47 protein-coding genes are annotated in these 50533 nt (G+C 67.0%); 29 read left to right on the top strand and 18 right to left on the bottom strand.

Annotated elements, in window-relative coordinates; translation table 11 throughout:
* The 9 genes from F6X53_RS32945 to F6X53_RS26430 form a co-directional block, all read left to right on the top strand.
* On the top strand, nucleotides 1-181 hold a 181-nt coding region (locus tag F6X53_RS32945; protein WP_210386415.1), incomplete at its 5' end, for a hypothetical protein.
* A gap of 246 nt (nucleotides 182-427) precedes the next feature.
* Nucleotides 428-1222: a DUF4344 domain-containing metallopeptidase gene (locus tag F6X53_RS26465; RefSeq protein WP_238298579.1), complete on the top strand. Its 795-nt coding sequence runs from the start codon at nucleotides 428-430 to the stop codon at nucleotides 1220-1222.
* Between the two features lie 362 nt (nucleotides 1223-1584).
* Entirely contained in the window at nucleotides 1585-3264 is a 1680-nt protein-coding gene (gene aspT, locus F6X53_RS26460) for an aspartate-alanine antiporter (protein ID WP_151003982.1), read from the top strand.
* A 27-nt stretch (nucleotides 3265-3291) separates the two neighbouring features.
* Nucleotides 3292-4938, top strand: coding sequence for an aspartate 4-decarboxylase (gene aspD / locus F6X53_RS26455; RefSeq protein ID WP_151003980.1), 1647 nt, complete (start codon nucleotides 3292-3294; stop codon nucleotides 4936-4938).
* A gap of 225 nt (nucleotides 4939-5163) precedes the next feature.
* Entirely contained in the window at nucleotides 5164-7212 is a 2049-nt protein-coding gene (locus tag F6X53_RS26450; protein ID WP_151003978.1) for a hypothetical protein, read from the top strand.
* Nucleotides 7213-7415: 203 nt separating this feature from the next.
* A complete protein-coding gene (locus F6X53_RS26445; RefSeq protein ID WP_151003975.1) occupies nucleotides 7416-7847 on the top strand; it encodes a universal stress protein in 432 nt (143 codons plus the stop codon).
* Nucleotides 7848-8419: 572 nt separating this feature from the next.
* Nucleotides 8420-9748, top strand: coding sequence for an AmpG family muropeptide MFS transporter (locus tag F6X53_RS26440; RefSeq protein WP_151003973.1), 1329 nt, complete (start codon nucleotides 8420-8422; stop codon nucleotides 9746-9748).
* A 106-nt stretch (nucleotides 9749-9854) separates the two neighbouring features.
* Nucleotides 9855-10100, top strand: a complete 246-nt coding sequence (locus F6X53_RS26435) for a DUF2188 domain-containing protein (RefSeq protein ID WP_151003971.1) — start codon at nucleotides 9855-9857, stop codon at nucleotides 10098-10100.
* A 139-nt stretch (nucleotides 10101-10239) separates the two neighbouring features.
* Nucleotides 10240-10602 (top strand): cupin domain-containing protein, encoded by a 363-nt coding sequence (locus F6X53_RS26430; RefSeq protein WP_238296854.1) that lies wholly within the window; start codon nucleotides 10240-10242, stop codon nucleotides 10600-10602.
* A gap of 842 nt (nucleotides 10603-11444) precedes the next feature.
* On the opposite strand, the gene F6X53_RS26425 is transcribed toward F6X53_RS26430, so the two are convergent.
* Both F6X53_RS26425 and F6X53_RS26420 read right to left on the bottom strand, forming a co-directional pair.
* On the bottom strand, nucleotides 11445-11726 hold the full coding sequence (locus F6X53_RS26425; protein WP_151003967.1) for a hypothetical protein: 282 nt from the start codon (nucleotides 11724-11726) through the stop codon (nucleotides 11445-11447).
* A gap of 631 nt (nucleotides 11727-12357) precedes the next feature.
* Nucleotides 12358-12597, bottom strand: a complete 240-nt coding sequence (locus F6X53_RS26420) for a hypothetical protein (RefSeq protein WP_151003965.1) — start codon at nucleotides 12595-12597, stop codon at nucleotides 12358-12360.
* A 489-nt stretch (nucleotides 12598-13086) separates the two neighbouring features.
* On the opposite strand from F6X53_RS26420, the gene F6X53_RS26415 reads away from it, so the two are divergent.
* Nucleotides 13087-13281: a hypothetical protein gene (locus F6X53_RS26415; protein WP_151003963.1), complete on the top strand. Its 195-nt coding sequence runs from the start codon at nucleotides 13087-13089 to the stop codon at nucleotides 13279-13281.
* A 123-nt stretch (nucleotides 13282-13404) separates the two neighbouring features.
* Here the strand turns inward: F6X53_RS26415 and F6X53_RS32700 are convergent, their stop codons facing one another.
* The 4 genes from F6X53_RS32700 to F6X53_RS26400 form a co-directional block, all read right to left on the bottom strand.
* Complete coding sequence (locus F6X53_RS32700; protein ID WP_191971014.1) at nucleotides 13405-13563, bottom strand: hypothetical protein; 159 nt, start codon at nucleotides 13561-13563, stop codon at nucleotides 13405-13407.
* Nucleotides 13564-13604: 41 nt separating this feature from the next.
* Complete coding sequence (locus F6X53_RS26410; RefSeq protein WP_151003961.1) at nucleotides 13605-13784, bottom strand: hypothetical protein; 180 nt, start codon at nucleotides 13782-13784, stop codon at nucleotides 13605-13607.
* Between the two features lie 69 nt (nucleotides 13785-13853).
* The gene (locus tag F6X53_RS26405) at nucleotides 13854-15914 is read right to left on the bottom strand and encodes a response regulator (RefSeq protein WP_191971013.1); all 2061 of its coding nucleotides are present in this window, start codon (nucleotides 15912-15914) and stop codon (nucleotides 13854-13856) included.
* Nucleotides 15911-21724 carry a HAMP domain-containing protein gene (locus tag F6X53_RS26400; RefSeq protein ID WP_244965624.1) on the bottom strand — a complete coding sequence of 1938 codons (5814 nt, stop codon included), beginning with the start codon at nucleotides 21722-21724 and terminating at the stop codon, nucleotides 15911-15913. The genes F6X53_RS26405 and F6X53_RS26400 overlap by 4 nt, the downstream gene beginning before the upstream one ends.
* Before the next feature lie 1170 nt (nucleotides 21725-22894).
* Between F6X53_RS26400 and mtoX the strand changes: the two genes are divergently transcribed.
* Complete coding sequence (gene mtoX / locus F6X53_RS26395) at nucleotides 22895-24211, top strand: methanethiol oxidase (protein ID WP_151003959.1); 1317 nt, start codon at nucleotides 22895-22897, stop codon at nucleotides 24209-24211.
* A 5-nt stretch (nucleotides 24212-24216) separates the two neighbouring features.
* On the top strand, nucleotides 24217-24897 hold the full coding sequence (locus F6X53_RS26390; protein WP_151003957.1) for an SCO family protein: 681 nt from the start codon (nucleotides 24217-24219) through the stop codon (nucleotides 24895-24897).
* A gap of 148 nt (nucleotides 24898-25045) precedes the next feature.
* On the opposite strand, the gene F6X53_RS26385 is transcribed toward F6X53_RS26390, so the two are convergent.
* Nucleotides 25046-25423, bottom strand: coding sequence for an alpha/beta hydrolase family protein (locus F6X53_RS26385; protein ID WP_238296849.1), 378 nt, complete (start codon nucleotides 25421-25423; stop codon nucleotides 25046-25048).
* A gap of 161 nt (nucleotides 25424-25584) precedes the next feature.
* On the opposite strand from F6X53_RS26385, the gene F6X53_RS26380 reads away from it, so the two are divergent.
* A complete protein-coding gene (locus tag F6X53_RS26380) occupies nucleotides 25585-25776 on the top strand; it encodes a ComEA family DNA-binding protein (protein WP_151003955.1) in 192 nt (63 codons plus the stop codon).
* A gap of 231 nt (nucleotides 25777-26007) precedes the next feature.
* Here F6X53_RS26380 and F6X53_RS26375 read toward each other — a convergent pair whose 3' ends face one another.
* The gene (locus tag F6X53_RS26375; protein ID WP_151003953.1) at nucleotides 26008-27024 is read right to left on the bottom strand and encodes an LLM class flavin-dependent oxidoreductase; all 1017 of its coding nucleotides are present in this window, start codon (nucleotides 27022-27024) and stop codon (nucleotides 26008-26010) included.
* A 95-nt stretch (nucleotides 27025-27119) separates the two neighbouring features.
* Complete coding sequence (gene gstA, locus F6X53_RS26370; protein ID WP_151003952.1) at nucleotides 27120-27737, bottom strand: glutathione transferase GstA; 618 nt, start codon at nucleotides 27735-27737, stop codon at nucleotides 27120-27122.
* Between the two features lie 137 nt (nucleotides 27738-27874).
* On the opposite strand from gstA, the gene F6X53_RS26365 reads away from it, so the two are divergent.
* From F6X53_RS26365 to F6X53_RS26345, 5 genes are all read left to right on the top strand, one after another.
* Nucleotides 27875-28240 carry a winged helix-turn-helix transcriptional regulator gene (locus F6X53_RS26365; RefSeq protein ID WP_151003950.1) on the top strand — a complete coding sequence of 122 codons (366 nt, stop codon included), beginning with the start codon at nucleotides 27875-27877 and terminating at the stop codon, nucleotides 28238-28240.
* A 9-nt stretch (nucleotides 28241-28249) separates the two neighbouring features.
* On the top strand, nucleotides 28250-29668 hold the full coding sequence (locus F6X53_RS26360) for a homocysteine S-methyltransferase family protein (protein ID WP_306426598.1): 1419 nt from the start codon (nucleotides 28250-28252) through the stop codon (nucleotides 29666-29668).
* Nucleotides 29669-29714: 46 nt separating this feature from the next.
* Nucleotides 29715-30362 carry a class I SAM-dependent methyltransferase gene (locus F6X53_RS26355; protein WP_238296848.1) on the top strand — a complete coding sequence of 216 codons (648 nt, stop codon included), beginning with the start codon at nucleotides 29715-29717 and terminating at the stop codon, nucleotides 30360-30362.
* 383 nt (nucleotides 30363-30745) lie between these two features.
* Nucleotides 30746-32161: an MFS transporter gene (locus F6X53_RS26350; protein ID WP_151003948.1), complete on the top strand. Its 1416-nt coding sequence runs from the start codon at nucleotides 30746-30748 to the stop codon at nucleotides 32159-32161.
* Between the two features lie 73 nt (nucleotides 32162-32234).
* Nucleotides 32235-33110: an amidohydrolase family protein gene (locus F6X53_RS26345; protein WP_151003946.1), complete on the top strand. Its 876-nt coding sequence runs from the start codon at nucleotides 32235-32237 to the stop codon at nucleotides 33108-33110.
* Nucleotides 33111-33203: 93 nt separating this feature from the next.
* Here F6X53_RS26345 and F6X53_RS26340 read toward each other — a convergent pair whose 3' ends face one another.
* The 4 genes from F6X53_RS26340 to F6X53_RS26325 form a co-directional block, all read right to left on the bottom strand.
* A complete protein-coding gene (locus F6X53_RS26340) occupies nucleotides 33204-35243 on the bottom strand; it encodes a family 2A encapsulin nanocompartment cargo protein cysteine desulfurase (RefSeq protein ID WP_151003944.1) in 2040 nt (679 codons plus the stop codon).
* Nucleotides 35230-36621, bottom strand: coding sequence for a family 2B encapsulin nanocompartment shell protein (locus F6X53_RS33760; RefSeq protein ID WP_151003942.1), 1392 nt, complete (start codon nucleotides 36619-36621; stop codon nucleotides 35230-35232). The genes F6X53_RS26340 and F6X53_RS33760 overlap by 14 nt, the downstream gene beginning before the upstream one ends.
* 434 nt (nucleotides 36622-37055) lie before the next feature.
* Nucleotides 37056-37901 (bottom strand): serine O-acetyltransferase, encoded by an 846-nt coding sequence (gene cysE, locus F6X53_RS26330; RefSeq protein ID WP_151003940.1) that lies wholly within the window; start codon nucleotides 37899-37901, stop codon nucleotides 37056-37058.
* A 72-nt stretch (nucleotides 37902-37973) separates the two neighbouring features.
* A complete protein-coding gene (locus tag F6X53_RS26325; protein ID WP_151003938.1) occupies nucleotides 37974-38180 on the bottom strand; it encodes a hypothetical protein in 207 nt (68 codons plus the stop codon).
* 185 nt (nucleotides 38181-38365) lie between these two features.
* On the opposite strand from F6X53_RS26325, the gene F6X53_RS26320 reads away from it, so the two are divergent.
* The 7 genes from F6X53_RS26320 (at nucleotide 38366) to F6X53_RS26290 (ending at nucleotide 44888) form a co-directional block, all read left to right on the top strand.
* Nucleotides 38366-38881 (top strand): YeeE/YedE family protein, encoded by a 516-nt coding sequence (locus F6X53_RS26320; RefSeq protein ID WP_342354006.1) that lies wholly within the window; start codon nucleotides 38366-38368, stop codon nucleotides 38879-38881.
* Nucleotides 38878-39348, top strand: coding sequence for a YeeE/YedE family protein (locus tag F6X53_RS26315; RefSeq protein ID WP_151003934.1), 471 nt, complete (start codon nucleotides 38878-38880; stop codon nucleotides 39346-39348). The genes F6X53_RS26320 and F6X53_RS26315 overlap by 4 nt, the downstream gene beginning before the upstream one ends.
* Nucleotides 39349-39693: 345 nt before the next feature.
* The gene (locus tag F6X53_RS26310; RefSeq protein WP_151003932.1) at nucleotides 39694-41064 is read left to right on the top strand and encodes an FAD/NAD(P)-binding protein; all 1371 of its coding nucleotides are present in this window, start codon (nucleotides 39694-39696) and stop codon (nucleotides 41062-41064) included.
* 84 nt (nucleotides 41065-41148) lie between these two features.
* A complete protein-coding gene (locus tag F6X53_RS26305; protein ID WP_151003930.1) occupies nucleotides 41149-42102 on the top strand; it encodes an aliphatic sulfonate ABC transporter substrate-binding protein in 954 nt (317 codons plus the stop codon).
* A 186-nt stretch (nucleotides 42103-42288) separates the two neighbouring features.
* Complete coding sequence (locus F6X53_RS26300) at nucleotides 42289-43335, top strand: alpha/beta fold hydrolase (RefSeq protein WP_151003928.1); 1047 nt, start codon at nucleotides 42289-42291, stop codon at nucleotides 43333-43335.
* Nucleotides 43325-43846 carry a cytochrome P460 family protein gene (locus F6X53_RS26295; RefSeq protein ID WP_151003926.1) on the top strand — a complete coding sequence of 174 codons (522 nt, stop codon included), beginning with the start codon at nucleotides 43325-43327 and terminating at the stop codon, nucleotides 43844-43846. Before F6X53_RS26300 ends, F6X53_RS26295 begins: the two co-directional genes overlap by 11 nt.
* Before the next feature lie 316 nt (nucleotides 43847-44162).
* Nucleotides 44163-44888, top strand: coding sequence for a phytanoyl-CoA dioxygenase family protein (locus F6X53_RS26290; protein ID WP_244965623.1), 726 nt, complete (start codon nucleotides 44163-44165; stop codon nucleotides 44886-44888).
* A 43-nt stretch (nucleotides 44889-44931) separates the two neighbouring features.
* On the opposite strand, the gene F6X53_RS26285 is transcribed toward F6X53_RS26290, so the two are convergent.
* Both F6X53_RS26285 and F6X53_RS26280 read right to left on the bottom strand, forming a co-directional pair.
* The gene (locus F6X53_RS26285; protein WP_151003924.1) at nucleotides 44932-45246 is read right to left on the bottom strand and encodes a DUF1275 domain-containing protein; all 315 of its coding nucleotides are present in this window, start codon (nucleotides 45244-45246) and stop codon (nucleotides 44932-44934) included.
* Entirely contained in the window at nucleotides 45239-45442 is a 204-nt protein-coding gene (locus F6X53_RS26280; protein WP_151003922.1) for a hypothetical protein, read from the bottom strand. Before F6X53_RS26280 ends, F6X53_RS26285 begins: the two co-directional genes overlap by 8 nt.
* A gap of 145 nt (nucleotides 45443-45587) precedes the next feature.
* Between F6X53_RS26280 and F6X53_RS26275 the strand changes: the two genes are divergently transcribed.
* The 4 genes from F6X53_RS26275 (at nucleotide 45588) to F6X53_RS26270 (ending at nucleotide 48445) form a co-directional block, all read left to right on the top strand.
* Nucleotides 45588-46463 carry an SDR family oxidoreductase gene (locus tag F6X53_RS26275; RefSeq protein ID WP_151003920.1) on the top strand — a complete coding sequence of 292 codons (876 nt, stop codon included), beginning with the start codon at nucleotides 45588-45590 and terminating at the stop codon, nucleotides 46461-46463.
* A 133-nt stretch (nucleotides 46464-46596) separates the two neighbouring features.
* Nucleotides 46597-46773: a hypothetical protein gene (locus F6X53_RS32695; RefSeq protein ID WP_191971011.1), complete on the top strand. Its 177-nt coding sequence runs from the start codon at nucleotides 46597-46599 to the stop codon at nucleotides 46771-46773.
* Between the two features lie 916 nt (nucleotides 46774-47689).
* Nucleotides 47690-47845 (top strand): hypothetical protein, encoded by a 156-nt coding sequence (locus F6X53_RS32690; protein WP_191971010.1) that lies wholly within the window; start codon nucleotides 47690-47692, stop codon nucleotides 47843-47845.
* A gap of 294 nt (nucleotides 47846-48139) precedes the next feature.
* Nucleotides 48140-48445, top strand: a complete 306-nt coding sequence (locus F6X53_RS26270; protein WP_151003918.1) for a hypothetical protein — start codon at nucleotides 48140-48142, stop codon at nucleotides 48443-48445.
* Nucleotides 48446-48487: 42 nt separating this feature from the next.
* Here the strand turns inward: F6X53_RS26270 and F6X53_RS26265 are convergent, their stop codons facing one another.
* The 3 genes from F6X53_RS26265 to F6X53_RS26255 form a co-directional block, all read right to left on the bottom strand.
* Nucleotides 48488-48826 carry a hypothetical protein gene (locus tag F6X53_RS26265; RefSeq protein WP_151003916.1) on the bottom strand — a complete coding sequence of 113 codons (339 nt, stop codon included), beginning with the start codon at nucleotides 48824-48826 and terminating at the stop codon, nucleotides 48488-48490.
* 129 nt (nucleotides 48827-48955) lie between these two features.
* A complete protein-coding gene (locus F6X53_RS26260) occupies nucleotides 48956-49195 on the bottom strand; it encodes a hypothetical protein (RefSeq protein WP_151003984.1) in 240 nt (79 codons plus the stop codon).
* Nucleotides 49196-49584: 389 nt separating this feature from the next.
* Nucleotides 49585-49890 (bottom strand): hypothetical protein, encoded by a 306-nt coding sequence (locus tag F6X53_RS26255; protein ID WP_151003914.1) that lies wholly within the window; start codon nucleotides 49888-49890, stop codon nucleotides 49585-49587.
* Nucleotides 49891-50533: the final 643 nt, after the last annotated feature.

Raw genomic sequence — 50533 nt, 5'->3', positions numbered from 1 at the left:
ACCTGCCGCGCCTACTGACCGACGCGCAGACAGCGCGCGGCAGCGCATGGCCGAAATCGGCATGAGGCGTATCCTGCTGTGGTGGGCGGGCACAGTCACGCGCGGCTGCGGGACTGAATCCGCGTGGGCGACCCGAGACATCCTGCGAACGAAGCCCATCTGCAGTCTGCTGAGCCATTGAGGCCGGGTAGGACATCATCGAGGCTCATCTGCATGGCACTCGGCTCGGCCCGCGTCGCCCGGGGCGACCAAGGCTCCAGGCGAGCGCCCAGTGGTTCACGGAACGCAGCGATGCTTGCGCGCGATCCAAGCGGCCTAAGGATGTGTCTTCAAGCGGTCCGATGGGGGTTTGGCGATGCAGAAAGCCCGCCGACATCCTGCACTCCGTGCCCTCAGTGCTGCGCCTTTACTCACATTCCTGTCTCCCATGACCGTCGCAGCACAGGACACTGCGCATACTGGCAGGCGCCACATCAGCGTTGTGTACGATTCTCCAGAACAACCCGATCACCGCGAGATCTACGAAAGCGTGCGACAGCGACACGTGCTGGAGCGGGTCGCGGCGGCTTTCGGCCTCGTCCGCCTGCCCAGGCGCCTGACCTACCGCTTCAAGGAATGCTCCGGCGAGCCCAATGCGTGGTATGATCCACGGACGCACAGCGTCACTGTCTGCTACGAACTCATCGCGAGTATTCTACGGCTCGCACCGAATACAACTTCGCCGGCGGGCGTGACCCGAGAGGATGCCGTTCGCGGCCCGGTCGTTCAGATTCTCTTCCACGAGAGCAGCCATGCGCTGCTTGATCTCCTGCGGATCCCGGTTCTCGGGCGAGAGGAGGATGCTGCGGATCAAGTGGCCTCGCTGGTCCTTCTCCACCTGGCACCCGCTGACGCACGCGCGGTCGTGAACGGCAGCGCGTACTTCTTTGCAACGTTAGGTAAACACGAGGCGATCGACCGTGGGAGCTTCGCAGACGCACATAGTCTATCCTGGCAGCGCTTCTACAACCTCGCCTGCCTGGCCTATGGCTCGGACAAGCGGCACTATGGCTACATCGTCGAAAAAGATTATCTGCCGGCCGCGCGCGCCAAGACCTGCGAGGAAGAGTACAAGCAAATTGCCTTAGCGTTTCAGACGTTGATCGTTCCTCATCTTCGCGTTTCGCCGGGACATGGCGAGCGCCTGCGGCGCGCGTTCGGCAAACCGTCTGCAGCGCGCTGAGGCATTCGCAAGCTGATGATCGTGATGTGCGCAACGCGCGCCGGGCCCTTTCTTCCCGTGCGTGATGCCGTGGCTCGGAGCGAGGGCGGAAACGCCGGGCGCATAGGAACTCGGCAAAACAATCAATCCACAACCAGATCGGCCCTGACAGTCAATCTCGGTTCAATGGCTGATGCCGCGGCCGCTCTTTAAGAAATTGTTGGCGTCAGCGGAAAAATCGATGGCTTTCGTCGGCGTCGCGCTATCGGAAATTGCAATTTGTCCCGTCTGATCAAGCGCAGGTCTTAGCTCAGCGTTATTCTTTGGGCCGTCACATCGCTGAAGCTGCACAAACCTTCAGCCCGGGCGCACGGAGTGCGGCTATGATCGACTGGTTTGTAGGCACACTGCGGACCTATCCCGAACTCGCGATATTCCTGTCGCTGGCCATCGGCTTCTCGATCGGATCTCGAAAAGTTGCTGGCTTCAGCCTCGGAAATGTCACGGCCACCCTGCTGGCCGCCGTGATCATCGGGCAACTCGGCATCACCATTTCGCCGAACGTCAAGGCGACCTTCTTCATCCTGTTCATCTTCGCCATCGGCTACGGCGTCGGCCCCCAATTCATGAGCGGATTGACCAAGGAAGGCCCGAAACAAATTGGTTTCTCGCTCGTCGTCCTCGCCTTGTGCTTGGTCGTGCCGCTCCTGTGCGCCCGCGTAGCGGGCCTCGATCTTGGATACACGGCTGGACTGTATGCGGGATCCCAGACGATCTCGGCCTCGATCGGCGTTGCTTCCGACCAGATCTCGCGCCTTGGACTCTCGCCCGAGCAGGTGAAGATCTATAATGATCAGATCCCCATCGGCTATGCTGTCACGTACATCTTTGGAACGATTGGATCGGCGATCATCCTGGCCCAGCTCGGGCCAAAGTTGATTCGTGTTGATCTTGCAAAGGCTTGCAAGGACTACGAGGCGAAGATGGGCGGTAGCCCGAGCCTTGAGCCAGGCCTTGCCTCCGCCTACCGCTACATCGAGCTGCGGGCCTACCGCGTCTCGGACGACCGCACCATCGCCGGCCAGCCCCTCAAGAATGTCTGGCCGCGAATGCGGGTTTTCGTCGAGCGCCTGCGTCGCGGAAGGGAGATCATCGAGGCGGACGCCACCACCGTGCTGCAGCCCGGTGATATCGTCGCAATTTCCGGCCGCCGTGAGCACCTCGTCGAGTCGATCAACCCGGTTCTCGAAGAGGTGCAAGATCGTGAGCTTCTCGATGTGCCCGCGGAAGTCGTCGACGTCTTCGTGACCAACAAGAAGATCGGCGGAATGACTCTCCAGGAGCACTCCGAGAGCGAATGGGCACGCGGCGTCTACCTGCGCAAGATCACCCGGAACATGATCGAGATCCCGGTCTTGCCGGGAACGCAGGTCCTGCGCGGAGACATCCTGACCCTCGTGGGAAGTCGGCGCCACATTGAGTTGGCCATTCAGCACCTCGGCTATCCGGATCGGCCGGTGGAGGCGACCGATGTGGCATTCCTCGGAGCCGGGATCGTGCTCGGCGGCTTGGTTGGAGCTTTGAGCTACAAGATCGGGGGCATTCCGATCAGCCTCTCCACCTCGGGCGGTGCGTTGCTGGCGGGATTGCTGCTGGGTTGGCTCAGGACCATTCGCCCCGTCTTCGGCCGCATCCCAGGGCCGGCTCTGTGGCTGATGAATACGCTCGGGCTGAACGTTTTCATCGCCGTCGTCGGCATCACGGCCGGGCCCGGATTCGTTGCCGGGCTGAAGGCGGTCGGCCTGAACCTGTTCCTCTGGGGCGCCGTGGCGACCTCCGTACCGATGATCCTCTCGGTCTATATCGGATATTACCTCTTCAAGTTTCACCCAGCGATCCTCTTCGGCGCGTGCGCTGGTGCCAGGACGACAACCGCAGCCCTCGGCATGATCCAGGAGAGCGCGAAGAGCAAAATCCCGGCACTCGGCTACGGGATGCCTTACGCGGTCGGCAACACCGTCCTGACCATCTACGGAATGGTCATCGTACTTCTTGCTTCATAAATATATCTTGCATACAGGAGTATTTCTATGACGAGCACGCTTAATCTCAAAGACTTTGAGTCCCTAAGTCCATTCGAGATAAAAGATGAGCTGATCAAGCTCGCCAAGGGGACGTCAAAGAGAACTCAGTCGGCGTTTCTCAACGCCGGGCGGGGCAATCCCAACTGGGTCGCCACCGCGCCGCGCGAGGCCTTCTTTCTGCTTGGCCAGTTCAGCGTGGGTGAGAGCAAGCGCGTGATGAGCCATCCTGCGGGCCTCGGCGGAATGCCTCAGGCGGCCGGCATCGCTGGCCGTTTGGAGGCCTGGCTTGCGGAACATTCCGGGATGCCGGGCGCCTCCTTCCTGTCCGCGATAGTCCCCTACGCAGTGACGACCTTCGGTTTCGAGCCGAACGCGTTCGTGCACGAACTCGTCGACTCGATCATTGGCGACAATTACCCCGTGCCGGACCGCATGCTCGTTCACAACGAGCGCATCGTACATGAATACCTGATGTGGGCCATGTGCGGGACGAATAAGCCTGCCGGCAAGTTCGACCTCTACGCAGTCGAGGGCGGAACCGCGGCAATGTGCTACCTCTTCAAGGCACTGAAAGCCAATCGGCTGCTGCTTCCGGGGGACACGATCGCGCTGGGGACACCGATCTTCACGCCTTATCTCGAGATGACCCACCTCGAGGACTATGCTCTCGACGTCGTGCACATCAAGGCGCCGCAGGAGAATAGATTCCAGTTCACGGACGACGAGATCAACAAGCTTCTTAACCCGAAGATCAAGGCCTTCTTCGTCGTCAACCCCGGCAATCCAACTGGCGTCGCCATGAGCGAGGAGACGGTTGCGAAGATCACCAAGCTCGTGAAAACCAAACGGCCCGATCTGATGATCCTGACCGATGATGTCTACGGAACCTTTGTTCATGGGTTCCGATCTCTGATGGCCGAACTGCCACAGAATACAATTGGGGTGTATTCCTACTCAAAGTACTTCGGCTGCACGGGCTGGCGCCTCGGCGTCATTGCCATCCACGAAGACAACATCTTCGACAAGAACATCGCCGAGTTGCCAGCGGCGGAGACGACCGCCCTCGACAAGCGCTATGGCCCCATGACGCTTGAGCCGCGAAAGCTCAAATTCATCGACCGTATCGTTGCCGATAGCCGCGATGTGGCGCTCAACCACACGGCCGGACTCTCCCTGCCGCAGCAGGTAATGATGAGTCTCTTCTCGCTGGCCGAGTTGATGGATGAGCAGAAGGCCTATCAGGCCGCCTGTATGGAAATCGTCAACCGGCGTGTCTGGTCGATGATTGAGGGCCTGGGGCTCACGCTCACCCCGAACCCCAATTTCGATGCCTATTACGGTTTGATCGATTTCGAGTTCTGGGCCCGGAAGAACATCGGAGATGAGGCCGTCGAATACCTAAAACGCAACGTACACCCCCTCGATCTCGCCTTCCGTTTGGCAGAGGTCCACGGAATCGTGCTTCTCAACGGCGGTGGCTTCGAAGCACCGAATTGGTCCTTGCGCGTCTCACTCGCGAACTTGCCCGACGACGTCTACGACGACATCGGTCGCGGTGTCCGCGCCGTTGCGCGCGGGTACCGAGATGCATTCGAAGCCCACAAGAACGCGACGGCAGAGAGAAAGGAAATTGCGGAAGTGCCGGCTGAATAAGCCAAGATCATCCTCCCATCCGAAACCATAGCGCTCGTCTTCAGGCACTCAAACACGAGGGTGCAGATGCATGCCGCATCACCGGGGCCGCGATTGCATGGCCGTTGCGAAAGGATGCAGACAGACCAGCCCCGGCTGCGGTCAGGCGGAGCTGGGCTCCGGTTTGCAGTCGCCATTGCGTTCAGCTTCCTGGTATCACAAGGGGCGGCTGCGAAGACTGTTTTCGTGACACCAACCGGCGCGGGGCCCGGATATGCGGCCGACGGCAGCGTGGTCGCTGAACGGACGGAGGCTTTCTCCTCGTTGACCATGCGTGCTGTCCTGCCGGGCGATACCGTGCAGCTCCTGCTGGATAGTCCGGATCCTGCCGCGATCACATTGTATCGCGAGCGCGTCGTGCTCTCGCAGAAGACGAGCCGTGGCCCTTCGTTGATCGCGATCAAAGGACTGGGCACGCGGACGCGCATGATCGGGAGGTCTGTCGAACAGATCCGCGACTGCCCCATGCCGGAGGATAGCGCCGAGCGATCCTGCGGTGATCTTTATGCTGTCCTCTCCGCACCACGGAAGCCCGATTTGTTCGCCACCTTGTTGGCGTCCACGAGTTCTCTGCCGGAAGGGGGGTCTCAGGCGATCAATTCGCGGCCTGCGATTCCGATCGGGAAGAGTGGGAGGCTTGCCGATGCAGCCTGCCTTGACCTCGACCGCGTCGATGGCGTCGTCATCGAGGACCTGACCTTCCAGGATTGCTGGCTGGCCGCAATTCGCGCCCTCGGCAGCCGGCGCATCACGCTCCGGCGCTCGCTCGTGATCGGGAGCAGCTACGGTCTGGCCGCAAGGGGGAGAGCGGACCGTCCTTCCGACGATGTCACCGTCGAGGACGTGACCTGGGTGCAGGATACGAGCGGCTTCGACGAGACCAGCTTGACCCGTGGCGGCCCCTTTCGTTGCCGCGACGGCCGCACGACGGAGCTGGGTTGCCCGGGCATGATGTGGCGGAGCATTCCCTGGGGCGTCAGCCACCACGGCGTCTACGAGCACTTCAATGGCGCGCTTCTCGGAGGCAGCGACCTCCAGGGACCCATCGTCTTCCGCCGCAACAAGGTTCTGGCCGCCTATAACGGCGTGCGGCTGAAGGCGAGCGGGTGCGAGGACCTGCCGGCATCCGGGCTCTCGCCAGCCTCGTGCCCCTTCAACGCGCATGTGTGGATCTACGAGAACCTGTTTTCCTATGTGCGCGACAACCCGGTCGAACTCGAGACCTGGGCGACGGACGCGCACATCTTCCGGAACCGCATCCACAACGCCCACGCCTGGTTCTCGTTCGACGACATGGGCGGTGGCCCGATCTATGTCTACGGCAACCGCGGCTGGTTCGACGACATGCCGGCTCTCGCTTGGTCACCCTCGGCGCCCGGCGGCCCGCCCTGCCTGCGCCGGCCCGTCCCGAAGCCCGCGCCTGAGGCAGGCTTCGACCCCAAGCTCGACCGCCGGTTCGACTATCTCAAGGTCCGCTGGCTGCCGGTCGGGGTCGAAGAGATCGATGCGACCGGTCGTGTCGATTGGATGGATCCGTTGGAGCAATCCTGCGAGGCGAGCGTCGCGGGGCGTGTCATCAAGTTGGCCCTGCCGGCGAAAGGGGCGGCGCCCGACACGTTCCGCTACGCGATGCGGGGTCCGATCTACGTCTTCAACAACAGCTGGTCCTTGCGCTCCCCCGTGACCGGCATCGGCGCCGCCGCCAACCTGCGGCACTGGAACAACGCCATCTCATTCTGCGAACCGGGCCGTGCGGGCTACGAGATCGAGCTCTGCAAGATAAGGCCGGAGGTGTTCGACGCGGCCGCTTGCGGCCGGGAGTTCGTCAGGGCCGACGATCTCGGCCGATACGCGGGTGCGAAGGGAAGCGTTCCGTTCTTCGACTGTTTCCGCTGGCTGCCCATGGACGAGCGCGGCCAAGACATGCCCGTCCTCCGCAGCGCATTCGATCATGACGTCAGCAACGACGGCTTCCCGCCGGCATTTGAGCAGCTCGCCGAGTTCGAACGCCACGGACGCATGGGCGATCCCGGCTTTCGAGCGCCCGAACGAGGAGACTTCACGCTCGTGCGGAATGCGCTCGCCGCCACCTCCACCTGTCTCGTGGGAGAGACAGCCGATGGACGTCTCGCCTGCACGGAAGTGCCCGCCGACAGATCGTTTGCAGGAGCCGTCGCCCCCGACGGCCAGCTCTACGAAGCACCGGATTCCCCTCGCTTCAAGCCTCCGAAGTGAGCAGGGGCCGTGCACCGGGTGTCGGCTCCTCTTCGTCGACGGCGGAACGGATCGCGTTTCGCGCGATACAGCGCCATTGCCCTCTTCAGGCTCCTCAGCCCTACATTTCACGAGGTTCTGCTGCTATAGAGCAGAATGGGCTCTACGGGTTGGCCCCGAACGACTGCGCCAGCGTGACGCGCGGATCGCTGGGAGAGATCCCGATGTACCAGCACATTCTCGTCCCGATCGACGGGACGCCCCATTCCGCCTCGGCCGTCAAGGAAGCCGTGTCGCTCGCCAAGAGCATCGGGGCGAAGGTGACCGTGCTCACGGTCGTCCACCGGTTCCCGACCTTGCCCTTGGGGATATCGTCCACCTACGCGGATGAGTTCAGGCGCCATGCACAGGCCGACGCCGAGCGCAGCCTCGCCGAGGCCGAGCAGGAAGCCGAACGGGCCGGTGTCCCCTGCGAGGTCGTGAAGGTCGAGGACCGGCAACCTTACGAAGCCATTATCGAAACCGCCGGGGCCCGCGGCTGTGACCTCATCGCCATGGCCTCCCATGGCCGTCGTGGCATGTCCGCCCTCGTCATCGGCAGCGAGACCATGAAGGTTCTCACGCATTCCAAACTGCCGGTTTTCATCTACCGCTGACCATCCTGACCCGTTCAGGGCCATCAGGGTTGGTCCTCACGGAGATGCGCCTCCGCAACCGGCATTTGCCTGTCACAGTCACGATCCCCGTGCGGCCCGGCGGAAGCCTCGTCGACCCAACGTGTCGGCGACACGTGCGCGCGGTTGGGGTCGAGGCTGCCTTCTGACAACGACACGGATCTCTCGGCAGCCCATGTCGGGCGAAGCCGTCCCAGTACGCGGGGTGTCGGCGTTCAATCCCGCGCGAGATCCGGACTGCGCCTCATCCTTCTCGATGAGACACGCTCGCCTCGAGGAAAGAGCCTCATGGCGACCGGCCCCTGTCGGTCTGCAGCGCAGGCGCTGACGCACATCCGTTATTCGCGAAGGTCCGCTTCCGGCCCTATACCAGCACTTCGGCGCGGTTCCTCTGACGGTCGGCGCCTGGCGCCAAGCTGTCGAAACGGCAAGGTCGTCTCAGGCGCATGACGGGAACGGTCGCGCGCTCCTCGCGGTTCATGGGGTGACTTCGGCCCAGGTTCGTCCAGCGCGGTCAGCAGCCCGGCGCGGGTCAGCAGCAGAGAACGGCGCGCATGAACTCAGCGACCGCGGGAAGACCGGAGCCGACGCCCTTCTGGTCGGCGCTGTTCACGGATCGACGGGTCGCGCCGGCCCTCGGCCTCGGCTTCACGTCCGGCATTCCTTTCCTCCTCGTCTACGCGACACAATCGGCCTGGCTCTCCGACAGCGGGATCTCGATCACGACGATCGGACTCCTGAGCGAGCTGACCCTCGCCTACAAGTTCAAGTTCTTGTGGGCGCCGTTCCTGGACCGATACGATCCGCCCCTGCTCGGGCGCGCCCTCGGTCGACGGCGAGGCTGGATCGTTGTCGCGCAACTCGGGGTCGTGGCGACGCTCGCCGGCATCGCGTTCGGCGACCCGGCGCACTGGCTTGCCTGGACGATCATCTTCTCACTGGCGCTCGGGTTTGCTGGTGCCACGCTCGATCTCGTGATCGACGGCTGGCGCATCACCAGCGTACGGCCTCCCGAGAAGCAGGCTGTGCTGTCGTCCTGGACCGAGATCGGCTGGCGGATCGGCAACCTCGCCGCTGGGGCCGGCGCCTTGTTCCTGGCCGACAGGATCGGGTGGCGCGGCGCCTATCTCTGCATGGGCGCCCTGATGCTACCGGGGATGATCGCGGCCGTGCTCGCCCCCGAGCCGCAATCGGACAAGCACGCCCACCTTGCCCGAGCGGGCTTTGTCGAGACGGTCTGGGCGCCGATCCGGGAACTCCTGACCCGGCTCGGCCCCACGGCGCCCGTCATCCTGCTGCTCGTCGCCGGCTTCCGGATGCCGGGATACATCGCGAGCGCGATGGCGGTGCCGCTGTTCAAGCACCAGGGCTTCTCCAACACCGATATCGCGACCGTCACCAAGCTCTTCGGCTTCTGGATCGCGCTCGCCGGCACATTCCTGGCCGGGGCTCTGATCCCGCGGATCGGCATGCTGCCGAGCCTCCTGATCGGCACGGTCGCGGGCTCCCTTTCGCATCTCAGCCTCGCTTACCTCGCGGCGCATGGCGGCGATGGTGGGACGGCGTTCTGGACCTTCGCGGCCGCCGTCAGCATCGACGGCTTCGCCTACGCCTTCGCGTCGGTTGTGCTGATCACCTACATGTCGACGCTCGCCTCGCCCGCGCATGCCGCGAGCCAGTTCGGGCTGATGACGTCGCTCTGCGCCTTCCCGGGCAGCGTGCTGGCGGGCTTCTCGGGCTTCGCGATCGAGCGGACAGGCTTCACGTGGTTCTTCGTCGGGACGTCGCTGATCGGACTGCCGGTGGCGCTGCTCGCGTTCTATGTCTGGGCCAAGGTCGGCATCTCCGACGAGGCTGCGCCGCAGCCGGTCGCGACGCATTGAGGAGCGACCTGGGCGGCGCACAGGCCGGACGCAGGCGCAGGGTTGCGTCTTGTCGAAACGCAAGAGCAGAGTGCCGCTCGGCCTCCTGCCGAAGCGAGAATATGCCATGGCACGCATCACGTACCGGGTTGTCGAGCACGACGGAGGCTGGGCTTACAGGGTCGGCGACGTGTTCTCAGAGACGTTCCCAACCCGCGGCGATGCGCATGAGGCCGCCGAACGTGCGGCAGCGGAGCAGCGCGCCCCCGACGAGGACACCGTGATCAGCTACGAGGATGAGAAGTACCGGTGGCACGACGAGACCGCCCGGGGCGGTGACCGGCCCCAGACGGATGTAGAGGACGGATCGTAGCTGCAAGCTGATAAGACCCGCCGCCCGCCAAGGAGCGGGTTCATCCGTTCCAATGACACCTCTGCCGTGCCATTCTCGCCGAAAAGGGAGGACGAGCATGCTACGAGGGCTACAAATCTTTGAGATTACGTTGGGCTCGATGGCAGGCGCGCTGGCGCTCATGGGCGCTGCTACTGCTCAGGACGTGAAGCGCACCGAGCTCGGACGCTCACCCGTCTCGGGCGTCGAGGGCAAGGAAATCATCGTCCAGCTTGTCGAGATCCCACCGGGCGCCACCTCCCGACGCCACTTCCACAACGGCGAAGAGGTCTTCTACGTCCTGGAGGGCGGCATGGCGCAAATGCCCGGCAAGGACATGAAAGAGCGTCCTGCTGGCGAACACGGCATCAATCAACGCGAGGTGCCGCACGCGGGCTACACGGTGACCGGCGACAAGCCCGTCAAGATCCTGTCTGTCTATATCGTCGACAAGGGGAAGGCGCTTCAAGTGCCTGTCCCGTAAGCTGCATGCCGGATTTGGCGAGCTTTGTGGCTCCGCTTTCGAATCCGACCGATCGGCGAATGCCCCCTGCGGAACGCGACGGGCACGAGGTTGAGATCATTGCGGCAGTAGAGCGTTTTCCCTCCGGAGAAAGAAGATGCTCATGACCGGGGACGTGAACACTGTCGATCAGGTCAGCAGCACCGGCCTGATGGGCCTCGCGGTCGTCGGCGGCATCGGGTGACCTGCCGCCGCCGGCTGGGCGGGGTGCCGATAGCACAGCGGCTGATCGTGACGATGCAGCCTCTGCGCCACGGTCGGACCGTCGGAGAAACTGCGCAGTAGCCTCAGGACGGCGAGGAGGGCTTTTGCGGTACCGGACCGCGCTCAACTCATCGAACGCCGTCAGCGGAGCTGTCATTTTCCTCAAATGGTATTGCTATTTGAGGTTTGATGTGGAGAGGAACTTTCTCCAGATCGAGCGTCACCCTGCATAGCCCTATCACGATGCACGCTCGTGACGCTATACCCACCGCCCTGAACCGCCTTCAGCAGGCTGCCGTTGCCTTGCCGATACCAATCCCACACCAAGAGAATTGGTACAGGGAGAACGATAGCGAAGAAGATCCAATCGAACATTTGCGGCATGTCGAGGCCCTTCCGTTTGGCAGCGCCTTCAATCTACCGACCTCACGCGCTGAAGTTCCGGGATTGCGCCGGTTTTCAGCCGACCATGGCATGCATCAGCGACAATCCGGGCGAACGCGCATGGCCGAAAGAAGGGGCGCAGCGGCATAAGGCTGCCGCTATCCTCAAAGAAGTCAATTGCCGATCAGCGCGCTGCCTTAAGCTTTCGGGAGGGCCTAGGCGGCAACCTGCTCCGCGATGACGGCGACCGAAGGCTGACGCTCCGCGACCTCCCGGATCGCCTTCGACAGGAGTTCGAGCAAGTTGTCCGCCTGCGTCAGATCTCCCCAGGAGACGGTTGCCATGCGGCCGCACACGGCGTCAGCCGCGAGCGCCGCCAGGCCAAGCGTCGTGAGTCTCAACTCGACAACAGTGCCTGTGTCTTCTCTGATGGTTTGTGCCAGTCCCCAGGCTGCCTGAAGGATGCCGGCAAAAGCCTCGTGTGACTGCCCCGTCATTCCGATCTCCCGCTCCGATCCTCCGCGCTATGCAACCGCAGATCTTCTGCACGGTCAAGCTTAAGGGCGGGCGATGGCGACAGGCCATCCGCAAGCTGATGCAGCGATCCGACCGCGCTCGCGCCCGACCTGCCCATTGAACCCGCAAGTCTGATCCCCGTTGGTCGAGTGAGCTGACTCGGCGCGACAGGGCGGCTCAGGCCACCGACTGGACGCAGGATCGTATCGGTTGCGTACGGTCGGTGGCGCTCGTCCATGATGGTTTGTAATCTGCTGGATAGGCGCAGATTGTCTGCCCGAGCGAACTCTGCGCGACGGACAAGCTCACGTCGCCGGCCGGAGTACGGTTCTCCCCTTATCCGGCTTCGGTCGGTGACACCTCAACACAGTCTGGATCGGTATTGCCCGAGAGCCGTTTCTAACCCCAGAGCTGTCCCAAGCGAGCAGCTCGGCCGGCGGGGCGAGGAGGGGGCATTCTCGGCGTCTTGCCGGTTTCGCTTTCCGTCCGCGTTTGCCTGCCTCAGCCATCCGACCGCCGGACGATGCCCCGCGCCCTGTCACAGGGTGGCAGGCACCGGCTGCACGCGCTTGTCCCCCCTGTGTCGTGCGGTCAGGGACCTCCTTGCCTGCTTCAGAAGCTCTTGTCGTGGTCGCTCAGCTCGGTTCGCATATCCGGGGCCGCCGCCATCGTGCCCGCGATGCGCCGCGCCTCGTCCCGTGACAGGCGATTGGTGCTCGCGCGCCGCTTCGGGTCGTCGCAGAAATGGACGTAGGCGAGGTGCGTGCCGTCGGCGTCCACGATGCGGAACGCCTCGTGGAGTTCGACCACCGTCCAGGGTGCAGGGAAACGGCGGGCGGCGACCTCGGCCAAAGCCTACCCGCCGCCGATGCCCGTGGTGACCTTGCCGGTGCCTTTGCAGTCGGGACAGTCTTCACCTCCGATCTTGCCGGTGCCGCCGCAATGCCCGCACAGGTTCTCGCCCGTTCCAGGCGCACCGGGTGGCGCTTCGTCTCCGGGTTTCGTGGGATCTGAGTCAGCCATCGTTTCCTCCCTCATGTCCGTGTGGGGAGAACGGAAGGGACAGTCGCCACGTTCCAAGCACGGAACCAGGTGGCGCATCGGTTCACGGGCTGATGGCCCCCATGAACCGATCCGGCGGGCGGCGCATCTCGGTGCTGAGCGTGAAGGGCTCGGAGACACGCTCCTGCACGGCAGCAGGATAACTCAGGAACGCGCCTCGACCACGAAGCATATTGCAAAAACATGGGAGCTCAGGCCCAAAATAACCCGATTCATGCAACTGACGCATATCTGGCATTTGGGATCTGGCATGCCATAAAGTGCGATGCGGTGTCATACATGCTGCAACGCAAACGCAACACGGACCGCCTGACCATGACCGCTCTGCTTCTCGCCGCCATCATGGCCAACGCTTCGCTCGTCGTCTTCGTGGCCGACCGTCTGACCCCGAAGGCCGTTGCTGCTGCTCCCGCCGGCTCCTTCGTGGCTGGCAACGAGAACGTTGCGGCCGGTTCCGTGAAGCTCGCCGCTTGAGGCGTCTCACGCAGTTCCCTGCCTACTGACGATAAGCCCCGCCCATTCGGCGGGGCTTTTTCGTGTCGGTCTCGCGTGTGATTGCGCTGCACAACGCCCGACCTGCGAACGTCTGTTCAGGGATCAACATCGGTCCTCCGCGACCGCCTTCGACCGCGTGCCGCGTGTCGTCGGCTCGATGGTCCCGACGATCGCGAGCTGCCCGGCTGCAAAATTCCCCGTCCGCCAGCGCAAGATCATGGCAGCCTGGGTGATGTCGCCCTCGACAGTGGCGCGCGTCACGCCGCTCCGGATGAGGCGAGCATCCAGCGCGACGAGCAGGTTCAGGTCACCGTCACGCGCGAAGGCGAGCTGGTGGACGGGCTGGACCGCTTCAGGCCACGCGGCTCCAGGATTTCGCGCTCGGCAAACCCGCTATCGAAAAGGAAGATGTCGCTGCGTTGAAGCGCGCGAGCAAGAAGGGCGAGCGCAAAGCCCATAAGGACGATCACCGGACCGCTCATTTGCGGGCTCAGCGCGCGGACATCTGCCACCCACATGGGGTGGAGCGACCGGGATGGTTGCTGACGGTCTCAAGCATTTCTCGAATCGAGAGCCGTGCGCAGCTTTTCCACGAGTTCCGAGACGCGATACGGCTTTTGCAAGACTTCGAATGTCCCGGCGTCTTGATCCTCTTGCAGGTAGCCGGAGGTCAGCAGGACGGGAATATGGGGCCACTGGCGTTGTGCGATATGGGCCAGCTCAATCCCCGTCATGGTGCCGGGCATGTTCACGTCACTGAATACGAGGGCGATCTCGGGGATTCGTTCGAGAATTTCCAGAGCTTCGTCGCCGCTCCTTGCGTCCACGACGTGGAAAGCAAGGGATTGCAGCGCCGAGACGGCGGTGTGCCGAACGTCCGCATCGTCCTCGACGACGAGTACGGCCCTTCCCTCGCCATGCAGCTGATTTTGGGGGCCGGCCTCGACCGGATCGCGCGATCTGATGTCGTTGCTTCGGGTGGCGGGCAGTGAGATCGTGATGCTTGTGCCTTCGCCGGGCACGCTGTCGACGCTGATGCAACCTCCGCTCTGCTGAACGAAGCCGTGGACCATGCTGAGACCGAGACCCGTGCCCTTGCCGGCTTCCTTGGTCGTGAAGAAGGGCTCGAAGATCCGGGCAACGACGGAGGGGGGCATCCCCATCCCGGTATCGCGCACCGAGATCTCGACGGCTTCGGTCGCGTCGTGTTCCGTCACCGGATCCTCGTGGCGGCCGCGCACGATCAGCCCGAGCTGACCTCCCTCCGGCATGGCGTCGCGCGCGTTCACCGCAAGGTTGATGAGGGCCGCTTCCAGCTGTGCGTGGTCGACGCAGATTGTCGGCAGGACCTCATCCATCGTGAGCGAGACGCCGACCCGCGCCCCGAGGGTGCGCTCCAGAAGCTTGACCAGGCTGGGCATGAAGGTCGTGAAGTCGAGGGCCGCGGGCTGGAGCGGCGAGCGTCGCGAGAATGTCAGGAGCCGGCTGGTGAGTTCGGCGCAGCGTTGCGCTCCCTCGATGGCGCTCTGAACCCGGCGATGCGCCTTGCCGTCGGCGGGAAGCGACCTCTGCAGCAGGTCGAGGTTGCCGATGACGATGCTCAGCATATTGTTGAAATCGTGCGCGATTCCCCCGGTCAGGCGCCCCACCGCTTCGAGCTTTGAGGCGTGCAGGAGGCTGAGTTCCAACTCCTTGCGTTCGGTCACATCGAACCACATGCCCAGGAACTCGGACGGCGCACCGTCCTCATCCCGGTTCACCACGATCTGGTCGAGGATGTGCCGCTCGGCTCCATCGGCGTTGCGCCAGCGATATTCGAGCGCTGCCGCACCCGTCGCGCCTGCCGCCTCCAGGCAATCGAGGATCCGCTCGTAGTCGGCGGGGTTGAGGCGTGATTGCCAATGACCCGGCGCTTCGAACGCCTCCTTGGGGTACCCGGTGATGCGCTCGATGCTGTCGTTGGTGAAAAACAGGCAGCGATCCCCCTCGCCGAGCGGGGCGGTGTAGAGCGCGATGGGCAGCCCGCGGAGTACGGCCGATTGATGCTCGTCGCGCCTGCGCAGGGCCCGCTCGGCCTCGAGCTTCTCGCCACGCACCCGCAGATTCTCCAGCAGGAGTTGCTTCTCGGCGGCGGCTTGTTGCTTGATCTCCTCCGTCTTACGGTAAAGATCGATGAAGACCTGGACCTTCGATTTCAAAACGAGGGGATGGATCGGCTTGAAGACGTAGTCGACCGCACCGGCCGAGTACCCACGGAAAACGTGGATGTCGTCCTTGTTGTGAGCCGTGAGAAACAGGATCGGCACGCGTGAGGTCCGGGGCCGGCTGCGGATCAGCGACGCGAGCTCGTAGCCGTCCATGCGCGGCATCTGAACGTCGAGCAGGAGGACGGCAAAGTCCTCCCGCAGCGTACGGCGCAGAGCCTCCTCGGGCGAGTCCACCAGCACGAGGTCGAGGCCGTCCTCATCGAGGACTTCCGAGGCGGCGAGCAGGTTCCGGCGGTCGTCGTCGACGATGAGGATCTTTGCACGAATGGGAGACTGGCCGGTTGCTCCGGTCTGATCGCCGATCAGATCGGAGGACGACGACGGCCCTGACGGACGCTCCATCATTGGGGCTGCCGAGCCGTCGCCGGGCTGCCATTGATAACTCGCTCCACGCGATCGGTGGCTTGCCCACGGCGGCCGAGTTGGACGCGCAGCACAGCAAGAAGCTGATCGATGTCGATCGGCTTCGACACATAGTCGGATGCCCCCGCTTCGAGACACTTCTCGCGGTCGCCCTTCATCGCCTTGGCGGTGACCGCGACGAGAGGCAGGGTTCGGAAGGCTTCGTGGCCGCGAATTTCACGCATGGTTTCGTATCCATCCATCCCCGGCATCATGATGTCGACGAGCATGGCGTCGATTTTCGGATTGGCCTTGAGGAGTTCGATGCCGTCGCGCCCGTTTTCCGCGAACAGGACCTCGAGACCGAATTGCTCCAAGGCGCTGGTGAGGGAGAAGATGTTGCGCAAGTCGTCGTCGACAAGGATGACCCGGCAGCCCTCGAGGGACGTGAAATCCTTCCGCTCGACAACGATCCGGTTCTCGGCGGTGACGTTGCTGAACGCCCGGTGCAGGAACAGGGCCGTTTCGTCGAGCAGTCTCTCGGACGAGCGGGTGTCCTTGAGGATGATGGTCGAGGCAATCTGCTTCAGCTGCTCTTCCTCGGCCGCCGTCAACTCTCTACCCGTGTAGACGATGATCGGAAGCTCCTCCCCATCCTGAGAGGCGCGGATCTGCTCGATCAATTCGGACCCACCCATATCGGGCAGCCCCAGATCGATGATCGCGCAGTCGAAGCGGCCGCCCGTCACGGCTTCCAGCGCAGCCGACGCCGTGCCGACGCCGAAGACCTTGACGTCCTCGTCGCCCAGGAGCGCGGCGATGCTGGCGCGTTGATTGTCGTCGTCCTCGACGAGAAGCAGGTTGCGAACCGGCCGGGTGATGAACTCCTTCGACCGCTCCAGGGCTTTCAGCAGCCCTTCACGGTCGACGGGCTTCTCCAGGAAGCCGAACGCCCCGGCTCTCAGCCCGCGCTTCTTCTCGTCATTGACCGAGATGACATGGATCGGAATGTGCCGGGTGCGCGGATCGTTCTTCAGCAAGTCGAGGAGTGCCCACCCGTCCATGTCCGGGAGGCCGATATCCAGCGTGATGGCATGGGGCTTGTACCGATGGGCGAGGCTGAGCGCCCCCGCTCCATCCTGCGCGATCAGGCCCTTGAAGCCCCGCTCGCGCGCGAGTTCCAGGAGGACGGACGCGAACATCGCGTCGTCCTCGACGATGAGCACGATGTGGTCGTCCGCCTGGAGGACGTGGCGGTCGTCGGCCGAAGCCGACAGAGCCATGGCGGCGGAGGGCTGCCGGCTGATCGGCGGGGATGAACCGTTGCTCTTGCTGAGCTCCACGGGGCGGCTCACCCCTGTGCCGGCCGGAGGCTCGAAGGGCAGGAACAGCGTGAACGTGCTGCCCTCCCCGGAGCGGCTTTCCACGACGATCTCGCCACCGAGCAGGCGCGCGATCTCGCGGCTGATGGCGAGGCCGAGACCCGTGCCGCCATATTTCCGGCTCGTGGTTCCGTCCGCCTGCTGGAACGCCTCGAAGATGATGCGCTGTTTGTCCTCCGGGATGCCGATGCCGGTATCGGTCACCGAGAGGGCCATCCACTGGCTTCCGGCGCGAAGCGGGGAGCCTTCGGCCGAGCCGAGCTTCAGCGTCACGCCGCCCTTCTCGGTGAACTTGAAGGCGTTCGACAGGAGGTTCCGCAGCACCTGCTGCAGCCGCTTGGAATCGGTTCGCAGCGTCCGCGGCAGGCTCGGTGCGACGTCGACCGAAAAGGCAATCTGACGCTCCTCGGCGAGCTGCCGGAAGGTGCGGTCGAGATGCTCGACCAGATCCTGAAGATCGACGTCACCGAGTTCAAGGGTGACGGTTCCGGATTCGATCTTGGAGAGGTCGAGGATGTCGTTGATGAGCGAGAGCAGGTCGGAGCCGGCCGCATTGATCGTCTTGGCAAATTCCCGCTGCTTGTCGGTCAGGTTGCCGTCGCGGTTCTCGGACAGGAGTTTCGAGAGGATCAGCAGGCTGTTCAGCGGCGTCCGCAGCTCGTGGCTCATGTTGGCCAGGAACTCCGACTTGTAGCGGGAGGTCAGCGAGAGCTGCTCGGCCTTCTCCTCGAGTGCGACCTTGGCGTTCGAAACCTCGCGGTTCTTGCCCTCGACCTCCTTCTTCTGGATCTCGAGCAGGCGCGCTTTCTCCTCCAGCTCCTCGTTCGTCAGCTGAAGGCGCTCTCGCTGGCTTTTGAGCAGATCTTCCGATTGCTGAAGCGAGGTGGCCTGGAGTTCCAGGCGGTCGTTGGTCTTCTTCAACTCCTCCTGCTGGCTCTGCAGCTCGCCCGTCAGCAGCTGCGACTGCTTGAGGAGCCCTTCCGTGCGCATGTTGGCCGCGATCGTATTCAGCACGATGCCGATCGACTCGGTGAGCTGGTCGAGGAAGGATTGGTGCGTCTCGCTGAAGCGATTGAACGAGGCCAGCTCGATCACGGCCCGGACTTCCTGCTCGAACAGGACTGGCAGGACGATGATGTTCAGCGGAGCCGCTTCGCCGAGGGCCGATCCGATGGTGATGTAGTCGGAGGGCACGTTGGTGAGCAGGATGCGCTTCTTCTCGTAGGCGCATTGCCCAACGAGGCCCTGCCGCATCCGATAGCGGTTCGACAGGTTCTTCCGCTCCGTGAAGGCGTAGCTTGCCATGAGGTCGAGCACCGGCTCGCCGCCGTCCTGCTCCACCATGTAGAAGACGCCCCGCTGCGCGCTCACGAGCGAGGCAATCTCGGACAGGATCAGGTTCGAGACCGTCGCGAGGTCGCGCTCGCCCTGAAGCATGCGCGTGAACTTGGCGAGGTTCGTCTTCAGCCAATCCTGCTCGGCATTCTTGAGGGTCGTGTCCCGAAGGTTGCGGATCATCTCGTTGATGTTGTCCTTCAGCGAGGCGACCTCGCCGGAGGCCTCGACCGAGATCGAGCGTGCGAGATCGCCCTTCGTCACCGCCGTGGCGACTTCGGCGATGGCGCGCACCTGGGTGGTCAGGTTCGCTGCGAGCTGGTTCACGTTGTCGGTCAGGTCCCGCCAGAGCCCCGCCGCACCCGGCACCCGCGCCTGGCCGCCGAGCTTGCCCTCGACACCCACCTCGCGGGCGACGTTGGTGACCTGGTCCGCGAAGGTCGCCAGCGTCTCGATCATCTCGTTGACGGTGTCGGCGAGCGCCGCGATCTCGCCCTTGGCGTCGACCGAGAGCTTGCGCTTGAGGTCGCCCTGCGCCACGGCCGTCACGACGTCGGCGATGCCGCGCACCTGACCCGTGAGGTTGGCCGCCATCATGTTCACGTTGTCGGTCAGGTCCTTCCAGGTTCCGCCGACGCCCCGGACCTGCGCCTGTCCGCCGAGCTTGCCTTCAGAGCCCACCTCGCGGGCGACGCGGGTCACCTCGGAGGCGAAGGAATTCAGCTGGTCGACCATGGTGTTGATGGTCGACTTCAACTCCAGGATCTCGCCGCGCACGTCGACGGTGATCTTCTTCGAGAGATCGCCGTTCGCCACCGCCGTCGTCACGTCGGCGATGTTGCGGACCTGACCCGTGAGGTTCGCTGCCATCATGTTCACGTTGTCGGTCAGGTCCTTCCAGGTCCCGCCGACGCCGCGGACCTGCGCCTGGCCCCCGAGCTTGCCCTCGATGCCGACCTCGCGGGCGACGCGCACCACCTCGCTCGCGAACGAATTCAACTGGTCCACCATGGTGTTGATGGTCGACTTCAGTTCCAGGATCTCGCCCTCGACCGCGACGGTGATCTTCTTCGAGAGATCGCCGTTGGCCACCGCCGTCGTCACGTCGGCGATGTTGCGGACCTGACCCGTGAGGTTGGCCGCCATCATGTTGACGTTGTCGGTCAGGCCCTTCCAGACCCCGCCGACTCCCTTGACCTGCGCCTGCCCGCCGAGCTTGCCTTCCGTTCCGACCTCGCGGGCGACGCGGGTCACCTCGGAGGCGAAGGAGTTCAGCTGATCCACCATCGTGTTGATGGTCGATTTCAGCTCCAGGATCTCGCCCTTGACGTCGACGGTGATCTTCTTCGAGAGGTCGCCGTTCGCCACCGCCGTGGTGACGTCGGCGATGTTGCGCACCTGGCCGGTCAGGTTCTCGGCCATGAGGTTCACGTTGTTGGTCAGGTCTGCCCAGGTGCCCGCCACCCCTTCCACGCGCGCCTGCCCGCCGAGCTTGCCCTCCGAGCCCACTTCCTTGGCGACGCGGGTCACCTCGGAGGCGAAGGAGTTCAGCTGATCCACCATCGTGTTGATGGTGTTCTTCAATTCCAGGATCTCGCCGCGCACGTCGACGGTGATCTTCTTCGAGAGGTCGCCGTTCGCCACCGCCGTCGTCACGTCCGCGATGTTGCGGACCTGACCCGTGAGGTTGGCCGCCATGAGGTTGACGTTGTCGGTGAGATCAGCCCAGGTCCCGGCGACGCCGCGGACCTGCGCCTGGCCCCCGAGCTTGCCCTCCGAGCCCACTTCCTTGGCGACGCGGGTCACCTCGGAGGCGAAGGAGTTCAGCTGATCCACCATCGTGTTGATGGTGTTCTTCAATTCCAGGATCTCGCCGCGCACGTCGACGGTGATCTTCTTCGAGAGGTCGCCGTTCGCCACCGCCGTCGTCACGTCCGCGATGTTGCGGACCTGACCCGTGAGATTGGCCGCCATCATGTTCACGTTCTCGGTGAGGTCCTTCCAGGTCCCGCCGACGCCCTCGACCTGCGCCTGACCGCCGAGCTTGCCTTCCGTTCCGACCTCACGGGCAACGCGGGTCACCTCGGAGGCGAAGGAGTTCAGCTGGTCCACCATCGTGTTGATGGTGAGCTTGAGGGCAAGGATCTCGCCCTTCACGTCGACGGTGATCTTCTTCGACAGATCGCCGCGCGCCACCGCCGTGGTGACCTCGGCGATGTTGCGAACCTGACCCGTCAGGTTTTCCGCCATCATGTTCACGTTGTCGGTCAGGTCCTTCCAGACGCCGCCGACGCCCTTCACCTGCGCCTGCCCGCCGAGCTTGCCTTCCGAGCCGACCTCCTTGGCGACGCGGGTCACCTCGGAGGCGAAGGAGTTGAGCTGGTCCACCATCGTGTTGAAGGTCGATTTGAGATCGAGGATCTCACCCTTCACGTCGACGGTGATCTTCTTCGAAAGATCGCCATTCGCGACCGCGGTCGTGACCTCGGCGATATTGCGCACCTGGCCGGTGAGGTTGGCCGCCATCAGGTTCACGTTGTCGGTCAGGTCCTTCCAGGTCCCGCCGACGCCTTTCACCTGCGCCTGCCCGCCGAGCTTGCCCTCGGAACCCACCTCGCGGGCAACGCGCGTCACCTCGGAGGCGAAGGAGTTCAGCTGGTCGACCATGGTATTGACGACCTTGCCGATGCGTAGGAACTCCCCGCGGAGCGGGCGGCCGTCGATCTCGATCTGCATGGTCTGGCCGAGGTCGCCCTTCGCCACCGCGCCGATGACGCGTGCCACCTCGGTCGTGGGCTGGACCAGATCGCCGATCATCGTGTTGACCGAATCGACGCAGTCGTGCCACCCGCCGGTTGCAGACGGCAGCTTGCCGCGCTCACCGATCCGCCCGTCCTTGCCGACCGTGCGGGCCACGCGGTCGAGCTCGCGCGCAAGTCCCTGGTTCAGCTCGACGATGTCGTTGAAGGCCTCGGCGATCTCGCCATCGATTCCGGTCAGATCGAGCGGCAGGCGAACCGAGAAATCACCCTTCCGGAACGCGCGCAGATTTTTCAGGAGGAGCTTCGGCTCTAACTGCGACGGGATCGGCGTCATGCGAACGTACCCTTATACATCGAGAATTCGCCACCTGAGGCGAGCAGCCACGTTGCGCTGAACGCTAGGGAGGCACCGAGCCGGAGACAAGGAGTGGAACGTGAGCGTGTATGAAGGGCCGGTTAACACCTGCTGGTAGGTGCCACGCTGCGGCCGCGCAAGCTGACCCGGCCGGTGTGGTGATCCATCGCCGACAGCACGAAAGCGCTGCTTCCGCGCAGGAGAGGCGCGCACCGCGTACCGCCCTGGCCCTCGCGACGGTCCATCGTCGCCTCAACCAGCCGGGCAGTCCCCCTGGCCAGGGGGCACGTGGCCCCGAACCGTCTTTTCGGAGTCGATCAGGAATAATCGAAGCGTGCCGGTGATCTGGATAGCTGGAGGGTGTCGACAGCCCTCACGCATCGCGGAGCCTGCTTATGTCCGATCACGCTGATGTAGAGGCCTACCTTGCCGAAGGAACCAGTCTGATTTGCCGGGCAGAGGAATGCACAAGCTGTCTGCGCAAGAACGGCGCTTGCGAGGGGCAATTGCTGGTCGCAGCAACAACCCTGATTGCGATGCATCAGATCGACCTCCTGTTGAAGGCCCATCGGGATCGCCTGGTTGTCGAGACCGCTTCTGCGCCGACCGCGCCGCCGATGCCGGGGAAACGGCGCTGGTGGCTACCTTTGAGGTCTAAGCGAGCGTGCAATCCCATACCTCTGCGATGAGCCGACGCGCGAAGGGCATCACCGCACTGACGCGAAGGGACATTCGCTGGATCATGCGAGATGCGCGGCCTCGCGCGTGCCCCGGGGCGTGCCAGGTGATCCTGTCGCCAAACAGCCGGTGCTACCGGAGGCCGTTGCTCCTGCAGCATTCCGAAGACCGGGATCGGGCGTGCGGATCAGGGAACGATCGGAGCTCGCCGCACCTGACCCTGCCAAACCAAGCGCGTCGGACGCCGACAAGCGATCGTCCGGGGCGCAGCATGCGCGAGCCATGGAGACGGCTTTCGCGCCTTCAGCCTCGCATCGGCGCAGCGAATTGACAGCCCGGCCGGATGAGCGGACCATTCGCGGCCTCCGCTCGCCAGAATGCTGACCTCGTCCCGGTGCAGCCGCAGGGCGCATTGTTTCAGGCCGGGGAACATCAGCGAAGTCGAGTGCCCAGAGGCAGGAGGTGACGCCCATGCTCGGGTTTCGCGCAACGCCGTCTTCTCGGCTCATTCCGCCGCTGGGCGCCGCCCTCCTGATTGCGACCGGGTCCGTCCTCGCTGACGAGACGTGCCAGTCGCCCTACATGGCCAAGATCACGGGCGTCGAAGACTTCGTCTACGTCTGGACCTTGGGAGTCGAGGGCCTGGGCGACAGTTCGGACAAGCTCGTGACGGTGGACGTGCGCGAAGGCTCGCCGACCTTCGGCAAGCCGATCCACAGCGCCTCGGTCGGCGGCCGGCATGAGGCGCATCACGGCGGCTTCACCGACGACCGGCGCCGATTCTGGGCCGCAGGGCTGTCAGACAGCACCATCTTCATCTTCGACGTCGCGATCGACCCGGCCAGGCCCCGACTCGTGAAAGTCATCGATGATTTCGTCGAGAAGAGCGGCGGCGCGGCCGGGCCGCACGGCGCTTATGCGCTGCCCGGCCGCATGCTGATCCCGAGCTTGTCGAACCGGGACGGAACCGGCCGGGCGGCCCTCGTCGAGTACACGAACGAGGGCGACCATATCGCGACGCACTGGCTGCCCACCGACGCGATGCCGAACGGCGCCCGGATCGAGGCGAAGGCGGACGGGTACGGCTACGACGCGCGCGTGCTGCCGCGCCGCAACGTGATGCTCACCTCGTCCTTTACAGGCCTCGAGAACTACATGCGTCCGCTCGGCGACCTGATGAAGGACGGCGAGGCGATGCAGCGCTTTGGGCAAACGATGGTGCTGTGGGACTTCCACGCGCGCCAGCCCCGCACCGTGATGAGCGTTCCGGGCGTGCCGCTGGAGATCCGCTGGGCTTGGAACCCCCAGCATAACTATGCCTTCACCTCGACCGCGCTGACCTCGAAGCTCTGGCTCGTGCACGAGGACGAAAGCGGGGCTTGGCGCGCCAAGGACGTGGCCGACATCGGCGATCCGGCGAAGATGCCGGTGCCGGTCGACATCAGCCTCTCGGCCGACGACCGCACGCTGTTCGTTGACACCTTCATGGACGGGACGACGCGGGTCTTCGATGTCACGGACCCGCACAAGCCGAAGCCGATCTACGAGAAGAAGATCGGCGCGCAGCTGAACATGGTCTCTCAGACCTGGGACGGCAAACGGATCTACTTCACCACCTCTCTCCTGGCGAACTGGGACAAGACCGGCGCGGAGAACGAGCAGTTCCTCAAGGCCTACACGTGGGACGGCAAGGAACTGGCGCCGCGCTTCACGATCGACTTCACGGCCGAGCGGCTCGGGCGCCCGCACATGATGGCGTTCGGCGCGGCCTCGCTCGACCCGAATTGATCGCGATGCGGCCCGCGACACGCCTCGGCCTCGTCGCGGCGCTGATGATGCATGCCGCTGCGCTCGCGCATGACAGCCACCCGCCGCCGGGGGCCGACGAGGCTGCGTTCCCGATCCCGGCGCCGGGCAGCTACCGCCTGCCACCCATCAAGGCTGCGGCGGGAGGCGCCATTCTCGACGAAGCCGGTCATCGCCTGGACCTGTTGATCGATGTCCTCAAGGGTCGGGTCAGCGTGCTGGCCTTGGTCTACACGCGCTGCGGCGACGTCTGCCCGCTCGCCAGCGCCGGCATGGCCCGGCTGCAGGACCTCGCGGTGAAGGATCCGGATCTGTCGCACCGGATGCGCCTCGTCACGCTGAGCTTCGACCCTGAGCGCGACACCCCCGAGGTGATGCGCGCCTATGCGGCCGCCTGGCGCTCCGGCGACCCGGTCGCGCCCGACTGGGCTTTCCTCACCGCCGCCGGCCGGGAGGCTCTCGCACCGATTCTTGCGGCCTATGGCCAGCAGATCGATGCGAAACCCGGCGGGGCCCTGAACCACGTCTTCCGCGCCTTCCTGATCGACCCCGCGGGACGTGTGCGGAACATCTACAGCCTCGACGTGTTCGAGCCCGCGCTGGTTCTCACGGACGTGCGGACATTGCTGCTCGAACAATCCGGCTCCGAGGCTGCGCAGGGCCGCTGAGTGCGCGCGCTGGGACCGCGATGTCCAGGCTTGGCTGCCATGCCCAGGCTTGGCTGCCATGTCGGCCGCGCTGCGACACGCGATTCACCGAGGGCCGCGCCGCTCGCCGCGTCGGCGCTGATCACACGCCCGAGGGTCCGGCCTCCATTCAGGGCGGGGCCTCATGGGCCTCCAAGGCCGCCTCCACGAGGCCACGCACCGCCTGCCAGGCTGGGGTTGGCGGCGTGACCAGATCGAAATGACCGGCATCCAAGAGGTCGATCAGTCGCGGTGCGGTCCCGGGCCCCCGCCGCAGGGCGCGGGCATAGTCGTGCGCGACCCAGGGCGGCACGAGCCGGTCGAGCACGCCGCTCACCAGCACGACCGGAACGTCAGGCGGCGCGCGGAGCGCGGGCGAGACGTCCGAGAGCTTGTCCGCCGGGGCGAGGCGCTCAAGGATACCGGGGCCGCAGAGCACGGGGATGAACCGGGCAAAGCTCGCAAGATCACCGACCCCGCCCAGACTGATGACCGCCCGCGGGATCAACCGGGTCGTTCCGGGATGGAGGCCGGCGGCGGAGCGGGGTCAGTCCCGGCGACCGAGAGGCCGACCGCATCCGCCGCATGTTGCTGGAACAGCGCTGTGGCACTCACGTTCCGTTCGCGGCCTACTCGCGACAGGGTTGGTGAAGGAAGGGGTACAGACCGATGATCGACCTCAACGCCGCGACGGCAGAGGAACTGGACGCGATCCCTGCACTGAAGGGGCACGGCTTCGAAATCGTGCGCTATCGCGAGGAGCGCGGCCGTTTCACCAGCCTGCGACAGCTCGACGAGGTGCCGGGCTTGGCGGGCAAGACGGACGGCGTCGGCGAAGCCGTGACCATCGCGGACGCCTGAATGCAGGAAAGCGTGGCTCTCACCCTGGGAGGGTGGTCTGCCACCGCGGTTCGCCGTCAAGCATTGGACCCGAAGGGTGCACAGCTCCGCTTCGAGGCGTCCAGCCGAACGGATGGCACGCGGCCGGGATCTCGGGGTAGGGGGGACATGCCGGGGGGATAATCGTGTTCTCCGAAGGCCGAAGCCCATTGTCTCGCCTGCACCAGCCTCGTCGGACAGGGTGGGCGCAGTTCACCTCCAGCCGAGCGCTGGAGCGATGTGCTTCAGGACGGCTTCGATGACATGGGCGTTGTAGGCCACGCCGAGTTGGTTCGGCACCGTCAGCAGCAGGGTGTCGGCCTCGGCAATCGCCTCGTCGGCTTTGAGCGCCTCGATCAGCCGCTCCGGCTCCGCAGCGTAGGAGCGTCCGAAGACCGCTCGCATGTTGTCGATGATGCCGACCTGGTCGCTGCTGTTGCCGCGTCCAAAATAGGCACGGTCGAGGTCGCTCATGAGCGCGAAGATCGAGCGGGAGACCGACACCCGCGGCTCACGCGTGTGGTTTGCAGCCTTCCAGGCCTGCCGGTAGCGGCGGATCTGGTTGGCCTGCTGGATGTGGAACGGCTCGCCCGTCTCGTCCGCCTTGAGGGTCGAGCTCTGCAGGTTCATGCCCTGCTGCGCCGCCCATACGGCGGTGGCATCGGACGCCGACCCCCACCAGATGCGGTCGCGCAACCCCTCCGAGTGCGGCTCAAGCCGCAGCAGGCCCGGCGGATTGGGGAACATCGGCCGCGGATTGGGTTGAGCGAAGCCCTTCCCCTTCAACAAATCGAGAAACACCTCGGCGTGCCGGCGTCCCATGTCGGCATCGCTCTCGCCTTCGGGCGGGGCGTAGCCGAAGTGCCGCCAGCCATCGATGACCTGCTCGGGCGAGCCTCGACTTATGCCGAGTTGGAGCCGTCCGCCTGAGATCAGGTCCGCCGAGCCGGCGTCTTCGACCATGTAGAACGGGTTCTCGTAGCGCATGTCGATGACGCCGGTGCCGATCTCGATGCGCTTGGTCCTGGCAGCCACTGCGGCGAGCAGCGGAAATGGCGAGGCGAGCTGTTGGGCAAAGTGATGAACCCGGAAGTAGGCGCCGTCCGCGCCGAGCTCTTCCGCGGCGACCGCGAGGTCAATCGACTGCAGCAGGGTGTCGCCTGCCGAGCGTGTCTCGGACCGCGCCGTCGGCGACCAGTGGCCAAACGACAGGAAACCGATCTTCTTCATCATCATATCCAGGCTACGGCGCACCACGTCACTTGCGGTCGGCCGGCATGAGCTGTGCCGGACGGCGGAAAGAGGTCACCGCCGTCCGAATCCTGTCAGGCGGCTTTCTGCAACCCCTCTGCCACCATGGCGGCCTGAACGGCGGCGCGCGTCGAGACGCGCTGGCTGAAGGCGGCGAGGCGTGGCCAGCGGGCAAGATCGACGCCGAGATGCGGCGCCCAGCTCAGGACGACGAACAGGTAGGCATCGGCGACGGTAAAATCAGAGCCGGTGAGGAAGGCACGTCCGTCCGCGAGCGCGGCTTCGACGACATCGAGCTTGCGATCGAGGTTCGCGAGCGACGCCGCACGCGCCTCTGGTGTGAGCGCCGGGTTGAACAGCGGTCCGAACGCCTTGTGCAACTCGGCCGAGATGAAATTCAGATGCCCGTTGAGCCGGGCGCGCTCGAGAGTGCCGGCGACAGGGGCGAGCGTGCCGGGAGCGTGCTTGTCGGCCAGGTACTGGATGATGGCCGCGCCCTCGGTCAGCACCTCTCCGTCTCCGAGCTGCAGCGCAGGGACGTACCCCTTCGGGTTGACGGCCATGAAATCCGCTCCGGATGCGGTCTTCTTGCTCCGGAGGTCGACGGCTTCGAGTGCGAACGGCAGGTTGAGCTCGCGCAGGACGATATGCGGCGAGAGCGAGCAGGCGCCAGGAGCATAGAAGAGCTTCATGGGATGTCTCCGGGTTGGGAACAGCGTGTAGCGGTAGACGTGCTCGTTACCCTTGGAAACCCGGTAACTTCCAGTGACCGACCTTTTCGGGTATCGTTCAGGAAACCAGGTTGCCGGCCGGATCGCAGGTATGTGTCATGGCGCTGAAGCTCAGGAAGAAGGTGCTCCCCCCGCCGGGCTGCCCGATGTCGGCGTGCATGAGCCTGCTCGGCGGGGCGTGGACGCCGGAGATCATCTGGAACCTGAGCGAGGGCGCGCGCCGCTTCTCGGAACTGCGTCGTGCGATGCCGAAGATTTCGGCCAAGGTGCTCAGCGCGCGGCTGAAGGATCTGGACGAGCGCGGCGTGCTCGTTCGCTCTGTGCTGCCAACGACCCCGCCGAGCGTGGATTACGGCCTGACCGACCTTGGCGAGGAGTTGATCCCGGCCATCCGAGCCATCGTTGAGGTCGGCTCGAAGCTGCACCTCCGCTTGATGTCGTCAGCGGCGAGCCGCGCTGCCTGAGCCGGAGCGTTGATCGACCTCGAAGGCCAGTGGACGCGGCCGCCTCGCCCGGGTCTATCCGGCACCCCTGTCGATTGCGCCGTCGAAGCGGGTCTGCAGGTCACCGAGGTGCCCACGACCCGCAGGGACGAGCGGCCGTTCGCGAAGGTCTGCGGCATACGCCGTCAGGGGCCCGGCCAATTGAGCCGGGTCGTCATCGATGGCCCACGCGACGAGAGGCTCGGAGCAAGGGGCGCCGAGTTCGACGAAGCGCCAGTTCTCGGACCGATGTCGCCATGGCGACGACGGAGGGCTGGAGGCCCGTGGCCGCTCTCACCGCTGGGCATACAGGAGGGCTGCCACGTCCCGCGCGATGCCCCCTCGGTGCACCGCCCGATCGGCCGTGATCTTGACTCGCCGCCCGACGCGCGACGAGATGCAGAGCGTGCTGGGCACGGCCGCTGCCGGCTCAGCCTTCAGGATGGGCATGTCCGGCCGCGGAGGCAAACGATGCGCCTGTATCGCGATGCGCTGCCTCAGCTGAGCGGTCGGCCGTTCCTGACCGATGGTGGCCTCGAGACCACCCTGGTGTTCCTGAACAAGATCGAATTGCCCTGCTTCGCGGCTTTTCCGCTGCTCGGCACCGAGGAGGGCCGGGGCGAGCTCGAGCGGTTCTTCGAACCCTATATCGCGCTCGCGCAGCGCCACCGGGCTGGGATGATCCTGGACGCGCCGACCTGGAGGGCCAATCCCGACTGGGGCGCGCAGCTCGGCTTCGACGCGGACGCGCTCGCCGCCATCAATCGCACCGCGATCCGGTTCATCGCAGCCTTGCGGCGGCACCATTCCGGGTCCGGTCTGCCCCTCGTCCTCAACGGCGTGATCGGACCCCGCGGCGACGGCTACAGGCCCGAATCCGCGATGTCGGCCGACCAGGCTGCCGATTACCACCGCCCCCAGATCGAGGTCTTCGCGGACAGCGAGGCCGATATGGTCAGCGCCGTCACCTTGACCACGGTCGCGGAAGCGGTCGGCATCGCCCGCGCGGCGCGTGCGGAACGCCTGCCGGTGGTGATCTCCTTCACCCTCGAGACGGATGGCCGTCTGCCATCCGGTCAGACGCTCGGCTCCGCCATTCGGGAGACCGACGCGGAGACGGACGCCGCCCCGGCCTATTACATGATCAACTGCGCGCATCCGGTGCATTTCGAGCCCGCGCTGACGGAAAGCGGCCCCTGGCTTGAGCGCCTGCGCGGCGTGCGGGCAAATGCCTCGACGAAGAGCCATGCCGAACTCGATGCGGCCACCGCGCTCGATATCGGCGATCCTCAGGATCTTGGCCGCCGCTATGCCGGTCTGCGGGAGCGCCTTCCCAACCTGACCGTCCTCGGCGGCTGCTGCGGCACGGATCACCGGCACATCGCCGCAATCTGTGAGGCCTGCTTCTAGCCGGCCGTGGGGGCCGGCCCGCGGCCGCTTTCGGGATGCGGCTTGAATGCGCGGATCGCGGGAGGGAGCGATGGGCTTCTACGAGCGTCATATCGGGCCCCGCCTGGTGAGTTGCCTCTGCGGTGCCGCCGACATCCGGGCCGAACGGGAGAAGCTGGTTCCGGCCGCACAGGGCATCGTCCTGGAGATCGGGATCGGACCTGGGCTCAATCTGCCCTTGTACGATCCCGCGCGCGTCAGCCGGGTGATCGGTGTGGACCCGCACGCGTCGTTTCTCAAACTCGGCACGTCACGCCGGGACAGCGCCCCTGTGCCGGTCGAGATCCGGCAGGAACCAGCCGAGCGGATCCAGCTCCCGGCGCGGTCGGTGGATACGGCGGTCGTCACCTTCACGCTCTGCTCGGTGCAGGACCCGGCGCGGTGCCTGACGGAGATCCGCCGTGTCCTGCGGCCCGAGGGGCGCCTGCTGTTCCTGGAGCACGGCCTCTCGCGGGAGGAAGCCGTCGCGCGCTGGCAGCACCGGCTGAACCCGCTGTGGCGCTCGCTCGCCGTCGGCTGCAATCTCGACCGGCCCGTTCTCGCCTCACTGCGCGCGGCCGGGTTCTCGATCGAGGCCGCCCAGGAATATTACCTGCCGCGCACGCCCAAGCCCCTGGCTTATCTGAGCCGCGGCACAGCTCGCCCGGAGCCGTAGCGGCTCCGGACCCGGCTCCGTCTGACCCGTTGCGGGCTTCCGGGAGATCCGCCGGCGGAGCATCCGATCAAGCCGGCCCGGGCGAGCGATGGCGGCCGAAAGCCGATGGTCTGCGCTTGCGCATCCAAACGGCCGGCCCCGACGTCGCCACGGATGGGCGTCCCAGGACGGCCCAGGCGGGCCCGAACCGCAGGAGAAGATTTCGGCTGTGGGGCAGGCGCCTCGGAGCAAATTATCCCGCAAGCGGTTGCGAATGCTCACCATTCCGGAACAACCCGCGGGCGCGCCTTGCCCGGCGGGCTTTCCCGCGCTAGGCCCGCGGCCGCGCCGAGCCCCCGGGCGCTGCCCGACAGGATCGCCCGATGGGCCGCAGGGAGTGATGCATGCCGCCAGCCAGTGACACGTTGCCCGTCGGCGAGAGGCCGCGCGCGGCCGTCGCGCCCTCCGCCGACACGGCGGGATCGATGCCGAACATCGTGGCCCGCCTCGAGCGCCTGCCGATGACGGCCTACCAGCGCAGGATCTTCGCGATCATCGCCTCGGCCTGGCTCGTCGACCAGGTCGACGTCGCGCTTCTGACCTTCCTGCTCGGGTCGATCGTCGTCGCCTTTGACCTGACACCGACGCAAGCCGGCCAGCTCGCCGCCATGACCTTCGCGGGCCAGCTCGTGGGCAACATCCTGGCCGGCACGGCCTCGGACCGGTTCGGGCGAAAGACCGTCTTCCAGGTGACGATGGTGGTCTGGGGCCTCGCGAGTCTCGCGGCGGCGGCGGCCTGGAGCCTGCCCGCCCTCATGGTGTGCCGGTTCCTGATCGGCGTCGGCGTCGGCGGCGAGGCCCCGGTCGCGCAGGCGATGGTCTCGGAAATCGTGCCGACCAACGTCAGGGGCAAGTACGTGGCCTTCATGGAGGGGTTCTGGGCCGTCGGCTACGTCCTCTCCGGAGCGCTCAGCTACTTCATCCTGCCGCATCTCGGCTGGCGCTGGGCCTTCGTCGTCGTCGGCCTGCTCTCGGGCGTCGTCCTTCTCGTGCGCCGCGGCATGCCGGAATCCCCCCGCTGGCTCGCGGATCACGGCCGGGCGGCGGAAGCCGAGGCGGTGATGACGCAGATGGAGACCGCGGTGGCCCGCTGCACCGGTCGCCCCCTCCCGCCGGTGCCGGCTGTCGTCGCGGCCGAGCCCGTGCCGCACCGGAGCGCGATCGCCACGCTGTTCTCGCCGGAATATCGCCTGCGCACCGTGATGGCGTTCGGGCTCTGGTTCTTCGCCCTGATCGGGTTCTTCGGCCTGAATTCCTGGATCGCGGTCCTGCTCAAGGACAAGGGCTTCTCGATCGTGGGGTCGGTCGGCTTCGTGACGCTCATCACCATCGGGGGCATCCCGGGCTTCTTCACGGCGGCCGTGCTGCTGGAGAAGCTCGGCCGCAAGGCGACGACCGCGACCTTCCTGGTCTGCGCGGCCGGCGCCGCCTACCTCTACGGGAACGCCGCCGACCAGACCTGGCTGTTCGTCGCGGGCTTCGTGATGCAGTTCTTCATGTTCGGCATGTGGAGCTGCCTCTACGCCTATACGCCGGAGCTCTACCCGACGCGGGCGCGCGCCACGGGGGCGGGCTTCGCTTCGGCCTTCGGCCGGATCGGGGCCATCCTGGGGCCGATGGTGGTTCCGATCCTCGTCCAGACGGGCGGTACGGCCGTCGCCTTCCAGGTCGGCGCCGGCGGCTTCCTGATCGCGGCCCTGCTCGTCGTCACCCTCGGGGTCGAGACCCGCGGGCAAATCCTCGAGAATGTCTCTCACTGAGCCAGGATCTGACCGGACGCCGCACGGCCAGACCCCGTCACCCCTTGTCCGCGGCAAGCCCAGGATGCGAGCGATGCCTGCACCGATCGTCGACATGCGCAGCCGGCCCACCTTTCTGCACCCGTTCTTCGGCGCCGATCCGGACGCGCCGGAGGATGAGGTCGTGCGCTGGCTCAACCGGCGCGTCGGCGCGCGGGAGGTCGATCACTACACGCGCGGGCGCACCCTCGAGGGCTTCGCGGCCGAGATGGAGGGGGCGGGAATCGCGGTCGCCGTGATGGTTGCCCGCAGCGTGCCCGGCGTCCGGGTCGACAATGACGCGCTCGCGGCCATCGCGCGGCGTGATCCGGAGCGGTTCATCGGGATCGCCTCGGTCGATCCCTTGGAGCTCGGCCGGGAGCAGGCCCTCGTGGAAGCCCGCCGGGCCGTGTCCGATCTCGGGCTGCGGGGCATCAACCTCGATGCGGGCTTCTACGCGGATCCGATGAAGGCCGACGACGAGCGCCTGATGCCGCTCTACGAGCTGTGCCAGTCGCTCGGCGTCCCGGCCTTCGTGATGTCAGGCCCGACGTCGCCGGACCTGCGCCTCAACGACCCCCTGGCGGTCGACCGCGTGGCGAGGACATTTCCGAAGCTGCCAATCGTCTGCTGCCACGGCTTCTATCCGCATGTCGACGCGATGGTCACCGTCGCGTTCCGCAACGAGAACGTCTTCGTGTCGCCGGACATGTACACGTTCGCGCCGGGTGGCCGGCTCTATGTCGAGGCCGCCAACGGCTTCATGCGCGACCAGTTCCTGTTCGGGAGCTCGTTCCCGTTCCGGCCGATGCGGCAGGGCGTCGAGGACTTCCGCGACCTCGGCCTCTCCGACGAGGCGCTGGCGCACGCCTATTGGCGCAATGCCGACCGGCTGTTCGGCCTCGGCCTGAGCGCGTCTCACTCCGGTTGATCGCCGGATCCGCGCCCGTTCAGCCTCGAACGCGATGCGGACGCCACGCGGAGCCTCTCCCCGCGGGGCGGGGGAGGCGCCGCGTGGCGCGGATCAGTGGCGCGGCAGCGTCTGCAGGGCCCGCAGGAAGACGTCGACCTCCGCCTTCGTGTTGTAGAAGGCCAGCGAGGCGCGCACCGACTGGTCGACGCCGAAGCGGCGCAAGGCCGGCAGGGCGCAATGGTGGCCCGAGCGCACCGCGATCCCGCGCGCGTCGAGATGATGGGCCACCTTTTCGTTCTCGAGGCCCTCGATGACGAAGGACATCACGCTGGCCTTCTCCCGCGCCGTGCCGATCAGGCGCAGGCCCTTCACCTCGGCGAGCCCCGCCTGGGCATATTCGAGCAGGTCGTGCTCGTAGGCCGCGATGCCGGGAAGGCCGACGCCCTCCAGGTAGTCGAGGGCGGCGCCGAGGCCGACGGCCCCGGCGATATCGGGCGTGCCCGCCTCGAACTTCTCCGGCGCGCCCTTGTAGACGGTGTGCGTGAAGGTGACGTCCTCGATCATGTGGCCGCCGCCCTGCCAGGGCGGCATCGCCGCGAGGAGGTGGGTCTTGCCGTAGAGCGCCCCGATCCCCGTCGGCCCGAACACCTTGTGGCCGGAGAAGACCAGGAAATCGGCGTCGAGCGCCTGCACGTCGAGGGGGATGTGCGGCGAGGATTGCGCGGCGTCGACCAGCACCGGCACCCCGTAGGCGTGCGAGAGCCGGATGATCTCCGAGACCGGGTTGATGGTCCCGAGCGCGTTGGCGACGTGGGTCACCGAGACGATCTTCGTGCGCCCCGAGAGCAGGGCCGCGAATTGCTCGAAGATGATCTCGCCCCGGTCGTTGACCGGGATCACCCGCAGCGTCGCGCCGGTCGCCTGGCTGAGGAGTTGCCAGGGCACGATGTTGGCGTGGTGCTCGATCGTCGAGACGATGATCTCGTCGCCCGGGCCGACATTGGCGCGGCCATACGAGTTCGCCACGAGGTTGATGGCCTCCGTGGTGCCCCGCAGGAAGACGATATCGTCCTTGGTGGGCGCGTTCAGGAAGCGGCGCACCTTCTCGCGGCCGCCCTCGAACAGGTCCGTGGAGCGGGCGGCGAGCGTGTGCGCGGCCCGGTGGATGTTCGAGTTGTGGCGGCTGTAGAACGCGCTCGTCGCGTCGATCACGGTCTGCGGCTTGTGGGTCGTCGCCGCGTTGTCGAGCCAGACGAGGGGGTGACCGTTGACGCTCTGGTGGAGGGCCGGGAAATCCCGGCGCACGCGCTCCACGTCGAAGGGCGCGGCGACCGGGCTCGACCCCTGCGCGGTGAGGCGCGGGGCGGGGCCGGGCTGGCGCGAGGGCTCGACGCGGGGCTGGGCGTAGGTCGTCCGCGTCGGCCGCGCGGCGGCGGGCGCCAGGAAGTAGTAGTCGGAGGCAGGCGCCGCGGGCTCCGGCGCGCGCGAGAGGCGCCCCGTGCGCCGGGCGCTCTCCTGCGCCGCGTCGCCAGCCTGGCGCGACGGATCGGCCGGGACGCTCTGCGGCGCGAGCGCGTGGGCGAACGCGTTCGCCCGCGGGTGGTCGGCCGCGGTCTGGCGGTGCAGATCGCCCCCGCCCGGCAGCGCGGCGGCGATCTCGGGCACGCGCGGCACGAAGAACTCGGGCAGGCTCCGGCGCGACGCGAAGGGATCGGCCAGCGGGTGGACCGAGGGGATCGCCGCCACATCGAACGCGACCGGCCCCGCGGGCGCAAGGTTCGGCACCGAGGGCCCCGTCACCCCCGGCAGGCCGACGGGCGGCGCGCCGAGCGAGCGGGCGCCGAGTTGCGAGGCATCCGGCTGCAGGCCCTGGGGCAGGCCGGCTGCAGGCGCCGAGGAAAGGCCGAGATTGGCGCCCGGCAGCGGTGCGCCGCCGGGTCCCTGCGGCAGGCCCGGCAAGCCCTGCGGCAGGCCCTGCGGCAGGCCCGGCAAGCCCTGCGGGCTCGCCGGCAGCTCGGGGGCGAAGGGCTGGCTCAGGGCCTGCCCCTGCCCGTAGATCTCGCGGGCGAGGCGCCCGACGAGATCGGCGTGGCTGAGCTCGCCGGGGCTGCCCGTCGGCAGGGCGAAGGCGGGTGCCTCAGGCGTAGTCATGGTAGTTGCCGAGCAGCACGTTATCGAGACGGGCGATCGCGTCCTCGACCAGAACCGCGGCCGAGAAGTAGCGGGTCACGAGGTGCGAGGCGATCGAGTGGTCGTTCGTGCCCATGTAGCGCACCGACAGGCCGGGCTCGATCTCGCCGGTGACGCCCGACTTGTGCAGGCCGACCACGCCCTGCTCACCCTCGCCGACGCGCAGGAGCAGGATCGAGGTGGTCTGGGCGCCGGTCACCGGATCGATGTCGATGGGCAGCTTGTCGCTCGGCACCAGGGGCACGCCGCGCCAGGTGAGGAAGGGCGCGCCGAACAGGTGCACGACCACCGGCGGCACGCCGCGGCGCGTCGCCTCCCGGCCGAAGGCCGCGATGGCGCGGGGATGCGCGACGAAGAAAGCGGGCTTCTTCCAGACCAGCGTCAGCAGCTCGTCGAGATCGTCCGGGGTCGGCGGGCCGCCGCGGGTCGGGATGCGCTGGCGCGAGCCGACCTCGTTCAGGAGGCCGAACTGCGAGTTGTTGAGAAGCTCCCATTCCTCGCGCTCCTTCACGGCGTCGACCGTGAGGCGGATCTGCTCGCGGAGCTGGTCGATCTCGTTCGAGTAGAGATCGGTGACGCGGGTATGGGTGTTGAGGATCGTCTGGATCGTCGAGAGGTGGTACTCGCGCGGGTCGATTTCGTAGTCGACGAAGGTGGTGGGCAGGCGCGGCTCGCCCGCATGGACCGCCAGGAGCTCGATGCCCTGCTCGCCGTAGGAATTGGTGTGGCCCTTGAGCCGGTCGCGCTCCTCGATGTGCTGGGCGATGCGCGAGCGGATCGCCTCGTCCTCGAGGGCGGCGCGATCGAGCGTGAGGAGCGTCACCGCCGAGAGGGCCTTGACGGCCGGCGTCGGCCCGGTCTCGCCCGCGAGCGCGCCGTCGCCGAAATAGTCGCCGCGGGTGGCGAGGCCCTGCCGCACCCGGCCCTTGTAGGGGCCCGACAGGCTCAGCTCGACGGTGCCGTCGGCGACGACCGTCAGGCTGTGGTCGGCGGAGCCTTCCTGGCGGATGACCTCCCCGGCCTGATGGTGGCTCTCCGTGAACTTGCCGGCGAGCGTGGCGAGCTCGGCATCACCCAGCCGGCTGAACAGCGGCACCGCCCGCAGGGAGCCGGAGCGGATCACCCGAACCTTTTCCTCCGTGCCAAGGTCGATGCGGCCGGGCTTGGCCAGCACGACGGCGCGCCGGTTGACGCGGTAGACGCCGCCCGGCACGTCCACGAAGGGCAGAAGGCGCAGGAGCCAGCGCGGGGTGTTGGCCGCGTTCTGGACCGATGTGACGGTCGCCGTCGCTAGATTGCGTGCCGCAGAGGCACTCACGCTCAAACCCGGTCCGCTCATCGTCTGTCGTCTCCGTTTCGCTCAAGGCACGAGGAAGCGCCTCCGGAACGGGGCTTGAGCCCGGCCGGTCCGAATGCGCCTGAAAGTTACGTTACGCATCTGCCGGGCCAAGCGCAGTCGAGCGACAGCGCCAGGTCTGCGCTGTACTGGAGCGCACCCGAACAAGCTCATCGATACTCTGTCCCGGAAGGGGGCTGCACTGGGCCTTATCCCGGGTTAAAGCGGTCTAGCTCCGTCGAAGCCGAAGCGTCAATGGAAGCGATTTCTAAAATTTGCCGCTTCTGTGGAACGACGTCACCCTGAATTACGGATATGCAGAATCATATTCTTCATATTCAGTCACAGGTAGAAAATGTCTCTCTCTGTTGCGGCCGCAAGGGAGGATGCTGCGGAGGATCTCGCGGAGGACGTTTTTCCCTCACCCGAACGCAGATTCAGATTCCGTCGCCGAAGCCGAAGAACTGGTCCATGGTGAGCGCCGGCTGCTCGTCGGGGGGCAGGCGCGAGACGACGCGCGCCGGGACGCCCGCGACGGTCGTGTGCGGCGGCACGTCGTGCAGTACGACGGCCGCGGCCGCGACCTTGGCGCCTTCGCCCACCCGGATGTTGCCGAGCACCTTCGCGCCGACGCTGAGCAGCACGCCCCGCTCGATCTTGGGATGGCGGTCGCCGCTCTCCTTGCCGTTGCCCCCGAGGGTGACCGACTGGAGGATCGAGACGTCGTCGGCGATCACCGTGGTCTCGCCGATGACGACGCCGGTGGCGTGGTCGATGAACACGCCCGATCCGATTCGGGCGGCCGGGTGGATGTCGCAGCCGAATACTTCGGAGATCCGGCTCTGCACGTGCAGGCTGAGCGTCGCCCGCCCCTGATGCCAGAGCCAATGCGCCACCCGGTAGGCCTCAAGCGCCGCGAACCCCTTGTAGAACAGGAACGGGTCGAGGTAGCGGCGGCAGGTCGGGTCGCGCTCGCGGATGGCGACGAGGTCGCGCACCGCGTGCGCGCCGGCATGGGGGTCGGCCTCGAAGGCCGAGAGGCAGAGGTCGCGCATGGAGAGCCGCGCGAGGTCGCCGTCGCCGAGGCGATGCGCGAGGCGGTAGGCCAGGGCCTGGGCGAGGCTGCGCTGGTCGAGCACCGTCGCCTGGATGATGCCCGCGTAGAGCGGCTCCTCGATGAGCGCGGCCTCCGCCTCGGCGCGGAGTTCCGCCCAGACGTCCCATTCGGCGGTGCTGCGGCTCGTGGCGCGCAGCGGAGGCTGGGTCGCGATCGCCGCGGTCACGGCCGGGACCTCGGCATGCCGCGGGCTCGCCTGCCGCCCGCGGCGGTGGGATCGGCTGCGCGCGACATCGGGTTACTGGACCCGCCGGAACAGGTCCGGCAGGTAGTGCCGCAGGGTCTCGTGACCGTCGAACTTCACGTCGACGGTTTCCGGGCGGCCGCCCTGGCCGTGGATGCTGATGACGCGACCCCGCGCATGGCGCCAGATTCCCAACACCTCGGCGACATCGAGCCGCTCGAACACCACCTGATCGCCGCGCGTCATCGTCGCTGAGGCCATGGCATCATCCTTCGGAAACGGGCCGAGCAGGTCGGCCGAATCGTGTGCGTGAGGGTGGGGGGAGTGCCGCATCCGGACGGGCGAGAAGGGCTTTCCGGATGGCCGCGGCCGCGGGAGAAGATTTCGGCTGCGAACGGCGCGGTAGAGAGCAAATCTTTCGCTAAGTTATTGTTATATATTGATAATTGCAGACAGAACGCGCGCTGGCAAGCCTTGTTCCGCCTCCGCTCTCGCGCTACGCCGGGTCGCGCCGCTCGTCGCGCGGCGGTTTGAGCAGGACATCGATGGGCACCTATCTTCCCTCGCTCGCGGGCGGCGTGCTGATCGGCCTGTCGGCCGTGATGCTGCTTCTCCTTAATGGCCGCATCGCCGGGGTCAGCGGACTCGTCGCCGGGCTCGGGCGGCGGCCCGACCGGCGCTGGCTCGCCGACCTCGCCTTCGTGGCCGGGCTGATCCTGGGCCCGCCCGCCTTCGCGGCGCTGAGCGGGCACTGGCCCGAGATGCGGATCGTCGCCTCCCTGCCGATCCTGGCGCTTGCCGGGCTGCTCGTCGGCTTCGGGGCTCGCCTCGGTTCCGGCTGCACCAGCGGCCACGGGGTCTGCGGGCTCGCCCGGCTGTCGCCACGCTCGTTCGTGGCGGTCCTCACCTTTCTGGCAAGCGGCGTGGCCACGGTCTTCCTCGTGCGGGTGCTCTTCGGATGAGACCGGCCGCGCAGATCCTGGCGGCGCTCGCCGCCGGCCTCACCTTCGGGCTCGGCCTCGCTATGTCGGGCATGCTCGATCCCGCGCGCGTGCGCGGATTCCTCGACGTCGCGGGGGCCTGGGACCCGAGCCTCGCCTTCGTGCTCGCCGGCGCGGTCGGCGTCTCGGCCCTCGGCTACGCGGTGGCGCGCCGCCTGCGCGCGCCGGCCTTCGACCACGCCTTCGCGATTCCCACGGGGCAGCGGATCGACCGGCCCCTCGTCCTCGGCGCGGCCCTGTTCGGGGTCGGCTGGGGCCTGGCGGGCCTCTGCCCGGGACCGGCGGTCGCCGCCCTCTCGACGGGCCTGCTCCCCGTCCTGATCTTCGTCGCCGCGATGCTGGCCGGCATGGTCCTGCATCGGCGCATGACGCGCCCGTCCGGGCTCGGCCCGGCCGCCCCGGTCGCGCCGCCGCTCTCCGGGCGATGAGACGGCCGCCCTCCGCTCCGCCGGCCGGACCCGGAGCGGCGTCCGGTTGCGGCCTGGGGGGATCCACAGTTCGTTCTTTCTTCAGAACGCGCTCCGGGAGGGCGATCTTCGCTTTCGATCGCGAACCGGGAAAAGTTCTTCGTCTTTACCTTCGTGTTGCGCCCGAGCCTGCCGTTCGGACTGAACTGACGCGCTAAAATCCTTCAGTGAGGCTGCCTCTTGTTCTTTTAAAAGAACATAACTAGCCTCCTGACGCGGTCGGCGACGGCGCCTCAGGGAGGCGCCAGGGGCGGTCCTTGCCGCGTCACCCTTGAAGCGAGCCGGTCAGGCAGGAACGAATTACGCATGCCCGCGACGGACACCACGCTCCCCATCGCCGTGATCGGTGCCGGGTTCAGCGGCACGATGGCGGCCATCCAGCTTCTCTCGGCGCTGCCGCAAAGCCGGCCGGTCCTGCTCTGCGAGCGGGCGGAGGCGTTCGGGCGCGGCCTCGCCTACGCGACGCCCGCGCCCGCCCACCTGCTCAACCTGCGCGCCGCGAACATGAGCGCCTTCCCGGACCGGCCGCATCATTTCGAGGCGTGGCTCGCCGGCCAGACCGAGGAGGGCGTGCAGCGCACGCCCGCCGGCACCTTCGCGCCGCGCGGGCTCTACGGCCGCTACCTCGCCGAATTGCTGCAGCGGGCGATCACCGCCGGGGGCGTGCCGCGCCTGCACCTCGTCAACGATGCCGTCACGGATCTCGAACCCGCCGGCGCCGGCTACATCCTGCACACCGAGGGCGGGCCGGTGCACCGCGTCGCCGGAGCGGTGCTCGCCGCCGGCAACCTCGCGGGCCCCGGGGCGCCGCACAGCCATTACCGGGTCGACCCCTGGCAGCTGGAGCAGTTCGGCCGGCTGCATCCGCACCTGCCGGTCCTCATCGTCGGGACCGGGCTGACCATGGTCGACACGGTCGCGAGCCTGCGCGCGCACGGCTTCTCCGGCCGCATCGTCGCGGTCTCGCGCCGGGGCCTGCTGCCGCGCGTGCACGCGCCGGTCGAAGCCCGGCCGGCCCCGAACCTCACCACGCAGGATCTCGCCTCCCTGTCGGTGCTGCTCGGCCGGATCCGGCGCGAGGTGGCGGCCGCCGATGCGGCCGGGTCCGACTGGCGCGGCGTCCTCGACGGGCTGCGGCCGATCACCGACCTGATCTGGCGCAGCCTGCCGCCGGCGGAGCGCGCGCGGTTCCTGCGCCATCTGAGACCCTTCTGGGACGTCCACCGCCACCGGACGGCGCCGCCGGCCGCGCGGACGATCGCCGACGAGATCGCCCGCGGCAGCCTCGAGGTTCTCGCCGGACGGATCCGGACGATCCGGGACGCGGAGGCGCAGGCGCTCGTGACGCTGCGCCCGCGCGGCGCCGGCGAGGATCGGCACCTCGCGGTCCAGTGCATCCTGGATGCCACCGGCATCGGCCTGGTGTCCGAGACGCCCGACCCGCTTCTGCGCCGCCTGATGGCCCGCGGCCTGGTGCGCCCGGGCCCCTTCGGCCTCGGGCTCGATGCCGGCCCCGATTACCGCGCCCTCGGGCCCCGGGGCGGCCGCCTCTGGACGCTCGGACCGCTCCTGCGCGGCGTGCTGTGGGAGTGCATCGCGGTGCCCGACATCCGCAATCAGGCGGTCGAGGTCGCGGCCCTGGTGGCCGCCGATCTCGACCGGGCCGAGGCTGCCTGAGGCGCGGCCGCCCTCCCGCATTCCGGGTGCCTGCGCCCCCCGAAGGCGTCGCGCCCGGCGCCGCAACCGACGAGACCCCAACCCATGATCCGCCGCCTCACGACCCTTCTCGCTTGCCTCGCCTGCCTCGCCTTTGCGGGCCGGCCCGCCCTGGCGGACCCCTCCGCTCTGCGGATCGGCTACCAGCGCTCCTCCACCCTGATCGCCCTGCTGCGCCAGAACGGCGCCCTGGAGAAGGCGCTCGCACCACGCGAGGTCACCGTCACCTGGCACGAATTCACGAGTGGCCTGCCGATCATGGAGGCCCTGAACACCGGCAGCATCGACGTCTCGGCCGACGTCGCCGACACGGTGCCGATCTTCGCCCAGGCGGCGCAGGCCCGCATCACCTACCTCGCCGAGGAGGCGGCCTCACCCACCGCGCAGGCGATCCTGGTCGCGGCGGATTCGCCCCTGCGCAGCGTCGCGGAACTCAAAGGGCGCAAGGTCGCGGTGACCAAGGGGGCGGGCAGCCATTACCTGCTGCTGGCCGCCCTCAAGGCGGAGGGCCTGACCTTCAAGAGCATCACCCCGGCCTACCTGACGCCCGCCGACGGGCGCAGCGCGCTGGCCTCGGGCAGCGTCGACGCCTGGGTCGCCTGGGACCCCTTCCTGTCCGCGGCGCAGGCGCAGACCGGCGCCCGCATCCTGCGCGACGGCCCCGGCCTCTCCCTGTACAAGCGCTACTATCTCGCCGCGGATGCCTATGCGGAGAAGCAGCCGGCCGTGCTGGCGATCGTCTTCGACAAGCTGCGCGAGACCGGAGCCTGGGTGAAGGCGAACCCGGAGGAGGCCGCGGCCGAGCTCGCGAAGCTCTGGAAGATCGAGCCCGCCATCGTCCGCCAGGCGAATGACCGCCGCTCCTACCGGGTCGAGCGCGTCACGCGCGAGGGACTGTCCGAGCAGCAGACGATCGCCGATGCCTTCCGGGCGGAGGGCCTGCTCCCGCGTCCCGTCGACACCGCCGCGCTCGGCCTGTGGGAGCCGCCGACGCGCTGACGCCGCCGCGCGCGGGAGGCGGCCGATCCCCGGCCTGCCGGGCCTCGATCGCGAGGCGGCGCATCGGATCCGCCCCTGTTCGAAAGCAACTTGTGGGAATATCGATAATGTCCTGACGCTGGCTTGGCCCGGCTTCGCATCGGCGCTCATCCGCAGGCCGGCCCCTGCACGTTGAGGATCTGTCAAATGTCCGAACCCACCGACATCGAACGTCGGGGCTTGCTTCGGGGCGCCGGCGCACTCCTTGCGGTGCGGGCGCTCGCCGAGGCGCGCCCGGCCAGCGCTCAGTCACCCGCGCCGAACGGAGACGTCCGGGCAAGCCCTCCCGGTTCGACACCGTTCGCGGCGCTGAAGCGGATTCCCGCCGGCGACCTGGAGATCGCCTACGTGGAGGCCGGCCTCGCGACCGGGCAGCCCGTCCTGCTGCTCCACGGCTGGCCCTACGACATCCACAGCTACGTCGAGGTCGCCCCCGTGCTGGCCGCCGCGGGCTACCGCGTCCTGATCCCGTATCTGCGGGGATACGGCGCGACCCGCTTCCTGTCGGACGCGACGCCGCGCAACGGCCAGCAGGCGGCGCTCGCGGTCGACGCGCTCGAATTCCTGAACGCGCTGAAGATCGAGAAGGCGCTCGTCGCGGGCTACGATTGGGGCGCGCGCACCGCCTGCATCCTCGCCGCGCTCTGGCCGGAGCGCTGCAAGGGCCTCGTCTCGGTCAGCGGCTACCTGATCGGCAGCCAGGAGGCGAACGCGATGCCGCTGCCGCCGAAGGCCGAGCTGCAATGGTGGTACCAGTTCTACTTCGCGACCGAGCGGGGCCGCGAGGGCTATACCCGCTACACCCGCGATTTCGTCCAACTCATCTGGCAGCTGGCATCGCCGCGATGGCAGTTCGGCGACGACACCTTCGCCCGCTCGGCACCGGCCTTCGAGAACCCGGACCACGTCGCCATCTCGATCCACAATTACCGCTGGCGCCTGAATCTTGCGCAGGGCGAGCCTCGCTTCGACCCGATCGAGCGCAAGCTCGCGGCCTTTCCGACGATCGGCGTGCCGACGATCACGATGGAGGGCGACGCGAACGGCGCGCCGCACCCCGAGCCGTCGGCCTATGCCAGAAAGTTCTCGGGCCGCTACGCGCACCGTCTGATCACGGGCGGCATCGGCCACAATCTTCCGCAGGAGGCCCCGCAGGCCTTCGCGCAGGCGGTGGTCGACGTCGATGGCTTCTGATCGCCCCACCGGCCGGCCCCGGCTGGTCCCGGCTGCCATCCTCGCCGCCGGCCTGACCCTCGCCGCAGGCGGGGCCGCGCAGGACGCTCCGAAGCCGGCCTCGCCGATCTTCGGCGTCACGATCCCGGATGGCTACCGGGCCTGGCAGCTCATCGCCCCGGCCCTCGAAGGCGAGCCGCTCGACGAGCTGCGCGCCGTCCTGGGGAACGATGTCGCGGTGAAGGCCTACGAGGGCGGGACCCTGCCGTTTCCGGACGGAACAATCCTGGTGAAGCTCGCCTGGAAACAGGCTCCCTCGCCCGAATTCGCGCCCGCCACCGTGCCGGGCCGGGCGACGACCGTGCAGGTGATGGTGAAGGATGCCAGACGCTACGCCGAGACCGGCGGCTGGGGCTTCGGACGCTTCATCGACGGCAAGCCGGTCGACGCGGCCCAGCACGAGACCTGCTTCGCCTGCCACGAGGCGCGGGTGAAGGACCGGGACTACGTCTTCACGCGCTACGCCCGCTGACCCCGGGTCCGCCGGGGATGGCCTGACCGGCGGACCCGCACACCACGCCCCCGAACCGGCTTCCGGATCCTGGCGCCGGCCGCCGGGATGCCGGCCGGTCCGCGCGACGGCCTCATCGCGACGCTTGAGCGAATGGCTTGCGCCATCCGTGGTTTATAATCATTCCACAATCAAGCGTACGCTCGCGGAAGCTGAGACGACCGTCTCATCAGCATTTGTTTAGAATTTTGGCAATTGGCCGGCGAATTGCTTGATTACCGCCGGACCCCAAGGCGCGAGGAACAGCAGATCGTCGCGCGCTCAAGGACGGTGCACCATGACCATGACCATGCGTGTCGAAGACACCCCCGCCATCGCGGCGTCCGCATTGGCTCGACAAATCGACGATCACGGGTTTGCGGTCATCCCCGACTATGTCGGCAGGGCGGATCTGGATGAGGCGCAAGCATTCGTTCGGAAGAATGTCGCGGCCGCCGGCAACAACTACACCATGTTTTCCGGGTCCGAACAGCTTGATGGAACGTTCTTGCGCGATCTGGGCCGATCGGACGACTTCGTGAATCTGTGCCGCGGCATCTACAAGGCCGGCACGCACCGGAACCCGCCGAACGTCGAATTCTACCAGATCCTGCGTTGCCTCTCGGGGACAGGCGCGGCGGAGCATTCCATGCGCTTCCACTACGATTCCTACGTCCTGACGGCGCTGATCCCGATCCTGATGCCGGTCAACGGCCAGCGCGGCAATCTCATCGTGCTTCCGAACAACCGCACCATTCGCAAGTATTACATCAGCAATCTCTGCGATAAGATGCTGATCGAGAATTCATGGTCTCAGAAAATCTATCGGCGCGCCTATGCGAACCGACAGGGCAAGATGGTCAGCATCGCGATGCGGCCTGGAAGCCTCTACTTCTTCTGGGGCTACCGCTCGCTGCACACCAACGAGCCCTGCGATCCGAACGAGATCCGGTCGACCGCCCTGTTCCACTACGCGGATCCCCATGCCGATAGCAGCCTCAAGCGCTTCCTGCGCAAGCCCTGAATCGCGGCGCGTCCGGTAGGCCCGCGCGTCAGACGCTTGCGCTTCAGACGCCCGCGCTCTTGGCCCGCCGCCACATGGCGACCTGCGCCGCGAGACCGACCAGGAGCGGCGGGATCGCGACCCAGACCGGCGGGTCATCGGTATCCTCGTCGATCCACTCGGCACAGGACCACCCGATCGCGCCGGCAAGCAGGGCGCAGGTGAGGATGATGGCCCATCCGTGCGGCCAGCGCCGGCGCCCCCGATCGCTCGTCAGGTCCCAGGCCGCGCCGGCAGGGTCGGGGCGGGGGCGCCGAGAGGCCGCATCGTTGCTCTGGTCGCTCTCCGGGCGGTCGCCGACGGTCGGGGCCTCAGCCATCGCGGCCGTCCTCCTCCCGGCCGTCCAGGAGCCCCATCTGGATCGCCATGGCCAGGATGTCGCCGCCCGTCATCTCGGGACCGTGATCCACGCGATAGAGCCCCGGCGCATCCTCGGCCGGGAGCACGCTGCGGCCGGCCGCCTTCAGGGCCTCGATGGCCTCGTGAACCGGATCGTCGTCGAGCGGGTCAGCCATGGTCCGAGCATACTGGTCACCGCCGAGATTCCCAAAGCGAAATCCCGTGGCGGCGGCGGCGGCCGGTGCGGGCCTCGCGGCACGACGTCTCAGGAACGCCCCGGCGGGGCCTCGGTTGACGCGGCAGAGCAACCGGAGAGCCCCCGTGACGACCGATCCGCTGACGAAGTACCCCCGTCCGCCCTTCGCGGGCCAGCCGCAGAGCTTCCCCGGCATGACCGGGCGCATGGCGCCCGAGCCCGATCACGGCGAGGAGAGCTATCGGGGCTCGGGGCAGCTCACCGGCAAGGCCGCCCTGATCACCGGCGGCGACAGCGGCATCGGGCGCGCGGTCGCCATCGCGTTCGCGCGCGAGGGCGCCGACGTCGCCATCGCCTACCTGCCCGAGGAGCAGAAGGACGCCGAGGCCGTCGGGGCCTGGATCGAGAAGGCGGGCCGGCGTGCCCTGCTGCTGCCCGGCGACCTGAAACAGGCCGCCCATGGCCGCGACATCGTCGCGCGCACGATCGACACCTTCGGCCGTCTCGACGTGCTCGTGAACAACAGTGCCTTCCAGCAGCCGAACCAGGGCCTCGACGCCATCGCGGACGCGGTCTTCGAGGACCATTTCCGCACGAACGTGTTCGGCCCCTTCTACGTGACGAAGGCCGCCCTCCCGCACCTGAAGCCCGGCGCTTCGGTGATCTTCACCTCCTCGGTGAATTCCAAGCACCCGATGCCGTCGCTCCTCGCCTACAGCGCGACCAAGGGCGCGCTGAGCAACATGGTCCTGAGCCTCGCGCAATTGCTCGCCGAGAAGGGAATCCGGGTCAACGGCGTGCTGCCGGGCCCGATCTGGACCCCGTTCATTCCGGCCGGGATGAGCGAGGATTCCGTGAAGAGCTTCGGCACCCAAGTCCCGTTCGGCCGCCCCGGGCAGCCGGCGGAGCTCGCCTCGGCCTACGTGATGCTGGCCTGCGAGGCGAGCAGCTACACGTCCGGGGCGCTCGTCACCGTGGCGGGTGCCATGCCGGTCCTCTGACGGGGCGAGGGGGGCTTGCTGGCGACCGTCGCCCACTTGGTGACGATCCGCCGCCCGGCGCGTTGCCGGGGGCCGGTCGCGCGTCGACCGGATACCGGCCCTGCGCCGCAGCAACAACGAACGAGGAACAGCCATGGCATCGAACGTCTCGCCGCAATGGACAGAAGGCAGATCCGCGAAGGCCGCCGGCCAGCCCGATGGGGCGAACCCCTACGAGGCCGGCTCGCAGGAGAGCGCGGACTGGCTCTCCGGCTATACCGCCGACGAGGCCGAGCAGAATGTCGACCGGCCGGAGCCGGGGGAGGGTTAGAGCGCTCTCCGCCGAAGCGGAGACCGGTTCGGCGCAGGCGAGCACGTCGCGCCGAGGGCATCCGAACAAGACCCGGGCGGCACGACCGGCCCGAGCCGGTCGGACCCGGGCCCAAGACCCGCTCGCCGAACCCGCCGGCCCGCGCGGGCCGCCCTTCGCAGGGGCGCCCCGTCCGCATTCGGCGGGCCGTGTTCCGCCGCCGAGGATACCCGCCAGGATGCCCGCCCGGCCCATCGCGGGGCCGCCGCACCACGGCAAGATGACGAGGCGGCGAGGCGGCAAGCATCCGTCCGGCTTTCGCTGCACACCCCCTTGCCATCCCCCGCCGAACGGGCCTAGCCTCCCGGTCTCGACGCGCGGTCTCGGCGTCGAACCGAGAGAAGGAGGTCAGCGATGCGCCATCACGGCAAATGCGCCCTGTCGTCTCGTACCGCAGAAGCGGACCAGGACAATCCGCCGGACAGCAACCGGCAGGGATAGAGGCTTCTCGGGCGACGATCGGTCGAGCTCCCCCTGGTCCGGCGCCAGCAGGGCAGACAGCTCCCGTGTCGGATCGAGAAGCGTGGACCCTGCGACGGGCCCGTCAGCGCATTCGCTGGCGGGCCCTTCTTCTTGCGCCGAGGCCCGAACCCTCCCGCAGGAGCGCCGCCGGGGCCCGCCGCCGGCCGGTGCCGGTCCTCGCATGAGGGATCGGCGCGTTCATCAAGGGCCGGCACGCCTCCGCGACCGACGACTCGCCCGGGCGCGACGACCCGCGAGCAAGCGATTTGCAAATCACGAGCGCGCGAAGAGAGGGCGAGACACGGGCGGGTGATTGGGGTTAAGATTTCGTGAACAGCGCTCGGTGGCGCGAACGAGGTCACGGATGCCGGCGGCTCGCTCTCGTAGGATCATCCTTGGCGGGGATCGGCCCGCGATGCACGGTCTGAGCCGCTACCTGTCGGCCGCGCATGGCCGGGCGGCCAACGACAACGGCCAGAGCCTGCGCGCCCTCGTGCGGCGGGTCCTCACCCTGCCGGGCCGGGTGCTGGCGGGTGCCGCAGCCCTGATTCTCACCCTGGCGCGTCCCTGAACGCGCCGCCGGAGGCCCGCTGATCCGCCGGTTGCGATCGGGTGAAATGCCTGCGGCGGTCGGGGAGGGGAGCCCACCGGCCCTGCTCCGCGGACACGGCCGCGAGAAAACCGCCGCGGGGAGGGGGGCAGGACGATCCTGGTCGATCTCTGCATGATAAGCGGGCGGAAGCCCGCCGAGCGGGCAGGGGCCTGCCGGCGCGCCGACGCCCCACCCTACACAACCCCCTCCGGCGTGGCGTAGACTGTACGGACCGGCCGCGGCCGTCGGCCGATTACGCTGGGAGGTGCGGTCGTGCACATCAAAGACATTCCCGACATGGTGGCGAGCGGCAATATCCACGAGATCGAGCGGGCCTACCGGGCCCTTGTCGGCTACCCGTCCGAAGAGGAGATCGCCGGCGCCAGCACGAAGAGCCTGGTGGCGGCGCTCGACCGGGTGAGCATGGCGCTGCTGAGCGACTTCGAGGTGATGCCGCGCCAGACCTGCGAGGCCGCGCGCCTTCGCAACGGCGCGACCTACCGGGACGGCGCGGGCGACTTCAAGGCGCATCACGCCTGGTGGCAGGGCCATTTCAACGCCGTCTGCGGCGGCCACTGACCTTCCGGCGGCCGAGCGCGACGCGCGACAATCCCGGCGGAGCTACCGGTGCATCCGCCGCGACCGCATGCCCTTGAACTCCGAGGGGAGGATTGCGAGCCGCTCCGGCTCCCGGGGCGGTCCGGACAGGCGGAGCAGGGGCAGCGGGCCATCCTGCACGATCACCTCGACCCAGATCCGGCGCGGTTTCCGGGCCGGGTTCCGACGTCTGTCCGGGGGGCGGCGCTCGCCCCACAGCGACAGACCCGCGAAGGCCAGCACGGCGAGCAGCCCGAGCCCCACGGCGTGCCAATTCGGGGCCGGCTCGAGCATCATCACGGCGAGGCCCCCGAGGGCCGACGCCGCCGCCAAGGTTCTGGCGCTGAGCGGATCGAACGACATGCCGCATCCTGGCTCAGGCCCCTCGCCGGGGGCTGAAGCCGAATGCTCGAATTGTCTCGATCCTTAAATCCAAGGCGCGGCCCGGGCCCGCAGGGGAGGGGGCTCTTCGAGAGTTGCCGGCCGCGCCCTTCAGAACGGCCAGGCGGTCTCATCCGCATTCCCCAGGCTCTCGCCCGGCGCGATGAGCGCGGCAATCGCGTCGAGGGGCTGGAGCACCCGGATGGTCCGGCCGGCGGCCGTGATGAAGGTCTCGTTATGCAGGGGATCGGTGTCGCTCAGCGCCTGCACGCTGGTGACCCGCAGAAGATGGCGGCAGCCATCCCCGTCCTGAACCTGGAGATAGTGTCCCACGCGTCGAACCGCATCCATGGCAGCCTCTGATTGCATCATCATCCGCGCCGTCCTGGCCCCGCCGCGGGGAGGGCCAAACCCGCACTTCGTTCATGATTTGTTCTATCACGGAAGGGCGCAAAGTCGAATTCTCCAGCCATCGTGAGCGCTTGGCCACGGGTCCGGCAGGGCAGTTCTCGTCGGACGCCGCGCGGCTGAATACAGCCAGGATGCAGCACTTGATCATTTTCCGAAAAATTCCAGGCTTACAGAATGCCGATTTTTCCGAGAAGTCTGATCATGAAATCGCGAAAAATGCTAATTAATACACAATTATACAATAAATTTGCGTTAAAACATGAAGAGCCTTGTCTTCCTGCCGCTGCTCTCTCGTCGCAGACAGTGGAAATCGCCTTTGGGCGCCGGATTCAGGCATCCCCTGTGCCGGCGATGATCTCAAGGGTCCGGCAGATCGCAATGCCAATCGCATCGGCATCCATGCGCCCTGCCGGCGTCGAGGGCACGACAGCGACGGCTTCTACCTCGTGACTGTCGATCTCACCGACGAAGACTTTCAGTACCGAGCCTTCCGGCCCACCCGCATCCTCCACGAGGCCGACCCGGTAACCCGCTTCCTCGCCGTAGATGCACAGGGCCTTGACCTCCTGCCGCTCGTTCTCGCCAGCGTCTTCGCGCCGGGACCGGCCGAAATCGTGAGAAATGACATTGCTCATCGGTCAACCATCTTGAGACCAAGCGAAAAGTGTACGTTCCGGGATCACCACGGACGCGCAATCGGCGCTGTTAAGGACATTGATGCGCCCGGTAAAGGCAACCCTTTCCTCGCCAAGCGCATGCACATGACGCAGCATCGCCGAGCGACGCGCGTCGTCGCGAAAGGCACCGCACGAGAACCGACGAGCCGCAACGCTTCACCTGCCTCTAATCCGGCATGCACCAGCATCGCACGCGATCCATTCTGCCGCACCGCCCCCAAGCCGGTTGACGAAGCGGATTGGCGTCCGTATATCGCTTTCAACGGCGCTGAGCTGCGGGAGCGGTTCTGGCGCCGCTGTTTTCTGTCCGATGCGGGTTGGCGGGGTCCGGTGTTAAGCCGGATGCTTTGCCGTTCGTGTCGGGGCGGTGTCGGGGTTCGGGTCCGCGAGGATCCGGACAGGGTTGACACCGGAACGAGCGGGCCTTAGACGGCCCCACCGCCGCGGCGGACCGGCCCTTGAGGCTCTGGTCCGGCCAAGGCAGGTTCACCGGATCGGATGCAGGATGCGACGGGCTTCGTCCCGGGGCGTCGTCGTCCGCGAAGATGGACGGCGTGCTCCTTTGACGAGCGCGGTTCTTTGACAAGTTGGCTAGAGAAAG

The organism is Methylobacterium soli, assembly GCF_008806385.1.
In the GTDB taxonomy this organism is placed as follows: Bacteria; Pseudomonadota; Alphaproteobacteria; order Rhizobiales; family Beijerinckiaceae; genus Methylobacterium; species Methylobacterium soli.
Note: the sequence above shows the minus strand (reverse complement) of the source record. Positions and strands in the feature narration are given on the sequence as shown.

Excerpts from the sequence above, each read along its gene's own strand:
- F6X53_RS26465 (WP_238298579.1), top strand. The coding sequence starts at position 428 with ATGACCGTCGCAGCACAGGACACTGCGCATACTGGCAGGCGCCACATC.
- aspT (WP_151003982.1), top strand. The coding sequence starts at position 1,585 with ATGATCGACTGGTTTGTAGGCACACTGCGGACCTATCCCGAACTCGCG.
- aspD (WP_151003980.1), top strand. The coding sequence starts at position 3,292 with ATGACGAGCACGCTTAATCTCAAAGACTTTGAGTCCCTAAGTCCATTC.
- F6X53_RS26445 (WP_151003975.1), top strand. The coding sequence starts at position 7,416 with ATGTACCAGCACATTCTCGTCCCGATCGACGGGACGCCCCATTCCGCC.
- F6X53_RS26440 (WP_151003973.1), top strand. The coding sequence starts at position 8,420 with ATGAACTCAGCGACCGCGGGAAGACCGGAGCCGACGCCCTTCTGGTCG.
- F6X53_RS26435 (WP_151003971.1), top strand. The coding sequence starts at position 9,855 with ATGGCACGCATCACGTACCGGGTTGTCGAGCACGACGGAGGCTGGGCT.
- F6X53_RS26430 (WP_238296854.1), top strand. The coding sequence starts at position 10,240 with ATGGCAGGCGCGCTGGCGCTCATGGGCGCTGCTACTGCTCAGGACGTG.
- F6X53_RS26425 (WP_151003967.1), bottom strand. The coding sequence starts at position 11,726 with ATGACGGGGCAGTCACACGAGGCTTTTGCCGGCATCCTTCAGGCAGCC.
- F6X53_RS26415 (WP_151003963.1), top strand. The coding sequence starts at position 13,087 with ATGCTGCAACGCAAACGCAACACGGACCGCCTGACCATGACCGCTCTG.
- F6X53_RS26410 (WP_151003961.1), bottom strand. The coding sequence starts at position 13,784 with ATGAGCGGTCCGGTGATCGTCCTTATGGGCTTTGCGCTCGCCCTTCTT.
- F6X53_RS26405 (WP_191971013.1), bottom strand. The coding sequence starts at position 15,914 with ATGATGGAGCGTCCGTCAGGGCCGTCGTCGTCCTCCGATCTGATCGGC.
- F6X53_RS26400 (WP_244965624.1), bottom strand. The coding sequence starts at position 21,724 with ATGACGCCGATCCCGTCGCAGTTAGAGCCGAAGCTCCTCCTGAAAAAT.
- mtoX (WP_151003959.1), top strand. The coding sequence starts at position 22,895 with ATGCTCGGGTTTCGCGCAACGCCGTCTTCTCGGCTCATTCCGCCGCTG.
- F6X53_RS26390 (WP_151003957.1), top strand. The coding sequence starts at position 24,217 with ATGCGGCCCGCGACACGCCTCGGCCTCGTCGCGGCGCTGATGATGCAT.
- F6X53_RS26380 (WP_151003955.1), top strand. The coding sequence starts at position 25,585 with ATGATCGACCTCAACGCCGCGACGGCAGAGGAACTGGACGCGATCCCT.
- F6X53_RS26375 (WP_151003953.1), bottom strand. The coding sequence starts at position 27,024 with ATGAAGAAGATCGGTTTCCTGTCGTTTGGCCACTGGTCGCCGACGGCG.
- gstA (WP_151003952.1), bottom strand. The coding sequence starts at position 27,737 with ATGAAGCTCTTCTATGCTCCTGGCGCCTGCTCGCTCTCGCCGCATATC.
- F6X53_RS26365 (WP_151003950.1), top strand. The coding sequence starts at position 27,875 with ATGGCGCTGAAGCTCAGGAAGAAGGTGCTCCCCCCGCCGGGCTGCCCG.
- F6X53_RS26355 (WP_238296848.1), top strand. The coding sequence starts at position 29,715 with ATGCGCGGATCGCGGGAGGGAGCGATGGGCTTCTACGAGCGTCATATC.
- F6X53_RS26350 (WP_151003948.1), top strand. The coding sequence starts at position 30,746 with ATGCCGCCAGCCAGTGACACGTTGCCCGTCGGCGAGAGGCCGCGCGCG.
- F6X53_RS26345 (WP_151003946.1), top strand. The coding sequence starts at position 32,235 with ATGCCTGCACCGATCGTCGACATGCGCAGCCGGCCCACCTTTCTGCAC.
- F6X53_RS26340 (WP_151003944.1), bottom strand. The coding sequence starts at position 35,243 with ATGACTACGCCTGAGGCACCCGCCTTCGCCCTGCCGACGGGCAGCCCC.
- F6X53_RS33760 (WP_151003942.1), bottom strand. The coding sequence starts at position 36,621 with ATGAGCGGACCGGGTTTGAGCGTGAGTGCCTCTGCGGCACGCAATCTA.
- F6X53_RS26325 (WP_151003938.1), bottom strand. The coding sequence starts at position 38,180 with ATGGCCTCAGCGACGATGACGCGCGGCGATCAGGTGGTGTTCGAGCGG.
- F6X53_RS26315 (WP_151003934.1), top strand. The coding sequence starts at position 38,878 with ATGAGACCGGCCGCGCAGATCCTGGCGGCGCTCGCCGCCGGCCTCACC.
- F6X53_RS26310 (WP_151003932.1), top strand. The coding sequence starts at position 39,694 with ATGCCCGCGACGGACACCACGCTCCCCATCGCCGTGATCGGTGCCGGG.
- F6X53_RS26305 (WP_151003930.1), top strand. The coding sequence starts at position 41,149 with ATGATCCGCCGCCTCACGACCCTTCTCGCTTGCCTCGCCTGCCTCGCC.
- F6X53_RS26300 (WP_151003928.1), top strand. The coding sequence starts at position 42,289 with ATGTCCGAACCCACCGACATCGAACGTCGGGGCTTGCTTCGGGGCGCC.
- F6X53_RS26295 (WP_151003926.1), top strand. The coding sequence starts at position 43,325 with ATGGCTTCTGATCGCCCCACCGGCCGGCCCCGGCTGGTCCCGGCTGCC.
- F6X53_RS26290 (WP_244965623.1), top strand. The coding sequence starts at position 44,163 with ATGACCATGACCATGCGTGTCGAAGACACCCCCGCCATCGCGGCGTCC.
- F6X53_RS26285 (WP_151003924.1), bottom strand. The coding sequence starts at position 45,246 with ATGGCTGAGGCCCCGACCGTCGGCGACCGCCCGGAGAGCGACCAGAGC.
- F6X53_RS26280 (WP_151003922.1), bottom strand. The coding sequence starts at position 45,442 with ATGGCTGACCCGCTCGACGACGATCCGGTTCACGAGGCCATCGAGGCC.
- F6X53_RS32695 (WP_191971011.1), top strand. The coding sequence starts at position 46,597 with ATGGCATCGAACGTCTCGCCGCAATGGACAGAAGGCAGATCCGCGAAG.
- F6X53_RS32690 (WP_191971010.1), top strand. The coding sequence starts at position 47,690 with ATGCACGGTCTGAGCCGCTACCTGTCGGCCGCGCATGGCCGGGCGGCC.
- F6X53_RS26265 (WP_151003916.1), bottom strand. The coding sequence starts at position 48,826 with ATGTCGTTCGATCCGCTCAGCGCCAGAACCTTGGCGGCGGCGTCGGCC.
- F6X53_RS26260 (WP_151003984.1), bottom strand. The coding sequence starts at position 49,195 with ATGGATGCGGTTCGACGCGTGGGACACTATCTCCAGGTTCAGGACGGG.
- F6X53_RS26255 (WP_151003914.1), bottom strand. The coding sequence starts at position 49,890 with ATGAGCAATGTCATTTCTCACGATTTCGGCCGGTCCCGGCGCGAAGAC.